A 50,014-nucleotide genomic window follows, 5' to 3' on the forward strand; every position below is an offset into this window, starting at 1 on the left:
GAAGTTCTCGGCCCGTGACGGGATGAAGGAGCTTACGATCACAAAAGGAGAGCCCTCCTCTCCAGGACTTCCGAGCGACACACTGGGCGTCGCCAACTTTCTTCGCGGGCTGAGCCGGCTTTGGTCCTTTCGAGCCACTCTACTCCCCGCATCGTCTGCACCAACCGCAAGACGATTCCCCATGTCGGCATCGAGCCAGCGCAGAACCTCATCGCCATCAAAGATCGGCCCGACCGGAGAAGGGTGCCTATTGATCTGGTCTCGCACCAGCCGGATACTGGATGACGGCCGCGAGCCGAACCCCTTCATGGCGTATTTCCGAGGACCTCATTCGGACCACCCAAGCGAACTCTCACATCTTCGACCTGCCCGCGGCCCACGCGCCCCATTAGAGTCGAATTCCAAAAGGCTTTCAGCGGAAGGGTCGGCCAGGCTCTTGCCAGACGTGCCCGCCGCAGCTGTGATTGAACATGTTCGCGAGACCAATCTCGGAGTTTACGATTTTCGGTCGGCCCAGGCCTGCTGGTCAAAGAAACCTTGCCCCAGATTGTCGAGTTTGGCGAACCGGATCGGATGTGGAGGGCTCCACCCATCGAGGTCTGGCCCCTACTTCCAGCCGCCTTTTTCTAGAGCGAGGGACCGCGTGATGTAGTACCTTGGGAAAGTTGACCGCGGTCAACTTTCCCAAGGTACCGAAGGCCAGACTTATCCTATGCGGGAAGTCAGGGCCTCCTCCAATGTAGGAACCCTACCTCGCGCGAGATTGTCCGGTATTATGACACCTATCGTCCTCCCTTTCGCGTCCGGACTTCCAAAAGTTGACCGCGGTCAACAAGCTGGGGAAATTTTGAGCATCAGTGAGCGCCTCGAATCCCAGGGGCAGGCGCTCCTTTGGAGCGAAGATTCATTCCGTGCCCTAGGAGCCTGGTCCGATTCAGCGAATCTCGAGGTCGCACGGCCATGGCGCCGCACCAGCGTACTGGTCCGAAGGAAAGTTGAAGGAGGAGGAACTTCAACCATCAAACGCCGCCAGCCTCCCGTGAGGAGACAATTGGGGGGCGGCCTTCAAGTGGTGTATCCGCCATGCTATATAAGGATACACAGCGGCGGATAGAGCAGCCCCCGATGGCTTTCCATATCAAGAATCCCGAGACCGACGCGCTGGCCCGCAGGGTCGCCGCGCTCAAGAAGATCGGACTCACCGAGGCCGTGCATACGGCGCTTGCCCACGAGTTGGAGCGCGAGCAGGGCAAGCCGTCCCTGGTCGATCTGGGCGTACAGTTCTGTCGCGATCTCCGGGCCAGGAGCAATCCGCAAAAGGGCAAGCCCGCAGACAAGGCGTTCCGCGACGGCCTTTACGGGGACGATTGATGTTTATCGATGCCTCGGCGCTGACCGCTATGCTGACTGACGAAAATGAAGCGCGGGAGCTGTTGGCTCGCCTTCATCAAGCGGCTACGCGCCTGACCTCGCCGCTGGCAGTGTGGGAAGCTGCGATTGCCGTAGCCCGAGTGCTTGATCTTCCCATCTCTGAGGCTAGCGAAGCGGTCGAGAGTTATCTGGCGCTGATGGAGATCAAGATGGTGCAAGTGCCGCCCGAAACGGCCCGGATAGCGCTCGAAGCCTTTGACCGTTACGGCAAGGGGCGGCACCCGGCACGCCTCAATTTCGGGGAGTGTTTTGCCTATGCCTGCGCTCGCCACTTAGGGGAGCCTTTGATGTTCAAAGGCACCGATTTCCCGCAGACTGACATCGAAGCTGCATGATGCCGTCGGCGCAGGAGTGCTCAGGGGCAGGTAGGTCGGGAGATACAAATCCTGGCCGACGATCGGCCGGCGATTGGAAGGGCAGGGGCCTTCCGAAGAAGGCGGGACTGTCTCAAACCACCAAAATCGATGGCAGCACACGACCCTGTCGGATGGCGCAACTGGCTAGGGTTAGCGCTTGATTTCAGGCCCTGGGCCGCGGAAGCCACTGACTTTGTGTTCTGACGTCCAATGTTGTCGATAAGAGAGGCTAGCAAGACAACAGAAAGCGGCTGTCGCTATGACGGAATCTATCTGCCTGATAGATTCCGTTTCAACCGCACCTATTAAGGTTATCAAGCCCTTGTTCTTCGGCTACAAAACGCCAGATCCGTTGCCCTGGGCCGCTATTGCTGGCCCGCTTGCGACCGCCGAGGACGCGCTTGCCCGGCTCGACGAGCGCCTCGCAAAGAGCCCAATTCGGGATGGGTGGATCAGCCGAAACCACTTCACCGACGCCTGCGCCAGTCTATGGCTGGAGGGCGAACTCGTCCACCTCGAAGATCTGGTTCTCCATGACGCCGGCATGGATATCCGCGCACCGACCCATGAGCTGACTCGGGCACGCGCCGTACTGCGCACCCGCCGTCGCATCGTCCGGGAAAAGCCCGACTGGGCGTTGTCACCGGCGGGCCTTGCCGCCTTGCGCGGCCTGGACGGGACGGGCGACCTGGATGAGGTAGGGGGCGAGCGCGAAGAGGGTGGAGCAGGGGATTGCGATGCGAGGGAGGCCGGCGATGTGCTGGAGGCAGCGCTCGCACTAACCGCAAATGACGATGGGCTGTCTGAGGCGCTCGCTGCCGTCGATGCCGCGATGGCCAAGACCGATCGCGCCCTCGCCAGCGATAGCCCGAGTCAGTTCCGTCACGCGACCGATCGCGATCCGCTGGTCTACGACATCGATTGGGACGAGGACGACCGCCTCGCCACCTGGCGCGCCAGCGTCGATGAGGCCCGCATCTTGCCGCCGACGCTCGCAGCGGCCATCGCGGCCGACGCATGGCGCAGCATCGAACCGCTACAGCACAGGCCATGGCTAGGCCAGTTGCTGGCGGCGGCGCTGTTGCGTCAACGTTGCAAAACGCGCTCCCACCTCGGCTGCCTGCACGACGGGCTGAAAACCATCCCGCGCGAGCGGCGCCGGTCGCGCGACACCGCGACGCGGCTTGTAGCGGAGCTAGATGCGATCACGGCTGCAGCCGAGGCCGGGTTGAAGGCGCACGATCGCTGGCTCAACCAGCGCACCCTCCTCCTTCGGAAACTTACCGGCCGCCGATCCACTTCCAAACTGCCGGCGCTCGTCGACTACGTGTTGACCCGCCCGGTTGTCTCTGCCGGCATGATCGCTGAGGAACTGGGAGTCACGTCACGCGCGGCCTTGGGCCTGGTGATCGAGCTCGGCCTGCGCGAGGCCACCGGGCGAGGGCGGTACCGGGCGTGGGGAATCCTCTAGGCATGGCCCTCAGACGGCCATTTGCGTTGTTTAAACCGGGCAGTAACCCCATCGTGAAACGCTTCGATTGCGGGTATGATTCGCCTAGCAGGAGAAAGTAAAGCAGAGACATGGCCCGCGGAGAGCTGATGAAGAAATTGTTGGCCAGCTACGGTCGGGACGATGAGTTCCGCGCCGTGGCGGAGCAAATCATCGGCGAAGAGGAAAAGAAGAACAACCGGGTGCTGGCGCGCAGCCTGCGCAAGACGCTTGAGGCCGGGCCAAGCCGTCCGAGCGGCCCGAAGGCGCTTGCACCCCTGCTTCCCTTCCCCGAAGCGGCCGCCGACTTCATCGAGCGGATCGAACCGCGGCATACGCGTAATGACATCGTTCTCGGTGCGACGAACGTGCGGGTGCTCGTCGGTCTTGTTAAGGAGTACCGGCGCGCCGAGGAAATCCGTCGCCACGGTCTCAAGGTGCGCTCAAAGCTCCTGTTCTGCGGCCCCCCAGGTTGCGGCAAAACGCTGTGCGCCGAGATATTCGCAGCGGAACTCGGATTGCCACTGTTCCTTGTGAAACTGGATCGTTTGATCTCGTCCTATCTCGGGGAGACGGCTGGCAATGTTCGCAAAACTTTCGAGTTTGCCCGCAAACAGCCCTGCGTCTTGTTCTTCGACGAGTTCGACGCGCTCGCGCGATCGCGTGACGACAGCAGCGAGCACAACGAGCTGCGCCGTGTCGTCAACAGCCTGCTGCTATTCATCGACCATATCCAGCCAAAGGGCTTTTTGATCGCCGCGACAAACCTCGACCGTTCGCTCGATCCGGCGGTGTGGCGGCGCTTCGATGAGGTCGTCTGGTTCGACAAGCCGGATCGCGGCATGATCGGACGTTTCTTGCGGCTGAAATTCAAGAACGTGGCGGCCGCGTTCGATCCGCTACAGCATGCCACCGCATTGGAAGGCTATTCCTATGCGGAGATCGAGCGCGTCTGCACGCAGGCAGTGAAGTCGATGATCATCGATCGCCGCAAGCAGGTGCGCGAACGGGACTTCAATCGCGCCATGGTCGACGAGGCGCGACGCCGCGCAGGACAGTCGCGTCTCGCACCGGCGAGCTAGGCCTCAGTGGCCCGATACGATCACCTGGAGCTCGTGCGGCTCCCCGAGCAATTCGAACGCCGCAAGCATGGCGGTGGTGGGCCGGCGCCGACGCGCGATCGCAATCAGCACAGCACCAAGCTGCGCGACGAACTCGACGCCTCCACGCAGCTGCAACAGCGTCGGCGCAAGCCTGAGTTCGTTGATCCCTCTTTGATTCTACGCGTACAGATGACGGGCGCGCTCCTCGAGGATGATTGGGAGAGGCTAGGGCTCACTGTCCTATCGAGCGATGCGGACCGCACGCTGGTCTTGTTCGCATCGACCGATGACATGCAGGAGTTCCGTGCCCGCCTCGATGCCTACCAGCGCGGCGCGCCGGCCGGACAGAAACGTGCGCCCTACAACACCTTCGTCGCAGGGATCGAAAGCATCGGATCGGTCGAGCCACGGGATCGGATCGGCCCACGGTTTCGTGAGGACGGATTCGCAAACCCCGATGATTTTTTGGCACAGACATTCTATCTGGTCGACGTCGAGCTGTGGGACCTTGGCGAAACGTCGTCTACGCGAGCGCAAGATCGAGGATGTCATCCGTTATGTCGAGGCTAGGGCTGGCGAGGTTCTGGATCGTTACGTAGGTCCCTCGATCAGCATGTTCCGCGCGCGCCTGACTGGCGAGCTCATTAGGACGTTGCTGACGATCGAAGAGGTCGCAACCGATCGATCTGCCGCCGGCACCGGATGTAACAACCGCGGAGGCGCTGGAAATGGCCCTGCCGACGGCCCCTCCGCTGAACGCCGTCACCGATGATGCCCCGCTCATTGGTATCATCGATAGCGGAGTCAATGATCACCCGTTCCTGGCGGATATTCTCGCTGGCGCGATTGGCGTGCCCGCCGATCTCGGCACCGCAGACGTTTGGGGTCACGGCACCCGTGTTGCCGGCGTTGCGGTGTTTGGCGACCTGCGTGCGCAGCTCGACGCCGGCGCGTTGCAGCGGGGCGCCCGTCTCTGTGCGGCGAAAGTTGTGAACGACCAAGGTGGATTTGATGATCGCCGCCTTGTCCCCTCGCAAATGCGCGAGGCGATCGCGACGCTTAACCAACGCTTTGGTTGTCGAATTTTTGTCGTCGCCCTGGCCGACCGCCGGCGCGTCTTCGACGGTGGCAAGGTTGGGACGTGGGCGGCGACGCTCGACGAATTGGCTCGTGAGCTCGACATAGTCATCGTCGTCTCGTCCGGAAACCGCAGCCCGCGTGGCGGCAATCGCCTCGAACAGGCAGTGACCGAATATCCGCGTTATCTGTTGGAGGACGCAACCGGCTGTTCGAGCCGGCTGGCGCATTGAACGTCATCACCGTCGGGGCTCTCGCGCACGGCGAGGGCCTCGATGAGGATGGGGCGGACGACGTCCGAGTCCGCCCCATCACGCGGTTGCATGAGCCCGCTCCATTTTCGCGGGTGGGGCCGGGCCCGGGCGGGGCTATCAAGCCCGACGTCGTCGAGATCGGCGGCACCCTGATCTTCGATCCAGTCGTCGCCCGGTTGCGGGGAGGGGAAGATGTCGGCAGCGCAGGCGTGCTGACGCTGTATCACAGCTATCTCGATCGTCTGTTCACGGCCGGTTCGGGAACATCATATGCTGCGCCGCGGGTCGCCTTCAGCGCCGCGCAAATTCTGTCCCGCTTTCCGCAAGCCTCAGCCAATCTCGTGCGCGCAGTGATCGTCGGTTCTGCGGAAATTCCACAAGCGGCGCAGGAGCGGCTTCAACTCCTTGGCAATGACGCGACACGCGCGATCTGCGGCCATGGTCTCGTCGACCTCGAACGCGCCGCATTTTCCGACGACGCACGTGTCACGCTCTACGCGGAAGACGAGCTCGCTCTCGATCATTTCGCCGTCTATCGGATACCGATTCCCGAACCTTTCCAGGCGGCCAATGGAGAGCGTTGCATCCGCGTGACGCTGGCATTTGATCCGCCGGTGCGTCATACGCGCACCGACTATGCCGGAGTCGGCATGAGCTTTCGATTGGTTCGCGGATGTCAGCCCGACTTGATCTTCGATCATTATCGCAAGCGTGAACAGGATGATGGTCCGTTTCCGGAGCTCGCTGCGCGATATAATTGCAACCTCGTTCCCGGACCGCAGGCGCGCGAGAAGGGGACGGTTCAGTCCGCGACCGTCACTTTCAAACGCGGTGTCGAAGAGTATGGCGACAGCTATTATCTCGTCGTGCGCTGCGAGAGCGGCTGGGCGACGCATATCGATCGGCAGGAATTCGCGATCGTTGTGGAGCTTCTGCAAAAGGCAGAAGTCCAGCTTTATGAACGGGTTCGGCAGCGAATTCGCGTTCAGGCTTAGCACCCGCTCTCCGGGTTTAGTCGTGGAGTGCTCGGAGGCTTCGGCCAAACTCGCGCGGCAGCTCGCAACATCGCCTGCGACAGGCTTCCGGGTTGACATGAGCGCGCTGCCTGCGCCCGGTCTGGTAGACGCCGTCTACTCCGGAGACGCCGTGATATGTCCGCCGTCCCGCTCTCGGCTACGTCTCAAGAATGGCTCAGGCGACCGTGACATTTCCGATAGTTTCTTGATTAACTCGCAGGAAACCTATCCGACGATCACCGAAGCCCTAACCGCTGCGGCGATCAAGCTGCTGGACATGCCCGAGCGTCTGCGACACTCGACCGAACAGGCGCATGATCAGCGCCCGTTGGCAAGTTCGAGCAGCCCGTCGCCGTGGTACGCGAATGGTGCGCACCAGCAAACAAGATCGCGGGTGCGCAACTCGTCGAGTTCATTCATCAGCGCGGGCTGCGCGACTATCCATGCACGATATTTCGCGATGACGTCGACGCGCGTGCCGTCGCGCCCGATCACGGACGGATTGCCCCACTTGCTTAGCCGACCGATGTAGACCTGCGATTCATTTGAGCGCTTACCGAACCTTCCGCGCATTCAGCACTTTGCACATGATCGTTCTCTTTTCTGTCGCACGGCTGAAGGCCCCGCCTCGCGGCAGGGCCTTTTGCGCCGCATCTCAGTCGCGGTTCGGACGGGACCAAATGAGCGAGTGGCCTTCCTCGCCTTCGACCTCGACCAGCGTCGCGTAGATCGGCGCCGCGAAGCTCGGGTCGTCCAGCTTGACCGAGAGATAGTCGCGGTTCTGCTCCTGCGACTTCTTCTTCCACGCGGCGCCGAACTCGATGGTGCCGGCGAAGATGCGGAAGTCCGGGGCTTTCTCAGAAGTGCGGTCGGCCGCGACGATCTTGGCCTTCACGGTACCGAGGGCGAGAGTCTTGACGGTGCCCACGAAGCCGTTGCCGTTCACAGTGAAATTGCCGATGGTAGCCATGTTCGTATCCTCTTCGGTTCTCGGGCCGCGACCACCGCGACCTCGATGGCTGTCGTTGACCGGAGGCGATTGGACCGCACCCGAAGGGCCGCAACGCAGTGGAGGGCGGCCAGGGCGAAGCTTTCTTGTCTCGCGAGGAATGGGCGCGCAGCGACCAGGGGAAGAAAGCTGCGAACGGCCGTTGCGGTCATGGAATCGAGGCGGAGCGCAGCGACGACGGCCTTCGGTTAGACATGCCAAATCGAGGACGCACTGGGCGCGTCAGGCCGACCGCGGGGGATATGACTGGTGACAGGCACGCGTACCGCACGATAACGGCAGAGCCACGTTGACCAAGAGACTCGCCCGCGCCCCTGAGGAGTCTTTCGAGGTACGGCCACCGCGAGTGCGATGCCGGACGAACGCAATTCGTGATGCACCGCCCTCACGCCGCTGCGGGAAGACGCCCATTGAGGAACAGACGAACATCTGGAGATCCCAGCGGCCCCACGCGGCGAATCCCAAGCCGCGCTGGACGAGGTGATGGGGGAAGTGCCTCCGCCTCCGGAAGACGCTAGGCGCACGACGGTGCACGCAAGAAGGACCTCGCCGCAAGGCGAGGGCCTTGGTGAGCTCATGAAGAGCAAGGGCAAGACGCGAGGCCGTCGCGCTCATGCCGCCTGGTCGATTTCGGCCGCTTTCGGCTGAAGGTCGTGCAAATAGGTAACAGCGCGCTGCGCGTGCGCCGCCGCCGAAAAGATGAAGCGCTTGTCGTTGGCCAGCACTTCCAGCCACGACGCAAGATAGCTCGCGTGGTCTGCACGCGGCTCGAGCTCCGGCACGATGCCGAGGTCCGCGCTAAGGAAGCAGGCGCCGAGCTCTGCGACAAGCTCCTCGCGGGCGCGCTCGCTGCTGTCCTTCGCGTAGCGGCTGAGATCGCGATTGACGCGGTGCGCCGGCGCGGTCCAGTGTACGCACTCATGCGCGAGCGTGGCCGCATAACTCTCGGCGTCGCGAAAGGTCTCGAACGGCGGCATCTGGATGAGGTCGAGCGCTGGCGCGAAGAAAGCCTTGTCGCCACCGTGCCGGATGGTCGCGCCGGTGTTGGCGAAGAACGCGTCCACGTGCGCGATGCGCTGCGCCGGCGGCGTGCTCGGAGCAGGGCGCGCGTAGTAGTGGTCGGGCAGGCCGTCGATCTGATCGACGCAGAACACGGTGTAGGCCCGCAGGAACGGTACGGTCCGCTCGACGTCGTGGCCGTTGTCATCCGTGTCGGTCTTGGTGATCTTGTTTGCGTAGACCACCATCGTTCCGCTCTCGCCCTTGCGGACGTGGCCGCCGAGCTCGAGAGATTGCTTGAATGTCATCCACATCGACGACGTGAAGCCGCGCGACAGTGCTTCCGACCAGAGCAGCACGACGTTGATGCCCTGGTAGGGCATTCCGTTGTGGCGCAGCGGCCGCGTGATGCGCCCAGCCGCGCTGGCCGCATTCCAAGGTCTGGTCCACGGCCGCACGCCGCGCTCCAGGTCCGCGACGATGCGATCGGTGATGCGCGCGTAGATGTCGGCGCGCGGTTTTCCTTCGTTCCTGCTCATTTCAATGACCTCCGTCTCGGAGGCCGCGCCTGCCGCGGCCCCTCACGGGGTCCGCCGCGGCGGCACCAGGCGCTCGCGCACCCGACCGGGCCGCAGCGCAGCGGAGGACGGCGCAGCCGTTGCGCGGGCGCCGAATCCGCCGCACGGACCAGACCGGGAGGGGCCGCGCTGGCGCGACGCGCCACTTTTCTCTTTGGCTTGCCGGCAACACGAAAAAGGGCCGGTCTCGCGACCAGCCCGCACAGCGACAACATGTGAAAGGCGGGGCCGAAGCCCCGCCCTCAGGCCTATTCGAAGGCGGCCATCTGGGTCGCGGCGGCTTTCTTGGTGATGGTTTCGCCGGCGTGCTCGACCTGTCGCTCGAAAGGCTTCCAGGCCTCACCGATGACCTGCTCGTAGGCGGCGACGGCGCCCTCGGCCGCCATGCGGAGCGCGTGCGCCTGGAGTCCCATGTCGGCCGCGAACTCGCGCTTGCGCTGCGCTTGGCTGTCGAAGCCGACGGGGCCGTCGAGATCCTCGTCGCGTGCGTCGTTAGCAAGCTTGGCGGTGGCTTCGCGCGCCTCGGTCACGGCGCGGGAGTAGAACTGGCCGGCGCCGTGGGCCGAACCAACGTATGCGCCGACGATGCGCTGAAGGTGGATTTCCATCGCACGCTCGCTGAGCCCGTCCTTGAGGGCATCGGCGGTCTCGATGACGAGCCGCTCGTGCAGCTCACGGATGCCATCGCTGTCGAGAACCGCAAGGCCGAAGCTCTCGGAGATCCGCAACGTTTGCGCAGAGTCGGGACAGGCGAGGCGAACCATTTCGAGCGTCGCGCCGCGGCGGAGTGGAATGACGCGGGCGGTGGCGCGAGGGGAGCGGGCGGTCTTGGTCATGCTGAGATCCTTTCTCGGTTTCACCTTGGGAAGCGGTCGGGCCCTTGGCCGTTGCTCCCTCGGGTGCGGTCGACCAGAACCGGCCCCAGCGGGCTGCTTCAGGGGGCGGCGGCTGCCAGGGCGAGCATGGGCGGGCCAAAGGCCGAGCGGGCTCTCGGGCCTGCGAAGGACGCGGCCCACCATCGCGAGACGGCCGCCGCCGATCGCTTCGCGACTTGCCCTTGAAGCGGACCGCGGACGGTTCAGACCGCAGCACAAACCGAGGGAGTGACGGCCAAGGGGCAGTCCGCCTCTGAAATCGCGGGAGATCGAGGCCAATTCGCGCCACGCTCGACGTCGCGAACGATCTTCGCGTGCTCCGCTTGCGCGGGGATTCGTCACGGCCTCCGTTCACCGCCACGCGGGGGAAGGGCGATTGCGCGCCCGAAGCTCGGCGATCGCCGCCTCCTGTCGATCGAGCTTTCGCGTGAGAGCGTCGATCTCGCCGCGGCGGGCCAGGGCGAGCTCCGCGACGTGCTGCTGAAACAGCCGCTCATCCGCGTTCGTCCAGCTCAATGCGCTTCGGCCGTGCGGCCAGCGTTTCGCCCGATCGGTGATTGTCAGCCGCTCGGCGCGTGCCGCGATCTGGCGCTCGATGACAACGAGATAGCGCTGCGTCTCGGCTTGCGCGGTCTCCAGGCGTACGAGCAGGGGGCGTCGGTCCAGGGGCTCGCTCATCTCAGCGTCCCCGTAGGCCACAAGGGCAGGGTGGGCTCATCTGTCGCGTCGTCGTGCGGGAGACAGACTGTGGCGATGAAGGAGATGCAGCCGGCAGTTACCCAGTCGACGGGCGCCGAATTGGTGCCGGCGTGCTTGCGTATGCCTGGGTTAAGGATCCCGTCGAGAGCGTCGGCGACGGCGCTCTCTGGGTTGTTGTGCGCATGCACCAGAAGGTTCAGGGCGGATAGACGCGCTTTCATGACTGGATCTCCTCTCTGTCGGTGCCGGACGGATCTTGGCGCGGCGCGTGCACAGACAGGTGCACGGCGTGTTTCCAGGCATCGGAGCCGGTGAAATGGCGTCTGAGCCGCGGATGCCAGACGACGAGGACCGGCGTTTCGCCGTCCTCGTCAGTGGCCGCGCGCCAGCCGAAGGCTTTGGCAATGAGGCGCCAGGGCATGGGTCACCTCCGTCCGACGAAGTCGGAGGGGCCGCCGTAGAGCTGGTGGCGTGCCTCGTCGATTACGAAGCCGAAGCCGCCGACGTGGTACTCGTTGGAGGGCACGAGGAAGCGGCGTTCCTCAGTTCCAGGCCCGCGTTTCCCGCCGAGCGTGGCGACGGTTTCGACGAAGCCGCTCGCGTGTTTGGATGTGATCGCCGACACCACGATCCAGTCCCGCGCATGCGCCTGCTCGAAGCCGCGGCGATCCTTCTCGCGGGATTCGCCCGGCTGCAGGATTGTGCCGGAGATCGCCTCCCAGGCGTCCGGCCAGCTGTCCTTGATCGTTATCGCGGCGCAACGGCGCTCGAACGCCGTAACGAGATGTGGGAAGGTGATCGCGACGATCGCCCATTCGGCGTCTTCCTCATACCAGCCCCCCTCTGAGCGCAGCATGGGATGGACCTTGCGGTTTCGCTCAGCCGAAAGCTTGAAACCGCCGTGGCCAGCAGTGGAGTGTGACGCCACACCCTCGGCGTAGACGGTCGAGCCCTGCGAGATTCCCCAAGGCGTGGAGATACGCAAATTCTGCTCGATCCGGCCGAGCATCTTGCGCTCGCGTTGATGCTCGGCGTTTTCGAGCACGGCATTGCGAAACGCCGCCTCGTCGCGAGCTCGCCGGAATGTCCATAGAAGTCGCCGCGCGTCCATTCGCCCATCGGGCGGCTGATGCGCCAGCCCGTCACGAGAAAATACCGGCCGTCGCGGGCCGGAACCATGACGAAAGCCATCTCGCCGACAAGCGCGGCAAGAAGGCCGTCAGCGCTGCGACCAAACGCGACGTCGTCGGAAGCAGGAAATGACGCGTTCATGCCGCGGTCCTCCCCTCGATGATATCGGCGCCGACCTCGTCGGCCGTTGCTTGCTCCAGCACGGCGTGGGGATAGCCATGGCGTGTCAGCCACTCCTTCGCATCGGGCTCGTTGGTCGCGAGATAGACAAGCTCGGCGTCGTCGCTGGCGCGATCGAACACCCGGATCGAGCCGATCGCCGGACGTTCGACGATGGCGAAGTGGAGCTTCGACTCCAGCGAGAATGTCCGATGGACGCGCACGGCAATGACGCCGCCGGCACCGTAGTCGGCCTCATGCAGAGTGAAACAGGCCGATAGCGAGACATTCCCGACGTCCCGTCCACCCTGTGTGCGGATGAGGCGGCCCTTGCTGTTGTTGGTCTGCCACGCGGCGAGCTTCTTCCTGAAGCGCGCCGGTGGCTGCGGCGTTCCGTCGGACCAGGCGACGATCGAGCCGATCGGTGCGTTGTCGATGATGGTGTGCGCGGACATCATGTCCTCCTTGTGTGAGCATGCGTGAAAAAGAAACCGCCGCCGGGGTGACCGGCGGCGGTGGACCGTTCGGAGGAAAAGACGCGTAGAGCTATTCGGCCGCCTCCCTGAATGCCTCGGCTACTTCGTCAGAGAGCTCATCGCCGATGCCGGCTATCTCCTCTTCGGCCCCGTCATCATCTGCCGTCGTCGCGCTCGACGACAACCATTGTGAAAGCTTCGTGGCATCCGGCGCGAAGCGCGCGGAGGAGTGGACGAAGTGTCCCTCCTTGAAGTGCTCGACGAGCGCGGCACGCGTGTCCTTCACGCGCTGGCGCGGCAGGACAGGGGTGTCCTTACACGATGCCTCGAGGGCAGGGCGCGACAGGCAGGAGAGGAAGTCCTCCGTGCCCATGTGCGGAAGGAAGCAATCCGCGCCTACCACTGCGCCGGCGATCCGGGCGACGATGCCGCTATTGGTGGCATTCTCCCGGCAAGAGAAGACATCGACCAGTATGTTGCGCGCCGCGACACGAAGCGTATCCATGTCGAACGCGAGCTTGCCATCAGCGTCGAACAGCACCGCTACGTTTTTCGCCAGGCGGCTGTGGCCGTAATAGGTTCCACCGCCTCCCGTCGTCACGGAGACGTTCTGGCCCGCGAAGGCGAGGACCAGAAGAGCCATCAGCGTGTCGTCCTCGATCGGCGCGCGGCCAAGCGCCTCGCGCAGCGCGTCGGTGCGATAGTCGCCGATCATCTCGACGCCCTTGCGCGTCACGTCAGGACGGGGCTTGGAGATCTCGCCGACGTCGTCCGAAGCGTTGTCCGAATCAGTCGCGCCCTTGCCCTTCGGTTTCTTCGGCGCAGACATGCGGTAGTGCACCGTCTGCACGCGGCCGTCGCGGTCGAGATACATCGCCGTACAGTCGGACTTCGCCGGCTTGCCGTGGACGCGCTCGGCCTTCGGCGGCAGCTTCACCTCGCCATAGTTGGTGGTCTCGGCGATAATGCCTTTCTTCGGCAGGTTAGCCGTCATCCACTCCTGCTGTGCGCCGAGGAAGGCCTCGACGTCCGTCGTGTAGCGGCTGTCCTCGTCGGCGGGAGCGAAGAGGTCCTCAACCCACTGAATGCCGTAGGCCTGCGCGAGGTCGTCGCCGAAGCTGGCGTGCCGAGCCAACATCCGGGTCTTCTGCAATGCCTGGGCGACACTCCACCACGAGACCTGCGGGTCGGCCTTCGACGGCTTGTGCTTCTTCCAGACCTCCTTCTGCTCGTCGAGCGATGCGGCAGCGATCGTGCGGAGCTGGCGCTCGTCGGGCATGTCACCCTTCGCCATGTGATCGAGCATCGCCGGCAGCACGTTGGCCAGCAAACGAAGTTCCTGATTTGACGCACCGGCAGCGTGAGCGCGACGCCGATTGCCTCCTCTGTCCAGGCGAGCGCGACCAGACGCTCGATTGCGCGCCACTGGTCGACCGGATTCAGCGCCTCACGGGCGATGTTCTCGACCATCGAGCGCATGGCGCCGTTGTCGTTCGCCGCCTCGTCGACCAGCACGTCGATCTCGTCGAGGCCGGCGGCGATCGCCTGCTTCACACGGCGGTGGCCTGCATTGATCAAGTAGCCGTTTCCGCCGCCGATTTCCGGCGTGATGACGGGCGGCTGCACGATGCCGACGGCCTTGATCGTGGCGAGCAGCAGCGCGTCGGCTTGCGGCGTCGACTTGGTCTGGCGCATGCGGTCGGGGTTCTCCTTCAGCGCGCGCGGGTCGACCTTGATGAGTTGCATGGGAACGCTCCTTTGGGGTTGCGGACCGGCGCTGCCGGCCCTCTCTCGTCTTCTTCCCGAAGACATCCCCCGGCCCGCGGAGCGGGGCGGGCCGGCGCAACCGCGGCCGAGCATCCCTGCCCGGCAGCACCAGCAGGGCCGAAGCCCTGCGCAGGATGACGGGCCGGGATCGCGTAGGCGGCGGTTGAGCGCGAGCGTCGGCGGCCCGCTCGATCTGCGAACGGGCCTATTCCCTTCCTCTCTTCCCTTTCTTTCATTCAGGCGGCCGCAGCCAGCTGGCCGGCGCTATCACCGTCCTCCGCCAAGGCTTTTTCCACCTCAGCGAGCTGCTGGCGCTTTTCGGCAAGCTCGCCGGTGAAGGCGAAGTCCCCGCTGTCGCGGGACTGGTAAGAGGCAAGCCGTTGGCGGGCATCCGCCAAACGCTGGCGGTAGCGCTCCCGCTCACCCTCGAAGTCGTCGAGGGCGTGCTCGAGGCGGGCGACCGCACCGAGCGGCGTCACGGTCATCGGCAGCTCGATCTCGTACTCGGCACAGGTTCGCAGGAGCATCGTGGTGTAGCGATAGCCGTCGCGGCCGAAGCGCTCTCCACTGTACGCGACGTCGAAGCCCCCGATCGAAGCAATGACGGTCTCGCCTTCCTGCTGAAGCTGGACCAGCGTCAGGATCTCCTTCATCAATGCGCGCCCAGCGAGCTTGCGTTCCATATGCGGCGCTCCTGTCACGGACATGCTGAACGCATCACCAACGGTCGGTGTGAGGCGCTCGATGTCCTGCCCGATCTCGCCGATCCGGCGGGCCGAGAGCTGGATGTCGCGCTCGGCATTGCGCATCTGTCGCCGCACCGCATGCTGGTCATCGATGTGCGCGGCCCGCAGACGTTCGAGCCGCGCGATGTCGGCCTCGAGGCCAGCCTTCTGCATCAGGCGCGGGTCGCCCGAGGCAATCGCCTTCGCCATGGCGAACTGGTTGGCCTGGCTTTCACCCATGTCCTCAAGCCGGCGGATGGAAGTGTCGCCGGAGAGCGCGGCGGCGATAAACCGGGCCTTGCGCTCGTTGTTCTGCCACATCTGCGCATCGAGGCTGCCTTCGGTCGCGTAGGCGAAGATATCGACCTCGTCATGCTGGTTACCCTGCCGCACGATGCGGCCCTCGCGCTGCTCGATCTGCGAGGGCAGCCAGGGCACGTCGAGGTGGTGAAGAGCCTTCAAGCGAAGCTGAGCGTTGACGCCAGTGCCCATCGTGTCGGAGGAGCCGATCAGGAAGCGGACCTTACCGGCGCGCACATCGCCGAACAGCCGCTGCTTCGCCTCGGACTTCTTGTAGTCTTGCATGAAGGCGATTTCGCAAGCCGGCACGCCCATGCGGACGAGCTCATCGCGGATCCAGCGATAGGCGGAGAAGCCGCGGCTCTTCTCGACGCTGATCGTGCCGAGGTCGGAGAAGATCATCTGCGCCGCGCCGGGCAACTCGAAGGGTTTTCCGTCCGTGCGCACGTAGTTGTTCGCGGCCGTCTCGCTCCAGATGCGGAAGGCGTTGCCGACCAGCAGGTTCAGCTTGTTGTCGGCTTCATTGTCGTTGTCCGGGTCCACCAGGCGCAGGTCGATGGCCGCGTGGCGGCCGTCGGTAATGACCGACAGCAGGATGTCGTCGCCGGGCTCCGGTGCGCGGTCGCGCTCCTCGATCGCCTTGATGCGCTCACCGAGCAGGGTCTGGTAGCGCTTGAACGCCGGAGACGGCTTCGCGGTCAGGATCTGCCGTTTTCCGGTCGATATGGCTGGCACTTTCACGTACTGGCGCAGGTCCTCAGGCATCACAACGTCCGCGAAGGAGCGGAACATGGCGATCAGCTCCGGCACGTTGACGAAGGTGGCGAACCGCGTGACCGGCTTGTATTTGCCCGAGGGCTGGAGCTCGAGTTCGGTCGTAACATCGCCGAACGTGCTCGCCCAGGCGTCGAACTCATGCAGCCCGCGCTCCGATAGCGCGGCATGTCCGAGATAGCGCTGCACCGAAAACATCTCGCCGAGCGTGTTGGTGATCGGCGTACCGGAAGCGAGCACCATCGCACGACCCGGGTTCTTCGTCTCGATGAAGCGCGACTTGACGTAGAGATCCCAGGCGCGCTGCGAACCGTTGGGGTCGACGCCCTTCAGCGTCGACATATTGGTGGCGAAGGAGAGCTTCCTGAACTCTTGCGCCTCGTCGACGATGATCTGGTCGACGCCGATCTCGGAGATGGTCAGAAGGTCGTCCTTGCGGGTTGCCAGCGATTCTAGCCGTTCCTTTAAGCCCTCCTTCAAGCGCTCGAGGCGCTTGCGCGAGACGCGGTCGTCGCTGTCCACCTTCATCAGGAGCTGCTCGTAGAGCTCGAGTTCGTCCTGGATCATCTGCTGCTCGAAGGCCGAGGGCACGCTGATGAAGCGGAACGCCGAATGGGTGATGATAATCGCGTCCCAGGTCGCTGTCGCGGCGCGCGACAGGAAGCGGTGCCGCTTGTCCTTGGTGAAGTTGGTTTCGTCGGCGACCAGGATGCGCGCGTTCGGGTAGAGTGCAAGGAACTCGCGGGCGGCCTGCGCCAGGCAGTGGCCGGGCACGACGAGCATCGCCTTGGCGACGAGGCCGAGCCTCCGTTGCTCCATGATTGCGGCGGCCATCGTCATGGTCTTGCCGGCGCCGACGGCGTGGGCAAGGTAGGTCGAGCCGGCGGCGATGATGCGCCAAATGCCGCGCTTCTGGTGCCCATAAAGAACAAAGGCGCCAGAGGCGCCGGGTAACTTCAGGTGCGAGCCGTCGAAGGCGCGTGGCGCGATGTTATTGAAGCAGTCGTTGTAGACGCGCGCCAGCCGGTCGGTACGATCAGAATCAGACCAGATCCAGCGCTGGAAGGCATCCTTGATCTTCTGCAGCTTAGTCTTTGCTGCTTCCGTGTCGACGACGTTGAGCACGCGCCGCTCGCTGTCGCCGTCCTTGATTGTGTCGAAGATCTGCGGCACCCGGCTGTTCAGTGCATCGGCGAGCAACTCGCCTGCGTGCCGGCGGTCGGTGCCCCATTCCGACGTACCGGCCGCCATCCAACCGAGCTGCCGGGCTTCCACGGTCCACGACGCCAATTCCGGCATGTGGTTGATCCTGATCTCGGCGTCAATCGTCTCCTTGACGAAGGCGACGATGTCGGTGGCCGGAATCCAGGGCGCGCCGAGACGCGCCGTGATGTCGGAGGGTTTGAGGTCGGCAGGCTGCACGGCTTGCAGCGCCGTGACATTGCGTTCGTAGGACGGATCGAGCGCAGCCGCGGCCTCCGCAGCCCTCAGCTTGTCACGGACGGAACCGGAGAGGTAGGAGTCGGCCGTCTGCCACGAGCCGTCCGCAGGATCGCGGAAGACGGCGCTGCCGAGTTCGGCGACGACGTCGTCGCATTCGCGGTGCAGCAGCTCGGCGACGTGGTCGATGTCGACATGCCCGCGTCGTTGAGCACGACGGCCAGCGCATCGGCCGCGCTGCCGATGACGGGCGCAGCCGGCGGCGCGATCACCCGCTCGGTGAAGATCGGACCGGGCTTGGCGGTGTTGGTCTCGAGGTCGTAATCCTCAATCGAGGCGACGAGCCAGCAGTCGGGGTCATCGAGGAAGGGCTGGATGTTCGGCCGGCGATGCGTCTCGCGCACCTCAGCGGTCTCCTCGTCTTCCGTCATGGAGACGGTTGTGAAGTTAATCGGGCCGAAGTCGCGGACGAAGTTCGACCAGGCGATGCGCAGTCTGACCTGCGCGTCTTTCCATGCTGGTCGAGCTCCTGCGCCTTCAACACCTCACGGACCGCATCGCGGACCGGGATCAGTTTCCGAATGATGCCAACATGCTTCTCGGGGATGCCCTCGGCACTGCGTCCCTTACGGGCCTTCACGATGACAGGCACGCCGTTCAGGACTTGCATCAGGCCGTGCGCCTTGTCGAAGAAATAGCTGCCCTCGCGCACATGCCGATCGGACGGGAGATCTAGGACGCTCTGATCATCCGCATCCTCCAAATGGAGCTGGATCACATCGGGCTCGCCGTCGTAGCGGTCTTCGGGAAGGAGACCGACTACGGCCGCCAGCGCCGCTTCGAGATCCTCGCCTTCGCGCGGCTGGCATGTATAGCTCTCGCCGAAGGGACCAGAGGCGAGAGCGTGCGTGCCGAGCACAAACGCCGGGTGCTTCGCGAACCAACGGTTCACGCGGATCGCGCTCTCGTCTTCTGTCGCCGGCCGCACCTCGTCGACATCGAGCCATGACAGACTTCCTTCCGGATCTCCGATCTTGCGCTTGCGCAAGAACAGGATGTCGACGACGACGTCGGTGCCGGCGCTGGCGCGAAAACTCCCCTCGGGCAGCCGGATCGCCGCAATCAGGTCGGCCGACTTCGCGATGTGCTCGCGCGCCGATGCATCCGCCTTGTCCATCGTGCCCGAGCTGGTGACGAAGGCGGCCAGCGCCCCCGGCTTCAGAAGGTCGATCGCACGCGCAATGAAATAATCGTGCAGGCGCAGTCCCATTGACCGATAGGCACGGTCGGAGCGCACGGTGCGGTCGGAGAACGGCGGATTGCCGATCGCGAGATCGAAGCTCGCTGGTAGTTCCGTGCGGGCGAAATCGCCGCCGATGATTCGTGCTTTCGGTTGCAACAGACGCACAATGCGCGCCGTGACCGGATCGAGCTCGATGCCGGTGACGTGCGAGACCTCCCGAAGTCCTTCGGGCATCAGCGCGGGAAATAGCCCGGTGCCGATGCCGGGCTCGAGCACGCGGCCGCCGCGCCAGCCGAGGCGCCGCAGGCCTGCCCAGATCGCGCGGACGATGAACTCGGGCGTGAAGTGCGCATACTGGGTGCAGCGCGCGAGCGAGGCGTGGTCGAGATCGCCGACGGCATCCTCCAGCTCCGCTCCGATCGCCTCCCAGCCCTTGCCGAATTCCGCCTCGCCCGGGCGCCGGAATACGAAGTTGGCAAGATCGGAGGCTCCGAATCCGATGAAGCGGATCAGTTGCTCCTGCTCTTCGAGAGTCGCTGCACGTCCGTCGGCATGGATCGCCGCGGCGAGCCGGATCGCCACGATGTTGTCGCGGGCGCGGTCCTTCCATCCCTTGGCCAGGGCGCGCTCACCCGCGAGATGGAAGTTCGTCTCGCGCTCTCGCGGAGCGGATGAAGCAGAGCGTGTGACCGCCGCGACCGGAAGCGATGGGGCCGGCGTCGACGGATCAGGATCCTCGCCGTCGTCCGGGTCGTCGGTGATACCGCCGGCGAAGGCGGTGACGCCGAGGCCAGAGGAAAGGGCGGAATTGTTGAAGAGGTCGAGGGTGAAGGGATCGTCTTGAGCCATTGGAAATTGTCCTTGAGATGAGGGCACGTGCCGTCGTCCCGCCGAGCTGCCTCGGCGGGTGCGGGTGGTCGCAGTGAATGGGGATGGGAGGCGCTAGCGGATGATGAGCGACAGCGAGATGTCTGTCTCGCTCAGCTGCACCCACAGATGGGTGTATCGAAAATCACGATTGATGAGCGGCATGAACCGCTCGGCCTCGATGAACTCGATGCTGTCATCGCTGCCGAAATGGCATCGCTTGTAATCGAACCAGTCCGGATTGCCGACCGGATGGCATTCCTCGGAATAGACCACGAGCGGTCGATCGCCGTCACCGAGCTTGCCGTTCGACATGATGTAAACGCCGTTGTCACCCACAAGCCAGAGCCCGGGCTTCTCGCCCTTACCCGGCTTTTGGCCGTAATAGGGATTGCGGAACCCGCCGTTGGCGGCGGCGTCGGATTGCCCGCGTTCGATAACCCTGCGGACGGCGGGGATGGGGAATGTGAACATTGCGCTCTCCCTTACGCCGCGATCGCGTCGGGCAGGTAGCGCAGGTGCACCGGCAGCTTCGCTGAAATCTCCGCCTCGGTGAGCTCGTCGAGCAGCTTCAGCAGGGTGCCGCGCTGACCGCCGTAGAGCAGCACGGTGCGCCTGCCACGTAGATGATGGGCCCATCGCTCGCCAGCGTAGCCGCGGTAGTCCTCGTGCGTGCTCGACCAGATGTGCTCGAGCCGCTCTTCGCGCGTCATCGCCATCATGAGCCGCGATTCTCGTTCGACGATCGCGGTGCGCATCCGATCGGGTGAAGAGCGCTCCGAGAAATTGCAATAGCCGTGGAAGTGACGGACGCAACGGCCGAGCGTCAACGCGAAGAAGACGCCGGTGACGCTGCCGGTGAGAAATTCGCGCATCGCGAACATCCCACAACGCATCCAAAGCGGTGGCAGGATGTCGAGCATGTAGTCGTATTCGATTTGGCCAATCTCAAACCATTCGCCCGAATAGAGCGCGGTCGCATCGACTTCGGGGCGGTTCGGCCTCTGCGAATGGCGATCGAACATCCGGAACATCTGCCGGCGGTCGGCGATGCCTTGATAGACCTTGCGGGTTGGAGAGGGGATCATGGGAGGGCTCCTTTCAGCCTCGTCGGACTGAAGCGCGGCTCACCCCTTCGGTTCGCCATCTTCTTCAGCTCTTGACCCCTTCTTCGCGGCCGCCTCTCCGGTCCGGAGGGTCAAGGGCCGCGTAGCGGGCGAAGCCTCCCTTGACGCGCCGGCCGGGCATGCGGCACGTCATTCCTCATTTCCCGTTTTCCTTTCGCGCTCTTCCTGTCTATTCCGCTCGGAATCTCATCCGCTTGCTCAGCCTCGCAGGACACCCCCGGTGACCGACTTCTCCCGGACATCATGGTAATCATTGATTGGCCGCAAGCAGCCCATAGACTGTTCCGACGAGCAGACCTCTTAGATCTTCGTTCCAGTCAACGGCTTGCGGTCGTGATCGCGTACATTCAATGCCAGTTTCGCCAGCAATCCCGCGAATACGCTCGGCGTAGACGTCACCTTGCCGATTGTTATCGGTCGCAGCCACAAGCCGAACGTTCGCGCGCCCAGCCAAGCTGCGGATGGCTTGCTCCGTGGCCGGCGACCAGCCGCCACCAGTGCTGACATACAGGGTGTGGGAGCACTGGAGCTCGATCGCAGCCAGGCTCATGGCATCGATTGCAGCCTCGGTGATGCAAACTCGCTCGGCGCACGTCGGCCCGAAGCGAAAGAGTTCTTTGGCCCCGTTGGTCGCGAACCCGCGCCAGTGCGGACCACGCTCTTCCCAACCAATGATGCGGCCGGCGAGATCGTCATGTGCGGCCCACATGCTGCCTTGCGGTCCCTCCCGCAACCGACCTTGAGCAACCGCAGCGGCAATAGTGACGTCGGGAATGCCGCGCCGCTCGGCGAGATAGTTCCAGGTCGCCGAGCCAGGCCTTGGCGGTCGCCGGCAGGCCCATCGGCTGACGATGGATGCCGACGCCGCCGGTTTGGGTGCTCGCTTCCAGACCGGCGCGGTCGCAATGAAGCCGACAAGCGCAGCGACGCGATCGCAGGCTTCAGGGAATCCGTTCGCGCCAAGATGCTCTGCGAGATCGAAGACATCTCCTTTGGCAGGCGACAACGGATCGAACCAGCCGCGTCCTTCGTGGATGACAATGATGATGTCGGCACCGCTCCGGTATTTGAGCGCCCGCCGGGTACTCTCCTTCAAGTCGATTTTCCACCCCTCGTTCTCGAGCACGGCGGCGCAAGCCACTTTGCTGCGCAACTCTTCAATGTCCTTCTTTTCCATGTTTTCGCTCCGAGCGCGCTCAACCCATCACCCGGTCCCTTCTTCAGTTTTTTCTGATCCGCAAATTTCGGAACGGAACTGGCCGGCCGCGGAGCCTTGCCGGAGGCAAGGGCGCGTTGACCAGCTGTCCAATGTGGCAGGTTAGGCCGCGGCGAAGCCTCCCTTGCCGCCGGCATGGCGCCAGCGGCACACCGGTTACCCGGCTCAATGAGCCGGGGACCACGGGTCGTACTCATGCACGATGGTGTCCTCTTCGCCGTCGTATTCGCTGGAAACCATGACGCCGAATTCGTCGTCGACCTGGAAGAGAACAACTGGGACCATCAGGCTGCGGGCGAGATCGAAAGCGTGATCCTGAGCGAGGGTGAGATTCTGCGACATTGTGCGGCTCCCGTTTGGGGCGGGGACCATCCCCGCTCGACAGGCGCCGATGTGTTCGGGAGCGGCCGCGGTCACCTCGTAGGCGGAGCCGAAGAGGTCGCACGCTTGCGTAGCGAACCCCTCGCGGGTTGATCGTAGAAGGCCGCACCCGGACCAAGGAAAGCCCATTCGAGAGCGGGGTGGTCCTCCTGCGGAAGCGAGATGCCGGACATGAGAGTCTACCCGACGGATGCGGGACACCCTCGAGCATTGAGCCGAAAGATCAGTGTTTGATGCGTGCTAGTGGAGACGGGCCAAACCAAAGTGCGGCTAGCGAGGTCGACGTTCTGCCGGCAGGGGTCCGTAATGTTGCTCGGTGAGCACGAACCAGAAAACGGAGCCGTGAGGACTGGCTAGTCGCTTTGTCGCGCCAGATCGAAGAAGCGGGTGAACTCGCCCTGAAAGCTCATTGCGACCGTACCCGTCGGGCCGTGCCGCTGCTTCGCGATGATTACCTCGGCCTTGCCACGCGCGCCCTGTAGTTCACGTTCCCAGGTCGCATGTTCTTGCGTACCCGGCTTCGGCTCTTTGTTCTTGAGATAATATTCCTCGCGATACACAAACATCACGACGTCGGCATCTTGTTCAATTGAACCGGATTCCCGAAGGTCGGAAAGTTGCGGCCGTTTTTCATCCCGGTTTTCGACTCCACGTGAGAGCTGAGATAGCGCCACGACGGGGACATTGAGTTCTTTGGCCAAGGCCTTGAGGCCTGTCGTAATCTCGGTGACTTCCTGCACGCGATTTCTGTGCGGCCCGTTGGGACCTGCCTTGCATGAGTTGAATATAGTCGACGATGATAAGATGAAGGCCTCGCCGCCGCTTCAAGCGACGTGCGCGTGCCGCCAGTTGAGCAATGGAGATCGCGCCGGTCTGGTCGATGAACAGCGGCAGATGCCGCATTCTCTGCCGGTGGTCAACGAGCTTGCCGAATTCGGCCTCGCCGAGGTCGCCGCGTCTGATGTTGGAGGAGGGCACTTCCGCCTGCTCCGAAAGTACGCGGGTCGCAAGCTGCTCCGAGGACATCTCGAGGGAGAAAAAGGCCACGATGCCACCAGCAGCGGGCCCGGCAGCACCACCAATAGGTCGGGTTGAATCATAGGCGCTTGCGACGTTGAACGCGATGTTGGTAGCCAATGATGTCTTTCCCATACCGGGACGGCCAGCAATGACGATCAGATCGGTCGGCTGTAGGCCGCCCATTCTAGCGTCGAGGTCCATGAGCCCGGTCGGAAGCCCAGAGAGCTTGCCATCGAACTGATAAGCTTTCGCAGCCCTCTCAACGGCGTTGTCGAGCGCAGCATCGAAGGTCTCAAAGCCCCCGCCATATCGACCCGTTTCGGCAATTTCGTACAGAAGTTGCTCGGCCTGCTGGATCTGGCCTTGGGGCGAACAATCAACAGCCGCATCGAATGCGGTGCTGAGCATATCCTCGGCGATCTTGATCAATTCGCGACGCACCGCGAGCTCGTAGATCGTCCGGGCATAGTCGGGCGCATTGACAATGGTCGTCGCTTCCGCGGCCAGACGAGCGAGATATTGCCCGGCAGAGAGGCCGACAATATCCAGAGTTGCCGGCAGGAACGTCTTCAGGGTGATCGGATTGGCGATCTTGTTCGAGCGAATCAATTCGCCCATGACTTCGAAGAGGTGACCGTGCAGAGGCTCAAAAAAATGGTTCGGCTTCAAAAACTCCGCGACACGGTCAAAGGCGTCGTTATTGATGAGGATTGCCCCGAGTAACGCCTGTTCGGCCTCAATATTCTGAGGCAGTTCGCGAGCGGTCGATGTCTCTCCTCCCGCCCGTTTGAGTGCTGCTTCTGCCAATACCGGCATATCCAAGGGCTAACCGCGCCACATCTCTCGATATCGCAAGGCAGCGGCTTGCCGGCCGACCAATCTACCTGCGAATCGGACAGGCCTATCTCCCCTGACCTTCTTTGCGTCAGGGATGAGCGCCCGCAGGGGGAAGACCGCCTGCGGGCTTCAGCGAAGCCGCCAGCCCGGCCCGCAAGGGCGACGCCCTCACGCTTCCCGCAATGATTTCGCCATCACCCATGTCTCGTCATCCGCCCCCTCATCAACCGATGAACGCACCAAAGTATCGGCTAGAAGGATTTTGAACCACGCGAATCCGGCGGACGGCTTGTCTAGGGTTCTCAGAGCAACCCTTGCCGCAGAGCGAGTGCCACCGCATGCGGCAATGTCAGCGCGGAAAGATTCCGTCTGGCATTGTCCAGGTGAAACTTTACCCCGCGAGGCTCACGCCAAGCAGATCGGCGATATCCTGCATGGTCTTTCCGTCAGACGTCCAAGCGAGACACTGTCGCTCTCTTTGACTGAGCGGTATGTTTGCTCGAACGCTAGCATTGGTGAGCTCAATCCTGGCGCTGACGTGCGCATGGTAGTTAAGCCCCAACATGTGAAGAACTTCGTGCGACGACGCAATGAACCGATCGAGCATCAGACTTCGATCGTCGACCGCTAGTGTAAATGCGGCGAGTTGATTTTTCCCTGTGGGTATCCTGATCGTCAGCCCCGTTCGAATCCGAAAACTCATCGCGTCGTCGAACATTCGGCGCTCCTTTGCAGAGCTTGCACTCCTCGCGTCACGCCCATCCCAAAACGCTAGCCGATCATTGACCCGTGGCTTCTGAAGTACAGGATCGATCTTATCGTACCCCTCCTTGAAATAGTGCTCAGTCCAACTCTTTGGATATGAGGAGATTAGGCGAGAGCTATCTGAATTGCGTTCCAGATAGGCAAACCATCGAAACCCCAACGCATGCGCAGTTCGCTCCGCCACACGGCGGAAATCGTCCTCTGTGATTGCGGTGTGCAGGCAATCAAAGAACTCATTGCACGCTCTCTCAACGTTTTTCATCGCGCCCCTGTTGGTATTTTCTATGCGATTCGGACGGGGTGTTCCCGTATTACGTGTGGCGCTGTAGTGAGTGGTTGCGGCAGCTTTTGGGCGAGCGCGCCACTAACCCCGCCTGTCAGAAGTGACAGATCAACGCAGCGATCGCCGCTGCTTTCTTGGCTTCCAAGTTAATGATTCGTAGCTTTGGGAACCGCAATGAAAGTCGTCGCTCTCTCGCGCTCTGCTCTTTTGAATCATTCTGATTTGATGTTCGGAATGCACCGCCTGCGTCGGCGCGTCTTCAGGGAGCGTCTGGATTGGGACGTATCGGTTTCGGACGGACTCGAGATCGATCAGTACGACGCGCTAGCACCCACATATTTGTTGGTCGTCGATCAACGTAGTGTCGTTGGCTGTGTCCGTCTCCTTCCGACCACCGGACGCAACATGCTGGCAAATACGTTTCCGGTTCTGCTGGACGGCCGGGATGCTCCGAACACTACTACGATCTGGGAAAGCTCAAGATTCTGCGTCGACACCCAGACTTTGGAAAGTCCAACTACGAATGGGCTGAAGAGCGCAACGTTTCTCCTCTTCGCTGCCATGATTGAGTGGGGGCTGCAGCGCCAACTCCAAGCAATCGCAACTGTTACCGATTTGCGCATGGAGCGCATCCTGCGGCGAGCGGGATGGCATTTGGACCGCCTCGGCTCTCCCCGGCAAATCGGCAATACCAAAGCAGTCGCTGGACTGTTGCCTGTTACCGAAGCGGCACTCCGAGCGGTTCAAGTAATGGGGAACATCCGCGAGCGTGCGATCGTCACGCCATCAAACGCAGCGCTCGCAGCATAGCCGTCGCATCTCATCTTTCACTGATACCAGTTCAAGGTTCCAGAATGGATCCGACAGCTTTCGCGGCAATGATCGAACGGTGCGTTCCAACGGCCGCCTACATTCAGCCGTTGACCGCAATCGTAAAGCAAGCAAGCGCCTTTGAGCCACTGCTCATCACCATTGCCCAGCGCAAACGGGTCCCAATTCAGGCATCCGACCGCAGCGAGGCCATTGAACTTGCGACCGAGGCGTTATCGAGCGGCCAAGCCACCCGAACCGGCCTCGCTCAACTCGATGCCAGGGACATGCGGGAAGCAGGCCTCACGGTCACCACGACGTTTGATGCGTGCAAGCACATCGCCGGCTTGAGCAGGTTGTTCGAGGCGAGATTGCGAGCAGCCGAAACGACGAAAACCAATCACGACCAGGCAATTGCCAGCGTCATAGCCAGCTTCACAGGCCCTGCAATCGCCACATCGAAGCTCCCCGAGAAACCGCCTGCATCCACCGCGATCAGTTCCCTTCCCAGCGCTGACGCGGGGACGATGGACACATCGGCAGGACCCAACACCGCGCCACGCTGGGACGTCTATCGCGCGGGAATCGGCGAATCAGCGCTCGTCTACAAGCGCTGAATGCGTCACTTCACCACAACCGGCGTCGCGCACCCCAGTCTTTCCAACAACCCTGCAATTGGAGCTCATGTCATGATTTCTCGTCTTAAGGATTCCGGTGCCCTGCTGACCATCGCCGTCGTCCTCAGTGTCGCCATCGTTGAGCCCGCTATGGCGCAAACGGCAAACATTGAGGGCGTGTTGCAAAATATCGTCAATATGCTCACCGGCAACGTAGCCCGCCTGCTGGCGACCCTCGCCGTAATCATCGTCGGCATCGCCTGGATGTTCGGGTATCTGGATCTGCGTAAGGCCGCTTATGTCGTGCTCGGAGTCGCCATCACCTTCGGCGCCTCCGAGGTGGTCTCGACCTTGACCGGTGGTCGCTGATGATCGAGGCCACGCGTCTGACGGAAGACACGTTGTTCCTCGCGTGCACGCGCCCTGCCATGATCGCCGGCGTGACCGTGGAAGCGATGGCATTCAACGTCATGTTTTCATGCATCCTGTTTCTCGCCGCGGGAAGTATCGTCTACGCCCTGATCGCGCTCCCGATCCATGGGCTCTGCCGGGTCGTCTGCCAGCGTGATCCCAACATGTTCAGAATTCTGCTTGCCTGGCTGGAGACACGCGGCCGGGCCCGGAACTCTCAACTCTGGGGCGGATCATCCTGCACGCCACTGAAGCTCATCCGCCGGCAGCAGGCGACGGACCTCGGCGATGCGTAAGTCAGCCGTGAAAGCGCGGGAGATCGAGCCCAGCACTTACTTGCCCTTCGGTCGCCATGTGACAGATACCGTCATCAGCCTCACGACCCGGGCGCTGCTCACCGTGATCCGAATCGACGGCATCTCGTTCGAGACGGCAGAGACAGCCGATCTCAACGACTTGCATGCCAAGCTGAACCTGACATTACGCAATATTGCCGATCCACGGTTGGCACTGTGGACGCATCTGGTGCGGCGGCGCACGGCTACCTACCCGGCTGGCAGCTTCCGCTCGCCGTTTGCCGATGATCTCAACGCCGAATACCGCGATCGGCTTCAGACGGAAGCGCTGTTCTGCAACGATCTCTACTTGACGCTGGTATTTCATCCCGGACGGGGAACAGCGGATGCTGCGGCCGACTTCTTCAAGCGCCTCGGCCGAGCCACCCGAGATGCCACCGAAGTCGATCATGATGCCCTGAAGCGATTGAGCGATGCGACGCGCGATATCGTCGCGGCGCTCGAACGCTATAGCAGTCGTGTGGCGGGACTGATCGAGCGCGACGGCGTCGTCTTCTCGGAACCGATGGAGCTGCTCCACGGCATCGCATCCAGCGAGTGGATGCCGATGCCTTTGCCACAGGGACCGATTGGACCGGCGCTTTATTCAAACCGCATCATCTTCGGTCGCGAATCCCTCGAGATCCGAGGCGCAGGCGGATCGCGCTTCGCCGGCATGTTCGGACTCAAGGAATATCCGGCGTCCACGCGGCCCGGCTTGCTCAATACACTGTTGTCCGCCCCGTTCGAACTCATCCTCACGCAGTCCTTCGCATTCCTGTCGAAGGCCGACGCCAAGACGATATTGACGCGGAAGCAGAACCAGATGGTGTCCGCGAAGGATCCGGCGGCCTCGCAGATCGACGAACTGTTCGATGCTCTCGACGATCTCGAATCCAACCGATTTGTGTTCGGCGACCATCATCTGTCGCTGCTGATCTACGCCGACACGCCTTCGCAGCTGCAGAACCAGATGAGTATCGCCCGCCGCGCACTAGCCGATGCAGGTGCCGTTGTCGCCCGGGAGGATCTGGGGCTCGAGGCGGCCTATTGGGCCCAACTTCCGGGCCTGTTCAAGTACCGGGCGCGCTCCGGCGCCATCAGCTCGCGCAATTTCGCGGCGTTCTGCCCGTTTCATACCTATCCTATTGGCAGGCCGACGGGCAATCACTGGGGACCTGCGGTTGCGATGCTCAAGACCGCATCGGGATCACCATTCTATTTCTCCTTTCACCACGGCGACCTCGGCAACACATTCATCTGTGGGCCGTCAGGATCGGGCAAGACTGTCGTCCAGAACTTCCTGCTCTCACAGGCCGAACGGCTCGGAGCAACTTACGTCTTTTTCGACAAGGACCGGGGGGCCGAGATTTTTGTCCGGGCTGCCGGCGGAACGTATCTGACACTTCAAAACGGAAATCCGACCGGCTGCGCTCCGCTCAAGGCAATGGAGCTCACGCCGGCAAACCTGTCCTTTCTTGGTGGGCTCGTTCGGCAACTCGTCACGCCGGGTAATCGTCCACTCTCCGTGACCGAAGGAGAGCGGATCGACTCCGGCCTGCGCGCTCTGGGTCAGCTGCGCCGGGCTGAACGTTCGTTCGGAGCCCTGCGCACGTTTCTGGGCCAACAGGATCGCGAGGGCATTGGCGCGCGGCTGGAGCAATGGTGCCGGGGCGCACCCTTCGGCTGGGTGCTCGACAGCGAGCACGACGAGATCCAACTGGACGCGCGATCCATTGGCTTTGACATGACGAGCCTCCTGGACCATCCGACCGTCCGCAAGCCCCTCATGATGTATCTCTTTCACCGTGTCGAGCAGTTGATCGACGGTCGGCGGCTGATCATCGATATCGACGAGTTCTGGAAGGCGCTCGGCGACGACGCATTCCGGGATCTCGCCAACAACAAGCTCAAGACCATCCGCAAGCAGAATGCGATGATGGTGTTCGGCACGCAATCGCCGCGCGACGCGCTCGCGTCCTCGATCGCGCACACCATCGTCGAGCAGTGCCCGACACAGATCTTCCTGCCCAACGCACGCGGCACGCGCTCCGACTATGTCGACGGCTTTCATCTGACGGACACCGAGTTTCGCCTGATCAAGGAAGAGCTCTCCCCCGAAAGTCACCGGTTTCTGGTCAAGCAGGGGCACAACTCAGTCGTGGCTGAGCTTGATCTCCGCGGCTTCGACGACGCGCTGGCCGTACTGTCGGGACGCACCGAGACCGTCGAATTACTCGACCGCATTCGCGGCCAGGTCGGCGATGACCCGGCGCAGTGGCTGCCGCTGTTTCACGCACAACGAAAGACCGCCAAATGATCCGTCAACGCACTTTCTCTGCTTCCATCGTGCTGTCGCTGCTGGGGCCAGCGATGGTTTCGATGGTCTCTCCTGTTGCCGCCGACATCGTGTTCGATCCCAGTGTCTTTGCACGGCAACTCGACCAGTTGATGGAGATGAAGAAGCAAGTCGACACCCTGACGTCCCAGCTCGCAGTCGCCCAGGACCAGCTCAAGCAGTCCAAGCAGCTTTATGACAGCTTCAACAAGCTGACCAATGCCAACGAGCTTGGGGCACTTCTGAACACGCCCCAGTTCCGCAAGGTACTGCCACAGCAGTTTTCCGACATCGAGCGCCTGACCGCGGGGCAGGGGAGCGGTAACTTTGCCGACGCCATCGACCATTATCTCTCACAGAGCCGCTACTATTCCGGCAACAGCGGCAACTCCTATTATCAGAGCGAGCTCGATCGTATCGCCCGTCAGACGGGGGCAAAGCACTCGCTCGGCCAAGCCGTCTATGACACGGCCTCTCAGCGCATCGATGCACTCGAAGAACTCAGAACGCGCATCAGCTCCGCAACGGACGTCAAAGAGGTTCTCGATCTGTCTGCTCGACTGCAGGCGGAACAGGCGCTCCTGCAGAACGACGTGCTGCGGATGCAGGGGCTAGCGATGATCCAGCAGGCGCGCACGGATATGGATCGGCAGCGCGAACGGGAAAAGGATCAGCAACTCACCGATGAAATACAGGCGGCGCTTCGATGAAACGGACAACTTACATCTTAGCGCTGACGGCAGCGGGACTCCTGACAGGCTGCAACGAGGCTCCCAAGACCGAAACAAAGACGGTGGGATGGTATCTCGATCATAAGAACGAGCTTGAGGCCATGCTCAACGCCTGTGGCGAGAATCCCGGAGACCTCGGCAGCATCCCGAACTGCGTCAACGCAAATGAAGCGCGAAATAAACTTACCGTCCAAGAGATGGAAGACGCGCTGAAATAAGGATCACCGCAATGGCCATAAACTCTTCGACAGTTTCTTGAGGGAGTTCGAGCAGCCGATCACGACCTTTGTGTCGACATCAGTCTCAAATCTGGCCTCTTATATTGACGGTCCGCTGCGCGTCGGCGTGACGCTTTACGTCGTTCTCTATGGCTTTGCTGTCATGCGCGGATCGATCTCCGAGCCGATTATGGAGTTCGCTTGGCGGGCAATGCGGATCGTTCTTGTGGTCCTGCTTGCGACCAATTCAAGCGCGTTCCAACAATACGTGACGAGTCTATTCTTCGACAGCCTCCCCAAGGAGATCGGCAGTGCTTTGGCCGGTTCCGGCCTAAATACCCATTCCGGGGCGCCATTTGATCAGCTGCTTACCAAGGGTATCGACGTCGCCAACAAGATCTATAAGCAAGCTGGTCTGACCAACATCGCGCCAGCGTTGGTTGCGGCCATTCTCCTTGTTTTCGTGGCGATTGGCTCCTTTCTGCAATTTGCGATCCTGCTCTATGCAAAGGTCGGGCTCGGCGTCGTCATCGCGCTTGGTCCCGTCTTCATCGCAATGGCGCTTTTTGAAGCAACGAGGCCATTCACGGAAGCCTGGCTTCGGCAGGTGGCAAACTTCGTGATCCTGTTAGTCCTGGTGGTGGCTCTGGTCGGTCTTATGCTGACGACCGTCACAGGATTCATCGACCGGTTCGGCAACAATGCGGGAACAGCCGGCGAGATGGTCGTGGCCGCGGTTGCGATCAGCGCGGTGCTGGGACTATCCGGCTACATCTCACTTCAGCTGCCGATCATCGCCGGTGGGCTCGCCGGCGGCGGCGCTTCGCTCGCCAGCCGCTTGGTAACGAGCCCGCTGATTGCCAATGCCACGGCCGCGGCGAGCGGCGCCTATGCCGGCGCACGCTGGTCGGCCAGCCGGGGTCTTGGCGCGCTGCGAGCCGGCCGCCAGGGCGGGAGCCTCCGTCGGACCCGCTCGCAGGGGAGCACGGCCGCATGACCCGGAAGCAAGATTTCTCACGCGTGCTTCTCAAGTTGCTCGTTGTGTCCGTGATTGCGTGCCAGCTCGGCGGCTGCGCAAGCTGGTCGAAGGCGCCGCCATCATGCGACGGCTCGACGCGACGTCCACTCAATCGTTCGCTGTGGGACTGGGAGAGCGGGACGCCACTGGCGACCCCGGAACAGGCCGCTCCGCCCACCGCTTCAGATCCGCTTACCCGGAAGGGGGATGCCGGTTCTTCAGCGCCAGCTGGGCAGTCACCTGCTTCCGGCAGCCACATTGACATCGCTGCCTCGTACCACCCTTGCGGCAAAGAGGTGTGAGATGGTCGGACCTGACGACTTGAAAGCGTATTTCGAGAATGCGCGTCGATGGGAACAGGACCTGTTGCTATCGGCTCACCGCTCGCGACGAACGGCATGGTTCATCGCAGCAGGCGCCTGTGCACTGGCGATCATCTCCGTGGGAGCCGTTGCAGCACTGGCGCCACTCAAGACAGTCGAGCCTTTCGTCATACGGGTGGATAATGCCACCGGCATCGTCGATACGGTTTCGGCACTGACCGCGACACCAGCGCGCTACGACGAGGCGGTGACAAAATACTTCCTCGGACGCTACGTCCGCGCGCGCGAGGGTTACAGCTATCCCGAGGCGGAGACGAATTTCCGGACGATCTCCCTGCTTTCGGGGTCGGGCGAGCAGACCCGTTTCGCGGCGTGGTACCGGGGCTCAAACCCGGAGAGTCCGCAGGTTGTCCAGGGACGGTTTGGGGTCGCCACGATTCGGATCAAGGCAATTTCCCTCCTGGCCGACAATGTGGCGTCGGTTCGTTTCATGAAGGAAAGCCGAAAAGGTGAGGAGACCCGCATCACCCATTGGGTCTCCACGCTCACCTTTTCCTATGCCAATGCGCCGATGTCCTCCGCCGATCGCCTAGTCAATCCCCTCGGCTTTCAGGTTTCGGAATATCGCGCCGATCCGGAGGTCGTGCCATGAAACGTCTTATCTTTCCGATAGCCTTGTCCCTCAGTCTTGCAGGCCCGGTCCTGGCGCTGCAACAACCGTCGCCGGGTCAGCATGACGCCCGGGTGCGCACCGTCACCTATGACCCGACCAATGTGGTCCGGGTCAACGGCGTCATTCGAGCTTCAACCCAAGTCATGTTCGGAGATGATGAAGAGGTCGCCCATGTCGCAATCGGCGATTCAGTTGCATGGGAGGTTGCGCCGGCCGGCTCCATTCTGTTTCTCAAACCGCGCGAGAAGCATCCGCCCACCAATCTACAGGTCGTGACCACTCGCGCGGACGGACGAAAGCGCTCCTACCAGTTTGAGCTATCGATCGCCGAGACCACGCTGGCCGACAGCTACTTCGTCGTTCGCTTCGCCTATCCCGGCGACGAGATCGAGCGGCGCCGCGCGGAAGCAGCCGCGCGAAGCTCTGAACGGGAAGGGGCACTAATCGACCAGACCTTCGACCTCCATCACGCCTATGGGGCGCGAAACTGGCGCTTCTCGGCCCAGGGGCCCGTTGATCTGGAGCCCGAAGCCGTCTTTGACGATGGCAAGGAGACCACATTTCGCTTTGCGGGCAACCGCGAAATCCCGGCCATTTACCTGATCAATTCCGACGGTTCGGAAAGCCTGGTGCCGAAGGATGTCCGCGGCGAACTGGTGGTCGTCCACGCAACGGCACGCGAGTTTCGGCTGCGCAAGGGCAACATCGTGCTCTGCATCTTCAATGAAGCGTTCGACCCCGTTGGGATCAATCCAGGCACCAACACCACGAGCCCGTCGATCGAGCGGCGGGCCAAGAAGACAGCTCCAACCGTAACGCCCCGATAGGCCCGACCCGATATGACCGAGCTCAATAACGAAACAATCGACGGCGACCGCGGCATTACCCCCGTCGGTCAGAGCGACCACGCACGAACAACGATGCTCAAGCGCGGGTTTGGCGCTCTCGGGCTCACGGCATTCGCCTTTCTCATCATCTGGAGCACGTGGAAAGGCGATAAGCCGGTCGCTGAGTCCGCCCGCAAGCTCATGATCCGCCAGGCAGCAGCATTCGAGCCTGCCACGGAAGCGCCGGCCGCACCGCTCACGACGGCGTCCATTCCGGCTGTACCGACCGCGGCCGCTCCGGCGACAGCCCCGCCCGTACCAGATCAGATGCTCGAAAGCGCACGCCGCGCGCCCGTCCTCGCTTACAACCGGCCGGTCTCTGCCGGTCGTTTAGGGCACAACGGTCCGACGGGGGCTGCTGCCGCCGATCCCTATGCTTTCGGACGGACGGAGCCGCCGAATGAACTCGCCGACAAGCTCAAGCCGACGGCGATCGAAGGCGTCCGCGCCGCACGGCTTCCCAACCGCAACCTCTTGGTCACCCAGGGCACCTCCATCCCGTGTGTGCTGGAGACCGCGATGTCGTCAGACGTCGCCGGCTTCGTGTCCTGCGTCGTGATGCGCGATGTCATCTCCGATTCTGGCAACGTTGTGCTCATGGAAAAAGGCACCCAAGTCGTCGGCGAATACCGCGGCAATGTAAGGCGCGGCTCAAAGCGCATGTTCGTTCTGTGGTCCCGCGCGAAGACGCCGACAGGGGTCATCGTCGCGCTCGCATCACCCGCCACAGACGCGCTTGGCCGGGCCGGCTTTGACGGTGATATCGACACCCACTTCTGGGAAAGGTTTGGATCAGCACTGCTGCTGTCGATCGTGGGCGATGCGGGTTCGATTGGACGTCAGCAGCTTCAGGACAGCTCGATTCAGATCAACAACACGACGGGTGCAGCGAACACCGCCGCAGGCATTGCAGTCGAGCAATCGATCAACATTCCACCCACGCTGAACAAGAACCAGGGCGAACTGGTCAATATCTTTGTCGCGCGAGACCTTGATTTCTCGTCTGTCTATCAGCTGAAGCGCATTGAAACACGGAGCCAGATATTCGACCGCACGGTCGGGGGCGCAGGGGTCGGGCCGGCCGAGGTCACGAAATGACGCAGCTCGCATCCATCGAGCAGAATGGCGGCCGTTTGGTCCTGGCTCGTTATCTCGAGCCGCTGAACCGATATCTTGCTGACGAGTCCCTTACCGAGATCGTGGTCAATCGGCCCGGCGAAGTCTTCGTAGAAGGACCTGAGGGCTGGACCCGTCACGCGGAGGCAGGGCTCACACACGACTACCTCTCGCATCTGGCAACTGCGGCTGCCGGATATACTCGCCAAGATATCGGACCTGAATTTCCCGTGGTGTCGACCAGTCTGATCGGCGAAGAGCGCTGCCAAATCGTCGTGCCGCCGGCGGTCCTGGCCGGTCAGGTCAGCCTCACGATTCGCAAGCCGTCGAAGCTGACCATGAGCTTGGCCGCTCTTGAGCGGACAAGGCTGTTTGACGAGGTCCGATCAGCCGGTGACGAACTTCATCCCGACGAGCACCGGTTGCTCGCTCTGAAGGAAGCCGGTCTTTGGCGTGAATTCCTGGAGCTTGCCGTCCAGACGCGCCGCAACATCCTCATCTCGGGCGCGACCGGATCAGGAAAGACGACCCTCTCCAAAGCCTTAATCGCGGCCATCCCGGCGCATGAACGGCTGATCACCATTGAAGATACCCTCGAGCTCACTATCCCGCACGAGAACTCGGTCCGGCTGCTCTACGCCAAGGACGGGCAGGGCGTTGCCAAGATCGGTCCGCGCGAGCTTCTGGAATCGACATTGCGCATGAGGCCAGACCGGATCCTGTTGCAGGAACTGCGGGACGGCACCGCCTTTTTCTATCTCCGGAACGTCAATTCGGGGCATCCAGGATCGATCACCACGGTTCATGCGGATAGCGCGCGGCTTGCCTTCGAACAGTTGACCCTTTTGGTGAAGGAGAGTGCGGAAGGGCGAGACCTCCATCGTGATGATATCCGCTCGCTGCTGCTGCACCTGGTTGATGTCGTCGTCCAAATGCAAAAGCGTGACGGCCGCTATCGCATCTCTGAGATCTACTATGATCCCATCCGCAAACGCGATCACGCCCGCTAAAGCCACGCGTGGCACAGTGCTCGCACTTTGCGCCGGGGCGCTCTTTCTGGTGGTCAGCTCAAACGTGCTGCTGCTCGGGCTGAGGGTTCACGACGGTGGATTTCACTTGTTCGAGATCGCGAGGGGTTGGCCCAGGTACGGCACGGATCCTCGGTTCGACCGCTGGCTGACGCTCTCCACTCTCGCCGGCACGATCGCGGTCTTTGGCCTGCTCGGTATCCTCCTCCGGCAGCGCCCGCCACCACTTCACGGCAAGGCGCGTTTCGCGTCCGAGCGCGAGATAAAGGCTGCGGGTCTCCGGTCGAAGGAGGGCATTCTGCTGGGCCGCAAGGACGGTGCGATGCTTTGCTTTGGTGGATCGGAACACGTTCTGGTCTATGCACCAACCCGGGCCGGCAAAGGGGTCGGCTATGTCATCCCGAACCTGCTGAATTGGGCGGATTCGGTCGTCGTGCTCGATGTCAAGAAGGAGAACTGGCAAAAATCGGCGGGCTTCCGCGCCGCCCATGGACAAGCCGTCCATCTGTTCGATCCCCTCGACGAGAACGGCTGTACAGCAAGGTACAACCCTCTGGGCTACGTGCGGAGCGATCCAGCCGACCTCTATAATGACCTGCAGCGCATCGCGGTCATGCTGTTTCCGGCAGAGAGCCGCGGCGATCCATTCTGGTTCGAAGCCGCCCGGACGGCATTTGTCGCGATCGGAGGCTACATTGCTGAAACCCCCGGACTACCTCTGACCATCGGCGAGATCCTGCACCAGCTGTCCGCTGTGCCTGACCTCAAGTCGCATTACGAGAAGATCATCGCTGCGCGGCGATCGAGCAGCTCCCCCTTGTCCCGCTCCTGCATCACCGCATTAAACGACTTCCTTGCAGCTTCGGAAAACACCATGAATTCGGTGCGCAAGACCGTGACCGCAAGACTTGGCCTGTGGCTCAATCCTCGCATCGATACAGCGACGTCAGCCAATGACTTCGATTTACGCAAGCTGCGGCAACAACCGATGTCGATCTATCTCGGCGTCACGCCGGACAATCTCGAGCGCATGGCGCCCTTGCTGAACCTGTTCTTTCAGCAGGTCGTCGATCTCAATACCCGCGAGCTGCCGGAGCACAATCCGAAGCTTAATCGCAAGGTCCTCCTGTTGCTCGACGAATTCCCAGCGCTCGGCAATGTCAACGTTCTGGCGAAATCGGTCGCGTTCGTTGCCGGATACGGAATCCGACTTTTGACGGTCGTCCAAAGCCCGGCGCAACTTCGTGCGATCTACGGCGCTGATATCGCCCGCAACTTCATGACCAATCATGCCGTTGAGGTTGTCTTCGCCCCGAAGGAGCAAGACGTCGCAAATGAGCTTTCGGAGCGAATTGGCTACGATACGGTGAAAGCTCGCAGCCAAAGTGGACCAAGGGGCTTTTCTGCTCGATCAACGAGCCAAACAGTGTCAGAGCATCGACGGGCTCTCATGCTGCCCCAGGAGCTCAAGCTTCTGCCCAGGTCCAAAGCATTCATCCTCGGCACCGCGATCCCTCCGCTGATCGCCGACAAGCTCATTTACTACGAAGATAAGGCCTTCCTGCAACGGCTACTGCCGGCGCCGATTCAGGCGATGCCGAAGGGGCTCTCGAACGCGTTGCTGGACGCCGAAATCAAGGAGCTTCGCTCCGAAGTCGCCGAGCTTCGCGCAATATTCCGTTTGCGGCCGATGACCGACGAGGAGGTGGCCGATCCCTCAACGATTCCTGACGATGTCAGTTTTGACTTTGGCGGGGTCGATGTGAATCTCGAAGGCTTGTCCGAAGAAGACCTGAAAGCCTGGACCGTGAAATACATCGACGCTCAGGTCATTCCGCCGACACGGCGGACCGTCCGAGAGCCGAAGGCTGAGCAGCATGAACGACAGGATTGACGCCAGCGCGGAATTCAGCCTGGAGCGGCAACGTCGCGCGCGGCCCGCGTCCACCCGAGAAAAGGGGGAAGACGAGTCCAGGGAAACAGCCTCCAATCAGCCTTCATCCGCGGAGGTCACCGATAGTGCGTTTCCGGACCGTATCCGCCGAAAATATTACGTGGTGGCCAGTGCCTCCGAAAAGGATGGATCCGACCGCGAAGCGCGGCTCTATGCCGATGAGCGGAAAGAGTACCTCGCGTTCAAGACCACTGAAGATCGCCTGGTCACCCGCCTAGCTGCCGCCGAAGTGATCCGGGACATGGTCAGCGTGGCACACCATCGCCGGTGGGAGGCGCTGCACGTCCGTGGTTCCGTCGAGTTCCGGCGCGAGGCGTGGCTCGAGGGACGCGCGCGCGGAATGGAGGTAGAGGGCTATCAGCCAAACGAGCTTGATCGCCAGGCGCTCGCTGACCGACGAGCCGCATCGGATCGAGCCCACGCCCGGACCAATGATGCCAAGGCCCGCTCGGCCTCCGACAGGTCAGTGCAGGCGGATAGGCTCGATTACGACAAGGGCGTTTCCGGACGTCTGATGGAGGTCGGTTTTGGCCCGTATCGCAACCGCGCCGACGCGGAGCCGTCAACTTATGTAGCCATCGAACTGGATAATGGCCGGCGACATCAAGTGTGGGGCATCGGCGTTGTAATGGACGTCGCAAATAGTGGCGCCAGGCCTGGCGACCGCATCTCTCTGCGCATGGATGGCGTTGAACCTGTCGTCAGGGCGATCAAGTCCATAGACGCCGCCACAGGAATCGCTAGCAGTGAACGGCGCCAGATGTGGCGCAACATGTGGAGTGTGACGGTGGCGGAACGCCGTGCAGACCGATCGGCGCCAGCGCATGATTCCGACCTGCTCGCGGCCCGATCCCAGGTTGTCGCTATCAACAAGCTTGTCGAACGCGCACTACCCAACGATGAGAATGCTCGCCAGAGCATTATGGCCTTCGCCAAGGAGCGGATCGCGCACCATCTCGAAAACGGTCGTTCGTTTGAACGCGCGACGGTCCTAGCCTCCGTGCAAGAGCGCCACCCATCGCGAAGCGAAAAAGATGAGGCGCGTCATGACGGCCGGCTAAGAGTGAAAGAACAAGAGCGCTGATTTTCTGATGCGCTCACGAAATAATTCAAGAGCAAGCGAGAGAACCGTTTGAGACGGCGAACGAGCCGCGGCTTTCTTTATCTCGTCGCCCATGATCGACTGGGCGAGCCGTGCGGTTCTGGCCTGGTTGGGAGCAAAAGTGACCAGCCTCAGTCTTCGAAGACGAGCGCGGTATGGAAATTCCAGGCGGTCGTGGCCTTGTCCTGCAGCTTCCTGTCGCGCGCGCGGCCACCGAGCGAAAAACCGTAGGTGTCCGGACGCACGACTTGACACGGAAGGGGCAAGTCGACCGCACGCGCCTTGAACAAATCGTGGAAGTTCAGCGACGATGGCTTCGGTCGCCGCTGCTCCGGAGCCGGCTCCTGCGGTTCGTCGATCGGAGGGTCGACCTCGGAGATGCGAGGTCCGTCTCCCGGCGAAGACCTCGTGAGGCAGCGCGATTATGAGAACGTGGGGCCCGCTTTTCGCCGCCAGATCTCGCGCGTGGTCCATGAAGGTCTCGACCAGGCGGGTCAGAGGCTCCTCGCCGGCCAACGCGGCCGAAAGCTCGTGGCGCGAAACCGCGCGCGTCGTCAGGTCGGAAAGCTCCAGAGTCGTCCCGAAGACCTGAGTGGTCATCCCGGGAACGAAGGGCGAAGGGTCGTGAGCTTTGTCTCCTGGGACGCGACGCCGTTCTTGCAGTCCTCAAGCCAGTCGCGAACGCGGTCGACGGTCGCCGTCGTGCCGACCACTCCCAAGCGGATCGGAGTCGGGATCGTGGGGCTGCCCTTGTCGAAGACGCCGAACGAAGTCAGTCCGGCGCGAATGTCGACGTGGCTGTTGTTCTGAAAGAACGCTCAACCGATGAACTGGAGTCTCATCACTCGATCTCCTAGTCGCTCGATGGCCGAAATCGGCGAGTCCAGCGGCGTGAGTGACTCGTCGTCCATGCGTGCGAAGCGAAAGGACTCCAGCGGTGCGAACTCCAGCAAGCGCGCCCGATCGACCTTCGTCCAGGGCGCTCGCAGGATCGCCTGCCAGATCAGAAGCTGGCTGAGAACGGAGCGGTTCTTCTCGATAGGCTTGATCCCCGACAGTCGCTTTTCATGAAAGCGGTCGAGGTCCTTCCCGTTGAACGTGAAGCGGTACGTCGGCGTGATCTCCAGATACCATTTTCCGCCCAGCCAGCGGAAACGCCCCTGAAAGGCGTTGTGGCGGTAGTACGTGAACTTCCTTCCGTCCTTCGAGGTCGACTCGTAGTGCGAGACCACAGTGGAGGTGCTGCGGACCTTGAGGTTCGGATACTTCAGCCGCCTCGGTCCCTCTTCGGTGCGTCCGATGAACGCATAGACATCGAGATCGCTGTGCTACCTCACCCCATGGCCCCACAGATCGTCGCGGAGCGCACCGTTCAGCAGCTGGACGAAACGACGCCGGCGCAAGTCGTTCTCGGAGAGCGCCCATTCGCAGGTTTCCAAGCGGTCGATCCTGCCGACGTCGATGATGGATTTCAAGCGCGAGGCCTCAGGAGCCACGAGGCTGTAGAGATTGTCCTCGTATATCGTCCATGCGCCGGGTACGTAGTCGCCGGGCTGGCCGGAGCCGCCCTGGTTCAGCGCCGCCCACGCTCCGTGCCGCGTGTGGCACAAGGCGGGCGCCACGTAGAGAGTGTCCGGAAATTGCCTCAGTTGGATCAGGTTCGCGAACCCCTCTTCCTGCGCATCATGGATTTCCTGATCTGGGACGGTCACTCCGGACGAGACTGCCGGAGCGTCGCCTGTGCCGCCCGGTGCATAGTTGCCCGGCGGGATCGGCTGCCCTTGGCGTCAGTAACTGTGCGATCGCGCCGGCGATCTTTCCGCCGCTCCTCGATCAACCGCGAGACGACGTCGTCCGTAATTTCATGGAAGTAGATCTTCGCTCCAGGATCTCGACGATGCGGTCGAGCACGGATTTGATTTTTTTGTCGGCAAGGTGTTGGCCGAGCTCGTTCCACCAGCGATCGTAGGCAGGCTTGAGCCGGAGCGGGCCTCGCCCTTCGCGATTTAGTCGGTTCAGGAGGGCTTGCGCTTCGGCGCGCCGCGCGTCCTCGAAGGCCTGCGCGTCACGTTCATCACGGAGTTTAGTCGAGCCGCAACGTCGATAACGGTTGATCGATAACTCGAATTGGTGATAGGAACTCTTTCTGTCCGTTAGACGGCATTGGGCTGCTGTCTCCGCGAGCGCCTGCAGGAACGCCTCAACGTCGAAGCGCGTGAACACGCGACGGCGCTTGATACGACCTTTGCCTTTGATGCGGCAGGTCAGTGTTTCGTCGCCAATATGCCGCGTGATCGTGGTCCGATCAATCCGCATCAGCCGCGCCAAATTGGGGACGTCGATCGTGCGTGTCGAGCGCCTGCGGTCGGGTGGTCATGTGGCGTCCAGGTACTTGATGCCGGCCGGCGCCGGCTAGCGGGCGGCGAAACGCTGCATTGTCGCGTCGTCGAAGAACCCGCACCAGCACCAGCCGCAAACAGTCGCGCCGCCGCGATGCCAGCTGCCTTTGGTGCCGTAAGACGATCGTCAGGTCGGAACAGTCGCCGCTGAAAACCGCGGCGCATCCGTTCGCGCCGCTGTCGGATGACAGCCAAGGCCTATCTGCAGGGCCGAGCCAATGAGGCTGGCGCCGATTTCATCAAGGCGGTCGCGAGTGGCCGGCGCGTGACGCAGACCAAGATCCGCGAGGAATTTGGTCAGGGCCGCATGGTCGGCACGCGCGAGGCCGTTGCGCGCGGCCTGGCCGACCGGATCGCGACGCTCTACCAAATCATCAGCGGCATGCTGCAGCAGCGCGCGTCGCGGCCGAGCTCGCCGCGGCGACCAGCACTAGCATTTGAATAGGCGCAAAACGCCCAAGTGCCGCTTGTCGGATGCTAGGCATCAAGCGGTCGTTGCCGACCCGCCAGGAATGCCCCTAGTCTGACTGAGTCACAAAACCGCCGGTCAGAATCAGCGATGGTTGAAGCATCGACCATTAGCCGATGAGGCCGATATGAGCGGGCGTGGCACCAAGACGAGCGAGAAGCGATTTGCGGCGTATTTGGAAGGGCTTGCCAGTGTCATCGGTCATGCTGATCGGAAGGCGCCGCTGCGCGACTATTGCGTCGGCCTGATGGCCTGTGGCGGTCGCAAGAGCGTGGAGCCGATGGCGGCGGTGACGGCTCCGGAGCGGACGGCGGCACAGCATCAATCGCTGCTGCATTTCGTAGGCAGCGGCGCCTGGTCGGATGAGAAGGTGCTGGGCAAGGTACGCGAGATGGTCCCGCCGGCGATTGAACGCCAGGGGCCCATCGAAGCCTGGATCATCGATGACACCGGATTTCCCAAGCAGGGGCGACATTCGGTTGGAGTTGCACGGCAATATTGCGGGCAGCTCGGCAAGCAGGATAATTGCCAGGTGGCGGTGTCGCTGTCGATTGCCAACCACCACGCCAGCCTGCCTGTCGCTTACCGCCTTTATCTTCCGAAGGATGGACTGCGGACCGCGATCGGCGGCGCAAGGTAGGCATTCCTGCCGAAGTCGGCTTCCAGACCAAGCCGGAGATCGCGCTGGAGCAGTTGCGGTGGGCCTGTGCAAGCGGCCTTCCGCGCGGTGTCGTGCTGATGGACGCTGGCTATGGCAACAACAGCGACCTGCGCACCGAGATCACGGCGCTGGGATTGACCTATGTGGTGGGTCTTCTGTCGAGCACGACGGTATGGGCGCCCGCCACCGGTCCCTTGCCGCCGAAGCCATGGTAAGGCCGCGGCCGTCCACCAACACTGATGCGCCGCAACCGTCAGCATCAGCCAGCCGCCGTCAAAGCGCTCGCGATCGGCCTGCCGGCCCAAGCTTGGCGCACCATAACCTGGCGGCAAGGAACGAACGAAAAACTGACCTCGCGCTTTGCCCGCGTGCGGGTTCGTGCCGCGCATCGTGATTATTGGCAAACCACCCGGCGAGCGCAGGAATGGTTGCTGATCGAATGGCCGAAAGGCGAGGACCAGCCAACCAAATACTGGCTTTCGACATTGTCGGAAGATGTGGCATTCCGGACGCTCGTTGAGACGGCTAAACTGCGCTGGCGCATCGAACGCGACTATCAGGACCTCAAGCAGGAGGTCGGGCTCGGCCACTTCGAGGGACGCGGCTGGCGCGGCTTTCATCATCACGCAACGATGTGCATTGCGGCCTACGGATTCCTGATTTCCGAGCAGGAGACGATTCCCCCCTCAGGCGCCCGGCGCGCCCGGCCGATCCCGCTCGATCGCGTTCCCGCAGATTACAGACCCCGCGGATTTGCCGCTGCGGACCCAACGTCACATTCCAAAGTCGATCGCGACGATGCGACGACGGTTCGAACATGGGCTCGTCCGAATGCTGTCGAGATGTCCTTGTTGTGCGATCAAGTTCGACCACTACACAGATCATCGTTTGTGACGCAGTAAGACTAGATGACCTGAAGCGAATGTTGATCTTCTCGTCGCGGCTAATGGCACGATCGTTGCTCGGCCATCGAGCTGACGCCTTACATTACCGGCATCATGGCAATTGCAATCGATGGGATGACGACATGCTGAGTATCACGAACATCAATCCGCGACACATCATTCCTGTGTAGCAGAACTTTGACTTTGTTTTTTGATCTACGACAATGGTCCCCTATTCGGGCATGATTATCGGTTCCACGGGATCGTTGGCCGATGACAATCAATCGCCTGCTCGCCGGAAGTACCTATACGGAAAAGGAGCGGAACTCGCTTAATTGGGCTTACCGGCTCACGCTGGAATCGCTTGGGTTGGTCGAGCGGGGAGACCCACTTTGCGAATTTATCGCGCGCAAGGTCATTGAGGTCCGCGCGCGCGGCGTAACGAACGCATCAGCCATCTCGCGGCTTGCAATCAAAGAGCTGAAGCTGAATTAGGCCGCTTCAGTTGACGCCCGTTCGTCCCATAGTCCCAGTCGATGCCGGTTTCCTTGTACCAGCCAGCATGGCGTTACAGGTGAGTTTGGTGCCGTTGTCGCAGACGATCAGGCAGGGTTTGCCGCGCCGCGCGACAACCGTCGTCAGTTCCCGCGCCACACGCCGGCCCGAGATCGACGTGTCAGGAATGGCGCCCAGACATTCCTTGCTGACATCGTCGACGATATTGAGGATGCGCGCCGGCCCGACCTAGTTCAATAGCGATCGGGACATCCCGCGGCCCTTCCACCTCCAAGAATTGGTAGTCGCACTTCGTGATGAGTTCGCCTAGAGTTAACTGGGGTGATCTAACTCGTTGGATTGCACACATGGTAGCCGGTTGCCTGGTCTTAATTGGTCACCTGGAGAGCGTCGGCCTTCAGAACGTAACGTTTGCGGTTACCATGCCTGCTGCGACCGACGCTATGAGGCTTCGCTCGATTTCGGGGACATCGGTTCTGAACTCGACGCCAGACACGGCGGATTTGCCTTGGCGATTTCCGCACTCAGTGAACGGGCACCTGAGTGATCTCGGCATCGAGGAAGGCGAGATTTGTCAGATCTGTGACGATGATTGGCAGATCTGGCCGCCCAAGCTCCATTAGGCGCCACAAAGTTGGCTTGCAGTTCGGCCTCACTTGCGAACGGTGCACCGGATGAAGGCGATAGGCAGTCCGACACAAGCAGCTCCGTTCAAAATCTACGCTGATCGCATGATCGAGATCGGGACCAACACCATCAACGTTCTACAGATGGCGTCGACTTTGCGGCTCAGGCGCAGCTGCGAAGACCCTTTTTTGTCTGTCCCAGCTCATGGCTTCACTCAACCGACCCTAACCTCCACCCAAGACTCGTCGTTCGCAAATCGGCACACTCTAGCAGCCAAGAATGCGGTCAAAGAACCAATCGACGATGACCGCGGCGGTCGGATTCTCCAGTCCTTCGACATCGTTTAGATGTCGGTGATCGACGAGTTTCAGCAGCGGCCGCACCTCAGCGTCGATCTCAGCGAAGTGGCGCCAATCGTGCCCTTCCACGGCGGGACGCACGCCAACAGGACGCACGCCAACAAACTAGGTTCTGAAGGATTTGAAGCGGGGCTTTGCGCCTGTCCGGCCAGATGCAGAGCGGCATGGTCACGTTCGACTGGGGGCTCGCTTCCAATCCCGCGGCGGTCTTCGGCGGTAGCAAGGCGAGCGGTCTTGCGCGGGACCGCTCGACCGAAGGCATCAGGGACTCGCTCGAAACGAAGTACATCGCAGTCTCGCTGTATCGAGCGGATGAACTGCACACAGAGCAGGGGCAGTGGCGCAGTTCACCACGGGAGATGAACAACGGACGTGTAGGAGGAAACATGGGCACGGTGAAGAACGTTATCGTCGTGGGCGGTGGTATTGGCGGCTTGACAGCCGCCCATGCGCTTCGACGCATCGGTGTGTTTGTGCGAGTCATCGAAATGGGAGATAGGAGCGACCGGATCGGGACTGGCATCACCCTACTCGGGAATGCGCTGCGAGCGCTCGCCGAATTGGAATTGGTGGAAGCGTCTCTGCAAAGCGGTCACGGGTGGGACGTCGTATCGATACGCGACGCCGCCGGAAACCCGCTGCATCAGCAGTTCTCGCCAAGAATTTGGGACCCGGATCGTCCAGCCGCGCTAGGGATCATGCGGCCGCGCCTCGGGCAGATCCTGGAGGAGGCCGCCAGGACGAGCGGCGCCGAGATCGCCTTCAATACGACTGTCACTCGGATTGATCAGGACGCTGAGGGCGTGACGGTGCAGCTCTCGCACGGCGAGACAGATCGCGCAGGCCTGTTGATCGCGGCCGATGGCGTTTATTCCAAGACGCGCCAGCAACTCTTCGGCGAAGAGTTCAAGCCGCACTACGCCGGCCAAGAGTGTGGCGTTACACTGTTTCTCGGACCGAAGCTATGACGGCTTCATCCTCTATCGCCATCCGACGGGGAGATTGGTTGGCGCGCTGCCGCTGTCGAAGGAGCTGTGTTACCTGTTCTTCCTGGGAACCACGGATGAAACGCTTCGTGTCGCTCAAGATCAGGTTTGCGATTATGTTCGAAACCTGCTCGACCCATTTACGGCGCCCGAACTGATCCAAGCGGCCGACTTGGTCGGCCAGGGCAATCATATAAGCTACCGCCCGTTCGACGTATTGATGATGCCTGCACCATGGCACCGCGGCCGCGTCGTATTGTTGGGTGACTCGGTTCACTCGCTGACACCGCAGATGACGTCGGGCGGCGGCATGGCGATCGAGGATGCTCTGGTCCTCGCTCAGGAACTCCATCGCAGCCACGACCTGGAAACCGCGCTCGCGGGGTATTGCGTTCGGCGTGAGGCGAGGGTCAAGCGCATATACGACATCGGATACGCCATTTGTAACGAAGAGCGCAATCCGATGCATAGCCGAGAATATCAGATAGGTCTTCTTCGTGCAGGCTACGCATTCCTGTCTGCGCCTGTCTGAATCGAAAACGGCCGCCGAAGTCAATTGGAGGACAACCAAGATTATGAAAAAACGAGCTCCGAGTGCCGTGTTCCGGGCAAACGTGCTTCTGCCCACTCGCTCCAGAGGCAGCATCTATTTCGGCCGGCAACTACCGATTAAATGATTCAACATTACAGAGTTTGAGAGGAGGACTGGGCTTCACAGCTCGCGCCGACGACGCCGCGCTTCTGACCTGAAGTGAAGACGCGGCGGGGATTTCGCGCGTCGTGGCTGCCGGTAGTCGTTGTCGACATAGACCCGCTCGATCGCGCAGCCGGATCCTGATGCTCCACGGACTCCAGCCCCAACGGCAAACGACGCTTGACGCTACAGCATCAACATCGGATCGGGCTCCTACCTATTCTGGGGGGGCCGTCGCTCCCTGGCCCCTCATCCTCTATTCATCCTACGGCGCCCGAGCTAAAGACGGGCTGAGATCGGTGACGGCGCTAGAAGAGGAGCGCGGCGGCATGTCCGAACAACCACCCTTCCATTCATATTCAACCGCGGCTCGCATCTGTATTGGCATTGCGGTCTTAGGTGCTGCTCTGCTGGTCGGGATAATAGTGATTCACGTCGTGCCGTAAGGCGGCCTCAGTGGTTAGTCGGTTTCCTCGCAAACCTCGCAGGATTGTCGGGCGCATTTGCGATGTTGGCCGCACTCATATGTCTGGTCCCCCGTCGGCGAGCTCGCGTCGCTTGTTCTGATAAGAAAGATTGACTTGTCGATGGCATCGATTGGCTGCTGCTCGACGTGTTGCATAGGCAACGACAGCCTTCGCCCAGCTTCGCGCGCGGGCCCCATAAACCTTCGTATCGTTCCATGTCCCTTTAGATGCCCGACGTTTCCCTACGTTCAATTGAGCCGCCGATCGCGATCGTCCTATTTTCAGGCAATGCGGTAGCGCCCCGCTATCGCTGCCCTCCTTGGGCGTTCCTCCCTAGACTTGGGTCGCTTGCGGCAACGTAGGCGGCCCTTCTTTTGTACGCGGTAAGGCGATGCAGTCAGGCGGCGCGATTCCGCCGAGCGTCGATTTCGCTGCTCCGCTAGCCATAAGCAATGCGCCGAAGCATTTTGGCGAGCCAGGCGAACGGTTCGACGTTGTATGGCGTCGCACAGTCGAGCATCGGCATCAGTGACCGTCAAGAACCGCATTCCGCTCGACAACTACTACCTGCCCGGCGACCTCGAACGACAGATCCGGGCTTTCGTCGAACGCCACAATCACGTCCACTAACATGACAGCATCGATAATCTCGCGTTGCCGATGCCTACTTCGGCCGGGCTAAGGCAATCCTTACCGCGAAAACGCATCAAGCGAAACTGGACCTAGTAGGCTCAGAGAGCCCGGAGGTGTCGGATGCAAGAGCGTCAACGTCGGTCGCTTACCGAAGAGTACAAGCGGCAGGCTGCTGAGCTGGTGGTATTGAGTGGCCGGTCGATCATGGCGGTCAGCAAGGAACTCGGTCTTCGCGACTCGGTGTTGCGGCGCTGGGTGGACAAGCTGCGGAAGGAGCGGCATCGGCGACGCGGCGCCCCAGCACGCAGGCGGCGCCGATGCCGGCGCACCAGGCTTCCGAGATCATCCGGCTACGTGAGGAGAACGAGCGGCTGCGCATGGAACGTGACATTTAAACAAACTGTCCAGCACGGTTGCGCGCCTGTGCGGCGTAGAAACGGCCTTGTGCTCCTCGGCGACTGGGAGGGTAGCGGCCGTTCGATTATTGGAGGCAAATCCCCGTTAAAAAATGGTCCATACGTGCATGCGAACTTGAGAGTGGTGACGTCGGCCTAGCGACGATCCCGATTAGGAAGATGACGATTCGCATAGCCCAGACCCTCCTGCTCATGGTTGAATGGAGGATTGCCATGTCAAAGAAGAGGACGGCTGGCGCCCGTCCGGAAGCCGAGCCAAGTGTCTGGGCTTCGTGTTACAGCAATTCCAGACAACGATCCGGCTGTTTCTTAGGAAGTCGATCGCGATCTTTGACCGAACACGGACATGAGCTTCCACGCTCTTGGCCGCGATCCGGCAGATTCATCGGGACAGCGGCGGGCGCTATAGCAGCCCGCGAGTCCATGCCGCGCTGCGGGTGCAGGGACGTGGCGCATCCGTGGCCGGATCGAGCGCTTGATGCATAGGCACGGCATCCGAGCCATCATGGCGCCCCCACGCCGGGTTTGCATCACCGCACGGTGCATTCACCTGCCGCGGGGCCGTCCATTGTCGCGACCGATGAGGATCGCCGTGATCATCTCGCCCGAAAGTGCGCGCGGAACGGGTTCCGGATCGAGCCAGCGAACGAGCTTTTCGAGAGTCTCGACGGTTGATTTCGCTGGAACGCGTTGGCCGAATTCCGCCCTTTTTCCGGGAAGTATCGCCGGGCCGCGGATCGCTTTCGGGCCTCCAATCGAAAAGCCAGCCTCGGATTGTCGACCGTCGGCAGCAAGGACCACGTCAGCATTCGGGAGCTTTGCGACCACGCCGCGGGTCGCACCGCAAAAGCGCCCGAGCGCGTCGTGGGTTACGTCCTCGACTGCAATGCGCTTCTTCGCAGGATCGATAGTGACTATTTTCACTAACAGCTACCATTTTTTACTCTCTCAACCATCGATCGACTTCTGGCAGGCGTCAACGCAATTGCACATCCCCTCGCTCCGCGGGTATGGAAATCCTGACTGCCAAAAATGCGGTCCCCCTGTGGCGCCATTTATCAACCGAGGATATCTGTGCTCGCTTAACTCTTTCGTGGGGTGTCGTTCTTTCTATCTTGTTAATGCAACGAATGCGGGCGCGTTTGCCACTCGAGTTTCTCCTGGAGGATATGCAACGCTACAAGCCAGCTCAGACAACGGCAGTGAATTAGGTGCCCCCCGATCCTGGTAGGCGCCTTGCAGTCCTTCTCTTCGATACAACTCGACGGTCCCGTCGACTACACACCACCTAAAGCTCGGGGGACAGAGGTGGTCGGGAGCCAAGTTGTGGAACCATCCGATCACTATAAGACGATCAGGAGGAACGTCGTGGAGTCATGAACTCTTCAAGTTCGCGCGACTCTCAACCGCCTTGCTGATCAGAATGGCCGCCTTCCCCGCCATTCTGGCAAAGGGCGCTTTTGGAATCTGCCGCGGAATCAATTTGTGGCTGCTTGCGAACAATCTGCCGACCGCTAATACACTAGGTCCCTTCAATGACGGATCGATTGTGAATGCTTCGTTGACGTGCGACTCGGTACCGGCGCTGCAACCCATACAGGATTTCGCGATGCCCATCATCTCGTGAGCATCAGCCAGATTGTGATCCAGGGCCAAGGCTCGCTTGCACTCAGCCACGCCTTGGGTCACCCGCTTCGTAATAAGCGCGCTCGATTGCACAGCCGGTGAGTGTCTCGGTGCGGTCAACAACGTCCCGCAATATGTGACAGTCGAGGGCGCGGGCAAGCCGAGGGTTTGGTGCGAGAGTGAGCAACGCGTCTTCCGACCCAGCATGCTGGCAGTAGAGTTGCCGACGCCATATTGGCTTTTTCCGGTCCCGGTCGTTGCAGGCCGCTGCGGGATGACTGCCGATTGTGCTCCCGAGAAGGTATGCTCTGACGATTCG

The 50,014-nt window shown here is 61.9% G+C and carries 48 protein-coding genes and 8 pseudogenes; 32 read left to right on the forward strand and 24 right to left on the reverse strand.

The features are described 5' to 3' along the window. The coding region (locus ALC15_RS45635) for a hypothetical protein (protein WP_210168619.1) at positions 1–309 on the reverse strand (309 nt) is incomplete at its 3' end. 816 nt (positions 310–1,125) lie between these two features. Between ALC15_RS45635 and ALC15_RS36795 the strand changes: the two genes are divergently transcribed. The 8 genes from ALC15_RS36795 to ALC15_RS47365 all read left to right on the forward strand — a co-directional run bounded on the left by ALC15_RS36795 (position 1,126) and on the right by ALC15_RS47365 (position 6,705). Further along, on the forward strand, positions 1,126–1,371 hold the full coding sequence (locus tag ALC15_RS36795; RefSeq protein ID WP_050631543.1) for a type II toxin-antitoxin system VapB family antitoxin: 246 nt from the start codon (positions 1,126–1,128) through the stop codon (positions 1,369–1,371). Next, positions 1,371–1,766 (forward strand): type II toxin-antitoxin system VapC family toxin, encoded by a 396-nt coding sequence (locus ALC15_RS36800; RefSeq protein ID WP_050631510.1) that lies wholly within the window; start codon positions 1,371–1,373, stop codon positions 1,764–1,766. The genes ALC15_RS36795 and ALC15_RS36800 overlap by 1 nt, the downstream gene beginning before the upstream one ends. Before the next feature lie 280 nt (positions 1,767–2,046). After that, positions 2,047–3,258: an RHE_PE00001 family protein gene (locus ALC15_RS36805; protein ID WP_200914734.1), complete on the forward strand. Its 1,212-nt coding sequence runs from the start codon at positions 2,047–2,049 to the stop codon at positions 3,256–3,258. Positions 3,259–3,386: 128 nt separating this feature from the next. Beyond that, positions 3,387–4,358 carry an AAA family ATPase gene (locus tag ALC15_RS36810; protein ID WP_244486426.1) on the forward strand — a complete coding sequence of 324 codons (972 nt, stop codon included), beginning with the start codon at positions 3,387–3,389 and terminating at the stop codon, positions 4,356–4,358. A 6-nt stretch (positions 4,359–4,364) separates the two neighbouring features. Continuing rightward, positions 4,365–4,949 carry a hypothetical protein gene (locus ALC15_RS45255; protein ID WP_128089685.1) on the forward strand — a complete coding sequence of 195 codons (585 nt, stop codon included), beginning with the start codon at positions 4,365–4,367 and terminating at the stop codon, positions 4,947–4,949. After that, positions 4,837–5,151, forward strand: coding sequence for a hypothetical protein (locus ALC15_RS48195; protein ID WP_488240851.1), 315 nt, complete (start codon positions 4,837–4,839; stop codon positions 5,149–5,151). Before ALC15_RS45255 ends, ALC15_RS48195 begins: the two co-directional genes overlap by 113 nt. Beyond that, positions 5,108–5,689: a S8 family serine peptidase gene (locus ALC15_RS47360; RefSeq protein WP_094194351.1), complete on the forward strand. Its 582-nt coding sequence runs from the start codon at positions 5,108–5,110 to the stop codon at positions 5,687–5,689. Before ALC15_RS48195 ends, ALC15_RS47360 begins: the two co-directional genes overlap by 44 nt. Beyond that, the gene (locus ALC15_RS47365) at positions 5,686–6,705 is read left to right on the forward strand and encodes a S8 family serine peptidase (protein ID WP_157860970.1); all 1,020 of its coding nucleotides are present in this window, start codon (positions 5,686–5,688) and stop codon (positions 6,703–6,705) included. Before ALC15_RS47360 ends, ALC15_RS47365 begins: the two co-directional genes overlap by 4 nt. A gap of 339 nt (positions 6,706–7,044) precedes the next feature. Here ALC15_RS47365 and ALC15_RS36820 read toward each other — a convergent pair whose 3' ends face one another. From ALC15_RS36820 to ALC15_RS36900, 17 genes and pseudogenes are all read right to left on the reverse strand, one after another. Next, complete coding sequence (locus ALC15_RS36820) at positions 7,045–7,299, reverse strand: DUF4326 domain-containing protein (RefSeq protein WP_050631512.1); 255 nt, start codon at positions 7,297–7,299, stop codon at positions 7,045–7,047. Positions 7,300–7,381: 82 nt separating this feature from the next. After that, on the reverse strand, positions 7,382–7,696 hold the full coding sequence (locus ALC15_RS36825) for a DUF736 domain-containing protein (protein WP_050631513.1): 315 nt from the start codon (positions 7,694–7,696) through the stop codon (positions 7,382–7,384). A gap of 650 nt (positions 7,697–8,346) precedes the next feature. Further along, the gene (locus ALC15_RS36830; protein ID WP_050631514.1) at positions 8,347–9,273 is read right to left on the reverse strand and encodes an ArdC family protein; all 927 of its coding nucleotides are present in this window, start codon (positions 9,271–9,273) and stop codon (positions 8,347–8,349) included. A 287-nt stretch (positions 9,274–9,560) separates the two neighbouring features. After that, complete coding sequence (locus ALC15_RS36835) at positions 9,561–10,148, reverse strand: hypothetical protein (RefSeq protein ID WP_050631515.1); 588 nt, start codon at positions 10,146–10,148, stop codon at positions 9,561–9,563. A gap of 390 nt (positions 10,149–10,538) precedes the next feature. Continuing rightward, positions 10,539–10,865, reverse strand: a complete 327-nt coding sequence (locus ALC15_RS36840) for a hypothetical protein (RefSeq protein WP_050631516.1) — start codon at positions 10,863–10,865, stop codon at positions 10,539–10,541. Beyond that, positions 10,862–11,107, reverse strand: coding sequence for a hypothetical protein (locus tag ALC15_RS36845; protein ID WP_050631517.1), 246 nt, complete (start codon positions 11,105–11,107; stop codon positions 10,862–10,864). The genes ALC15_RS36840 and ALC15_RS36845 overlap by 4 nt, the downstream gene beginning before the upstream one ends. Continuing rightward, positions 11,104–11,307: a hypothetical protein gene (locus ALC15_RS36850; protein WP_050631518.1), complete on the reverse strand. Its 204-nt coding sequence runs from the start codon at positions 11,305–11,307 to the stop codon at positions 11,104–11,106. The genes ALC15_RS36845 and ALC15_RS36850 overlap by 4 nt, the downstream gene beginning before the upstream one ends. A gap of 3 nt (positions 11,308–11,310) precedes the next feature. After that, positions 11,311–12,158, reverse strand: a pseudogene (locus tag ALC15_RS36855) (DUF7007 domain-containing protein). Continuing rightward, the gene (locus ALC15_RS36860) at positions 12,155–12,631 is read right to left on the reverse strand and encodes a hypothetical protein (RefSeq protein WP_050631545.1); all 477 of its coding nucleotides are present in this window, start codon (positions 12,629–12,631) and stop codon (positions 12,155–12,157) included. The pseudogene ALC15_RS36855 and the gene ALC15_RS36860 overlap by 4 nt, the downstream one beginning before the upstream one ends. Before the next feature lie 91 nt (positions 12,632–12,722). Further along, a pseudogene (locus ALC15_RS36865) lies at positions 12,723–14,398 on the reverse strand (ParB/RepB/Spo0J family partition protein). A 257-nt stretch (positions 14,399–14,655) separates the two neighbouring features. After that, positions 14,656–19,750 (reverse strand): annotated as a pseudogene (locus ALC15_RS36870) (Eco57I restriction-modification methylase domain-containing protein). Between the two features lie 93 nt (positions 19,751–19,843). Beyond that, on the reverse strand, positions 19,844–20,242 hold the full coding sequence (locus tag ALC15_RS36875) for a DUF3085 domain-containing protein (protein ID WP_050631519.1): 399 nt from the start codon (positions 20,240–20,242) through the stop codon (positions 19,844–19,846). 11 nt (positions 20,243–20,253) lie between these two features. Then, positions 20,254–20,856, reverse strand: coding sequence for a DUF1419 domain-containing protein (locus ALC15_RS36880; protein ID WP_050631520.1), 603 nt, complete (start codon positions 20,854–20,856; stop codon positions 20,254–20,256). A gap of 289 nt (positions 20,857–21,145) precedes the next feature. Continuing rightward, the gene (locus tag ALC15_RS36885) at positions 21,146–22,072 is read right to left on the reverse strand and encodes a DUF3991 and toprim domain-containing protein (RefSeq protein WP_050631521.1); all 927 of its coding nucleotides are present in this window, start codon (positions 22,070–22,072) and stop codon (positions 21,146–21,148) included. Between the two features lie 204 nt (positions 22,073–22,276). Further along, positions 22,277–22,453, reverse strand: a complete 177-nt coding sequence (locus ALC15_RS45000; protein ID WP_050631546.1) for a hypothetical protein — start codon at positions 22,451–22,453, stop codon at positions 22,277–22,279. A 392-nt stretch (positions 22,454–22,845) separates the two neighbouring features. Continuing rightward, a pseudogene (locus ALC15_RS36895) lies at positions 22,846–24,319 on the reverse strand (replicative DNA helicase). Between the two features lie 421 nt (positions 24,320–24,740). Beyond that, entirely contained in the window at positions 24,741–25,376 is a 636-nt protein-coding gene (locus tag ALC15_RS36900; protein ID WP_244486427.1) for a helix-turn-helix transcriptional regulator, read from the reverse strand. Between the two features lie 195 nt (positions 25,377–25,571). On the opposite strand from ALC15_RS36900, the gene ALC15_RS36905 reads away from it, so the two are divergent. The 15 genes from ALC15_RS36905 (at position 25,572) to ALC15_RS45640 (ending at position 39,768) form a co-directional block, all read left to right on the forward strand. Beyond that, positions 25,572–26,207 carry an acyl-homoserine-lactone synthase gene (locus tag ALC15_RS36905; RefSeq protein WP_050631522.1) on the forward strand — a complete coding sequence of 212 codons (636 nt, stop codon included), beginning with the start codon at positions 25,572–25,574 and terminating at the stop codon, positions 26,205–26,207. Between the two features lie 44 nt (positions 26,208–26,251). Further along, positions 26,252–26,824 carry a lysozyme family protein gene (locus ALC15_RS36910; protein ID WP_050631523.1) on the forward strand — a complete coding sequence of 191 codons (573 nt, stop codon included), beginning with the start codon at positions 26,252–26,254 and terminating at the stop codon, positions 26,822–26,824. A gap of 72 nt (positions 26,825–26,896) precedes the next feature. Beyond that, positions 26,897–27,193, forward strand: coding sequence for a TrbC/VirB2 family protein (locus ALC15_RS36915; RefSeq protein WP_050631547.1), 297 nt, complete (start codon positions 26,897–26,899; stop codon positions 27,191–27,193). Continuing rightward, positions 27,193–27,531: a VirB3 family type IV secretion system protein gene (locus ALC15_RS36920; RefSeq protein ID WP_050631524.1), complete on the forward strand. Its 339-nt coding sequence runs from the start codon at positions 27,193–27,195 to the stop codon at positions 27,529–27,531. The genes ALC15_RS36915 and ALC15_RS36920 overlap by 1 nt, the downstream gene beginning before the upstream one ends. Further along, a complete protein-coding gene (locus ALC15_RS36925) occupies positions 27,524–29,890 on the forward strand; it encodes a VirB4 family type IV secretion/conjugal transfer ATPase (protein WP_050631525.1) in 2,367 nt (788 codons plus the stop codon). The genes ALC15_RS36920 and ALC15_RS36925 overlap by 8 nt, the downstream gene beginning before the upstream one ends. Continuing rightward, the gene (gene virB5 / locus ALC15_RS36930) at positions 29,887–30,618 is read left to right on the forward strand and encodes a P-type DNA transfer protein VirB5 (protein WP_050631526.1); all 732 of its coding nucleotides are present in this window, start codon (positions 29,887–29,889) and stop codon (positions 30,616–30,618) included. Before ALC15_RS36925 ends, virB5 begins: the two co-directional genes overlap by 4 nt. Then, positions 30,615–30,857, forward strand: a complete 243-nt coding sequence (locus tag ALC15_RS36935; RefSeq protein ID WP_050631527.1) for an EexN family lipoprotein — start codon at positions 30,615–30,617, stop codon at positions 30,855–30,857. Before virB5 ends, ALC15_RS36935 begins: the two co-directional genes overlap by 4 nt. Positions 30,858–30,894: 37 nt before the next feature. Next, entirely contained in the window at positions 30,895–31,854 is a 960-nt protein-coding gene (locus ALC15_RS36940; RefSeq protein WP_050631528.1) for a TrbL/VirB6 family protein, read from the forward strand. Between the two features lie 324 nt (positions 31,855–32,178). After that, positions 32,179–32,850, forward strand: coding sequence for a VirB8 family type IV secretion system protein (locus tag ALC15_RS36945; RefSeq protein WP_050631529.1), 672 nt, complete (start codon positions 32,179–32,181; stop codon positions 32,848–32,850). After that, entirely contained in the window at positions 32,847–33,698 is an 852-nt protein-coding gene (gene virB9, locus ALC15_RS36950) for a P-type conjugative transfer protein VirB9 (RefSeq protein WP_050631530.1), read from the forward strand. Before ALC15_RS36945 ends, virB9 begins: the two co-directional genes overlap by 4 nt. Before the next feature lie 12 nt (positions 33,699–33,710). Further along, complete coding sequence (gene virB10, locus ALC15_RS36955) at positions 33,711–34,856, forward strand: type IV secretion system protein VirB10 (protein ID WP_050631531.1); 1,146 nt, start codon at positions 33,711–33,713, stop codon at positions 34,854–34,856. Continuing rightward, complete coding sequence (gene virB11, locus ALC15_RS36960; protein WP_050631532.1) at positions 34,853–35,884, forward strand: P-type DNA transfer ATPase VirB11; 1,032 nt, start codon at positions 34,853–34,855, stop codon at positions 35,882–35,884. Before virB10 ends, virB11 begins: the two co-directional genes overlap by 4 nt. Continuing rightward, a complete protein-coding gene (locus ALC15_RS36965) occupies positions 35,850–37,796 on the forward strand; it encodes a type IV secretory system conjugative DNA transfer family protein (protein WP_050631533.1) in 1,947 nt (648 codons plus the stop codon). Before virB11 ends, ALC15_RS36965 begins: the two co-directional genes overlap by 35 nt. Beyond that, entirely contained in the window at positions 37,780–38,940 is a 1,161-nt protein-coding gene (locus ALC15_RS36970; RefSeq protein ID WP_050631534.1) for an LPD7 domain-containing protein, read from the forward strand. Before ALC15_RS36965 ends, ALC15_RS36970 begins: the two co-directional genes overlap by 17 nt. 300 nt (positions 38,941–39,240) lie before the next feature. Further along, on the forward strand, positions 39,241–39,768 hold the full coding sequence (locus tag ALC15_RS45640) for a hypothetical protein (RefSeq protein ID WP_128089686.1): 528 nt from the start codon (positions 39,241–39,243) through the stop codon (positions 39,766–39,768). Between the two features lie 8 nt (positions 39,769–39,776). Here ALC15_RS45640 and ALC15_RS36980 read toward each other — a convergent pair whose 3' ends face one another. The 3 genes from ALC15_RS36980 to ALC15_RS36990 all read right to left on the reverse strand — a co-directional run bounded on the left by ALC15_RS36980 (position 39,777) and on the right by ALC15_RS36990 (position 41,274). Next, positions 39,777–40,190: a hypothetical protein gene (locus ALC15_RS36980; RefSeq protein ID WP_050631536.1), complete on the reverse strand. Its 414-nt coding sequence runs from the start codon at positions 40,188–40,190 to the stop codon at positions 39,777–39,779. A 96-nt stretch (positions 40,191–40,286) separates the two neighbouring features. Beyond that, entirely contained in the window at positions 40,287–40,670 is a 384-nt protein-coding gene (locus tag ALC15_RS36985) for a hypothetical protein (protein WP_050631537.1), read from the reverse strand. 121 nt (positions 40,671–40,791) lie between these two features. Then, entirely contained in the window at positions 40,792–41,274 is a 483-nt protein-coding gene (locus tag ALC15_RS36990) for a hypothetical protein (protein ID WP_050631538.1), read from the reverse strand. A 267-nt stretch (positions 41,275–41,541) separates the two neighbouring features. Between ALC15_RS36990 and ALC15_RS46800 the strand changes: the two genes are divergently transcribed. The 3 genes and pseudogenes from ALC15_RS46800 (at position 41,542) to ALC15_RS37005 (ending at position 43,866) form a co-directional block, all read left to right on the forward strand. After that, positions 41,542–41,802 carry a S49 family peptidase gene (locus tag ALC15_RS46800; RefSeq protein ID WP_028337812.1) on the forward strand — a complete coding sequence of 87 codons (261 nt, stop codon included), beginning with the start codon at positions 41,542–41,544 and terminating at the stop codon, positions 41,800–41,802. Between the two features lie 151 nt (positions 41,803–41,953). Then, a pseudogene (locus ALC15_RS47370) lies at positions 41,954–43,389 on the forward strand (IS701 family transposase). 255 nt (positions 43,390–43,644) lie between these two features. Beyond that, entirely contained in the window at positions 43,645–43,866 is a 222-nt protein-coding gene (locus ALC15_RS37005) for a hypothetical protein (RefSeq protein ID WP_050631539.1), read from the forward strand. A gap of 4 nt (positions 43,867–43,870) precedes the next feature. Here ALC15_RS37005 and ALC15_RS45270 read toward each other — a convergent pair. Next, positions 43,871–44,103 (reverse strand): annotated as a pseudogene (locus tag ALC15_RS45270) (DDE-type integrase/transposase/recombinase); the annotation flags it as partial. Positions 44,104–44,780: 677 nt separating this feature from the next. Then, positions 44,781–44,969: a 6-carboxytetrahydropterin synthase gene (locus ALC15_RS43745; protein ID WP_128089687.1), complete on the reverse strand. Its 189-nt coding sequence runs from the start codon at positions 44,967–44,969 to the stop codon at positions 44,781–44,783. Positions 44,970–45,037: 68 nt separating this feature from the next. Here ALC15_RS43745 and ALC15_RS46815 point away from each other — a divergent pair, with 68 nt between their 5' ends. The 6 genes and pseudogenes from ALC15_RS46815 (at position 45,038) to ALC15_RS45645 (ending at position 48,996) form a co-directional block, all read left to right on the forward strand. Beyond that, positions 45,038–45,841: an FAD-dependent monooxygenase gene (locus ALC15_RS46815; RefSeq protein ID WP_244486429.1), complete on the forward strand. Its 804-nt coding sequence runs from the start codon at positions 45,038–45,040 to the stop codon at positions 45,839–45,841. Between the two features lie 34 nt (positions 45,842–45,875). Then, on the forward strand, positions 45,876–46,391 hold the full coding sequence (locus ALC15_RS46820) for an FAD-dependent monooxygenase (RefSeq protein WP_167350190.1): 516 nt from the start codon (positions 45,876–45,878) through the stop codon (positions 46,389–46,391). A gap of 1,160 nt (positions 46,392–47,551) precedes the next feature. Further along, a pseudogene (locus ALC15_RS46825) lies at positions 47,552–47,746 on the forward strand (IS3 family transposase); the annotation flags it as partial. Positions 47,747–47,773: 27 nt separating this feature from the next. After that, entirely contained in the window at positions 47,774–48,208 is a 435-nt protein-coding gene (locus ALC15_RS48030) for a transposase (RefSeq protein ID WP_128089688.1), read from the forward strand. A gap of 223 nt (positions 48,209–48,431) precedes the next feature. After that, a complete protein-coding gene (locus ALC15_RS43760; RefSeq protein ID WP_128089689.1) occupies positions 48,432–48,548 on the forward strand; it encodes a transposase in 117 nt (38 codons plus the stop codon). A gap of 211 nt (positions 48,549–48,759) precedes the next feature. Next, on the forward strand, positions 48,760–48,996 hold the full coding sequence (locus ALC15_RS45645) for a hypothetical protein (RefSeq protein WP_210168620.1): 237 nt from the start codon (positions 48,760–48,762) through the stop codon (positions 48,994–48,996). A gap of 447 nt (positions 48,997–49,443) precedes the next feature. On the opposite strand, the pseudogene ALC15_RS45650 reads toward ALC15_RS45645, so the two are convergent. Beyond that, positions 49,444–50,014, reverse strand: a pseudogene (locus ALC15_RS45650) (hypothetical protein); the annotation flags it as partial.

The sequence above is a fragment of the Bradyrhizobium viridifuturi genome, assembly GCF_001238275.1.
Taxonomy (GTDB): domain Bacteria; phylum Pseudomonadota; class Alphaproteobacteria; order Rhizobiales; family Xanthobacteraceae; genus Bradyrhizobium; species Bradyrhizobium viridifuturi.

Coding starts and splice junctions, on each gene's coding strand:
- ALC15_RS36795 (WP_050631543.1), top strand. CDS start 1,126: ATGGCTTTCCATATCAAGAATCCCGAGACCGACGCGCTGGCCCGCAGG.
- ALC15_RS36800 (WP_050631510.1), top strand. CDS start 1,371: ATGTTTATCGATGCCTCGGCGCTGACCGCTATGCTGACTGACGAAAAT.
- ALC15_RS36805 (WP_200914734.1), top strand. CDS start 2,047: ATGACGGAATCTATCTGCCTGATAGATTCCGTTTCAACCGCACCTATT.
- ALC15_RS36810 (WP_244486426.1), top strand. CDS start 3,387: ATGAAGAAATTGTTGGCCAGCTACGGTCGGGACGATGAGTTCCGCGCC.
- ALC15_RS48195 (WP_488240851.1), top strand. CDS start 4,837: ATGATTTTTTGGCACAGACATTCTATCTGGTCGACGTCGAGCTGTGGG.
- ALC15_RS47360 (WP_094194351.1), top strand. CDS start 5,108: ATGGCCCTGCCGACGGCCCCTCCGCTGAACGCCGTCACCGATGATGCC.
- ALC15_RS36820 (WP_050631512.1), bottom strand. CDS start 7,299: ATGCGCGGAAGGTTCGGTAAGCGCTCAAATGAATCGCAGGTCTACATC.
- ALC15_RS36825 (WP_050631513.1), bottom strand. CDS start 7,696: ATGGCTACCATCGGCAATTTCACTGTGAACGGCAACGGCTTCGTGGGC.
- ALC15_RS36830 (WP_050631514.1), bottom strand. CDS start 9,273: ATGAGCAGGAACGAAGGAAAACCGCGCGCCGACATCTACGCGCGCATC.
- ALC15_RS36835 (WP_050631515.1), bottom strand. CDS start 10,148: ATGACCAAGACCGCCCGCTCCCCTCGCGCCACCGCCCGCGTCATTCCA.
- ALC15_RS36840 (WP_050631516.1), bottom strand. CDS start 10,865: ATGAGCGAGCCCCTGGACCGACGCCCCCTGCTCGTACGCCTGGAGACC.
- ALC15_RS36845 (WP_050631517.1), bottom strand. CDS start 11,107: ATGAAAGCGCGTCTATCCGCCCTGAACCTTCTGGTGCATGCGCACAAC.
- ALC15_RS36850 (WP_050631518.1), bottom strand. CDS start 11,307: ATGCCCTGGCGCCTCATTGCCAAAGCCTTCGGCTGGCGCGCGGCCACT.
- ALC15_RS36860 (WP_050631545.1), bottom strand. CDS start 12,631: ATGTCCGCGCACACCATCATCGACAACGCACCGATCGGCTCGATCGTC.
- ALC15_RS36875 (WP_050631519.1), bottom strand. CDS start 20,242: ATGTTCACATTCCCCATCCCCGCCGTCCGCAGGGTTATCGAACGCGGG.
- ALC15_RS36880 (WP_050631520.1), bottom strand. CDS start 20,856: ATGATCCCCTCTCCAACCCGCAAGGTCTATCAAGGCATCGCCGACCGC.
- ALC15_RS36885 (WP_050631521.1), bottom strand. CDS start 22,072: ATGGAAAAGAAGGACATTGAAGAGTTGCGCAGCAAAGTGGCTTGCGCC.
- ALC15_RS45000 (WP_050631546.1), bottom strand. CDS start 22,453: ATGTCGCAGAATCTCACCCTCGCTCAGGATCACGCTTTCGATCTCGCC.
- ALC15_RS36900 (WP_244486427.1), bottom strand. CDS start 25,376: ATGAAAAACGTTGAGAGAGCGTGCAATGAGTTCTTTGATTGCCTGCAC.
- ALC15_RS36905 (WP_050631522.1), top strand. CDS start 25,572: ATGAAAGTCGTCGCTCTCTCGCGCTCTGCTCTTTTGAATCATTCTGAT.
- ALC15_RS36910 (WP_050631523.1), top strand. CDS start 26,252: ATGGATCCGACAGCTTTCGCGGCAATGATCGAACGGTGCGTTCCAACG.
- ALC15_RS36915 (WP_050631547.1), top strand. CDS start 26,897: ATGATTTCTCGTCTTAAGGATTCCGGTGCCCTGCTGACCATCGCCGTC.
- ALC15_RS36920 (WP_050631524.1), top strand. CDS start 27,193: ATGATCGAGGCCACGCGTCTGACGGAAGACACGTTGTTCCTCGCGTGC.
- ALC15_RS36925 (WP_050631525.1), top strand. CDS start 27,524: ATGCGTAAGTCAGCCGTGAAAGCGCGGGAGATCGAGCCCAGCACTTAC.
- virB5 (WP_050631526.1), top strand. CDS start 29,887: ATGATCCGTCAACGCACTTTCTCTGCTTCCATCGTGCTGTCGCTGCTG.
- ALC15_RS36935 (WP_050631527.1), top strand. CDS start 30,615: ATGAAACGGACAACTTACATCTTAGCGCTGACGGCAGCGGGACTCCTG.
- ALC15_RS36945 (WP_050631529.1), top strand. CDS start 32,179: ATGGTCGGACCTGACGACTTGAAAGCGTATTTCGAGAATGCGCGTCGA.
- virB9 (WP_050631530.1), top strand. CDS start 32,847: ATGAAACGTCTTATCTTTCCGATAGCCTTGTCCCTCAGTCTTGCAGGC.
- virB10 (WP_050631531.1), top strand. CDS start 33,711: ATGACCGAGCTCAATAACGAAACAATCGACGGCGACCGCGGCATTACC.
- virB11 (WP_050631532.1), top strand. CDS start 34,853: ATGACGCAGCTCGCATCCATCGAGCAGAATGGCGGCCGTTTGGTCCTG.
- ALC15_RS36965 (WP_050631533.1), top strand. CDS start 35,850: ATGATCCCATCCGCAAACGCGATCACGCCCGCTAAAGCCACGCGTGGC.
- ALC15_RS36970 (WP_050631534.1), top strand. CDS start 37,780: ATGAACGACAGGATTGACGCCAGCGCGGAATTCAGCCTGGAGCGGCAA.
- ALC15_RS36990 (WP_050631538.1), bottom strand. CDS start 41,274: ATGCGGATTGATCGGACCACGATCACGCGGCATATTGGCGACGAAACA.
- ALC15_RS46800 (WP_028337812.1), top strand. CDS start 41,542: ATGACAGCCAAGGCCTATCTGCAGGGCCGAGCCAATGAGGCTGGCGCC.
- ALC15_RS37005 (WP_050631539.1), top strand. CDS start 43,645: ATGACAATCAATCGCCTGCTCGCCGGAAGTACCTATACGGAAAAGGAG.
- ALC15_RS46815 (WP_244486429.1), top strand. CDS start 45,038: ATGGTCACGTTCGACTGGGGGCTCGCTTCCAATCCCGCGGCGGTCTTC.
- ALC15_RS48030 (WP_128089688.1), top strand. CDS start 47,774: ATGCAAGAGCGTCAACGTCGGTCGCTTACCGAAGAGTACAAGCGGCAG.